This window comes from Bacillus mycoides (assembly GCF_001757995.1).
In the GTDB taxonomy this organism is placed as follows: domain Bacteria; phylum Bacillota; class Bacilli; order Bacillales; family Bacillaceae_G; genus Bacillus_A; species Bacillus_A mycoides_B.
Map to the genome: position 1 here is coordinate 56,666 of NZ_LXLV01000067.1, position 40,690 is coordinate 97,355.

Sequence of the window (40,690 nt, forward strand, 5' to 3'; positions counted from 1 at the left end):
TGCCGGCCATACGAATAATTCACCAATCGTTAATGTTACCATCGCAACGAGGAACATCGTAAATTGCTGCGCTTGGCTTAACACAATGAATGACGCCGCAAAAATGACAATTCCAATCATAATTTGTTGCTTTAAAGAACGCTTCATCCAGCGAATTAGCATACTAACGAGCGGCTGCGCACAAACAATCATCGCTCCGTTTATCGTCCATAATAAACTGTAGTGACGAAGGCTAATATTTAATTCTTGCATATGTGTTGCGATTGCACCTTGCCACTGTACGTATGTAACCCAGCATAAAGCATATGCTACACACACAATAAGAAGTGCTTTGAATCCAGGTGTAAGCGTCCATCCTTTTTTCGTTTCGATTTCCTTTTGCACTCCTGGCTCTTTTTTGTCTTCCATACCACGGAATCCAATAAAAGCAATTAAGAAGAAAACAAAGTATAAAATAAAGTTCGCTAAGAAAATATAATCAAAACGATACGATGCAACTAAACCACCACATGCCGTTCCAATTGCAATACCGACGTTTTGTCCAACATACATCGCATTAAACGCTCGTCTTCCGCCTTCTGGCCAAACCGTACCAACCATCGCATACATCGATGGGAAGACCATTCCAGAACCGAAGCCGATTAATGCTAGCCACACAACATATAACGGCCATCCGTGGAAGAACACAAGACCTAAAATCGATACGAGTGTAATGACAATCCCTACTAAAATTGATTTATAACCGCCCCATTTATCAAATAAAACACCGCCGAGCAAGTTTCCGATTACACCAGTAAGCGAGTTGATCATTAATACCATTCCGGCTACCGATAAAGATTTCCCTAAACTATCATGTAAGTAAATTGTATTAAAAGGCCATAAAAAAGAAGCACCCGTGACATTAATAATCATCCCAGCTACTAATAGCCATACTTTCCTTGGCATAGTCTCCCCTCCTATTCTCTTTTTTTCGTTCATATATATAACAGTAAAATTGTAGTCGTTTTTAAATAGGAAGGCAACTGATTAATAGTTGATGAAATTCAGATAATAGAACAAAGACGATTAGAATGTATTCTAATCGTCTTTGTAAAATATTAATCTATAAATAATGGAATCGTTCCCTCGTGAAAGGTTATCCAACTTCCTTTTTGCGTTTTGCACTTTCTTTAGCACTCCATTTAAATATTTTGTCTAGTAGAGAGTATATTCTCCCAGACTCCTTCGTTAATAATGGTCCTAACGACGCCAATATTAAAACGTATAGAGCAGAGAATGGTTTAATCGTTGCCATTAAGCCACCAGCAATTCCAATATTCGCGACAATAATGGAGAATTCTCCGCGTGATACGAGGGTTAATCCAATATTCGTGGAAGCCTTATGCGATAACCCCGCTTTACGGCCGGCAATCATTCCAGCTGTAAAATTACCAATGACAGTTATGAAGACTGCTCCTAACGTTAACCAAACAGCTCCGCCGAGCGTAAAAGGATCTATACTTAAACCGAAGCTGAAGAAGAATATAGCCCCAAAGAAATCACGAAATGGGACGACGAGATGCTCAATTCGATCACTATGCTCTGTTTCAGAAAAGACAAGTCCTAATAATAACGCTCCAATCGCTTCAGCAACATGAATTGTTTCTGAAAATCCAGCTACGAAGAACAAAATAGCGAATATTACGATAATAAAAATTTCATTTGACGAAATATCTAATACTTTATTTAGGAACGGCGTAGCTTTTCTAGCAATCACAAAGAACAGCAACATATACCCTAACGCGATTAAGACAGATGTCAGAGCTCCTACAAATGAAGTCGCACCTCCAAGAACTAAACCTGAAACGACAGATAAATATACCGCTAAGAAAATATCATCGAACATAATGATTCCTAAAATTAGCTCTGTTTCTTTATTACCAGCTCTTCTTAAATCAACAATTACTTTTGCGACAATTGCACTTGATGAGATTGTAATAATTCCAGCAATAATTAATGTTTCTAATAGAGGAAAGCCCATCACATATCCATAGAGTAAACCTAATGTGAAATTAAGTGATATATGAACAGTGCCTCCAATGGCAATGGACTTTCCTGATTTTATGAGTTTTTTCATTGAGAATTCTAAACCTAAATAAAACAGGAGGAATATGACGCCAATACGGCCAAGGAAGGAAATTACTTCTCCGCTTTCAATAAATCTTAAATCGATAAGTCCTAAATCTGGGGCATGAGGCCCCACTAGCATACCGAGTATAATGAGAAACGGAATAATCGAAAACTTTAACTTTGCAGCGAGGATAGCTGCAAAAGCTACTAATACTAACGCAGTTCCAACTTCAAAAATTAAAGTATCCATCGATTACGAATCACCTCCTGCTGAAAGTAATGCCTTAATGATTCTTTTCACTTCATGTCTTTCGCCCGATAATACGAGCATATCGCCAGCTTCAATGATAGAATCTGGGCCTGGATTAAAGAACTTCTTCATATTCTTTTTCAAAATAGCAATGATCGTTACGTTATATGTTTTTCTAACATGTAAGCTACCAATTGTTTTTTGTACCACTGGTGCGTTATTTTCTACTTTAAACCATTCAATTGATAATCCTTCAAAAGCCATCTCAATCGTGTCTAAAGCTTGTGGTCTATATACCATCCCGCCTAATATAGCTGCAATTTGTCTCGCCTCAGAATCACGAAGGGAAATGCTTGAAATACTCTCATCATGATCCGCATCAAAATGATACATTTCCCTTCTTCCGTCATCGTGAATAACAATAACCATTTTTTCATTACCTTTTGTGATTACTTCAAACTTACATCCAATACCTGGTAGTTCACTCTCTTTAATATTCATATTCCCGCCTCCTAAAATTTTTTAGTTACGGCTCTTCCCTTTTTTACAAATCTACATCAATCTCTGTCTTAAACTTTTCATCTTTCGAGATTCCTAAATACTTTAATGTTTCTGACGGAGTCGCGTGATGAAAATGTTTTTGCAACAGTGCGATTGCTATTCCTCTTTTATATGCATGAAATCCAAATGTTTTTCGCATTGAATTCGTTCCAATCTTACCAAGTATCCCAACCGCTTCAGCTGCACTATGAATAACACGATAAGCTTGTTGGCGCGAAATTGAATTTTTCGTTTTATTAGATTGAAATACGTAATTTTCTCTTTGAACATCAAAAGTTTGTACGTACTTTAAAAGTGCTTCTTTTACTTTTGTATTTAAATAAATATCTTGTTTAAACTTTTCATCTTTCACAGGAAGAGAATAAAAATCTTTAACAGTCCCATCTTCATGTAATACATCTTCAAATTTAATGCTCAGTAGTTCTGTAATTTTTAATCCTGTGTTAATCCCAATAACAAATAAAAGATAATCTCGCTGCGAGTGCTCTTTTAAATACTTTTTCATAGCCTCAATTTGGTTTATATCTTTTAATGCCTCTACAACTTCCATACATGTATCTCCTCATCTTATGAACAGTAATTTTCTCATTATCCTGTCCATTTTACCTTATCACGCTATAGGATTTCCATGTATTATCCATTATTTTTACAATATACTTCTGTGGTTCTGACAATTTTCATTTTGGAAATTTACGATTGTACAAATACGTTGTGGTTAGAAAAAAATGGGGAGATAAAAGTTCAGCTTCTTTCTACAGATTGGATTCCTCCTTTCACTTTCCAGATGATGATACTTTTATATTATGTTACTTATTTACATTATATTATATATTTTAGTAACATAAAAGCATTTTATCTGAAAATAATAAAAACCGAGCAGTTTCGCTCGGTTTTTTTATTAATCTTCTTTCGGAAGAACAATTCCTTTATACAATTGAACTGTAATGAAGTAATAGATTGCGTAAATGACTACGAAAATTACGATCGGTAACCAAATACGGAAGTACGGATCAACTAAAATAAATCCGAAAATATTCATACCAACTAATACGTGGGCAATACCTACAATTGCTGGGAATAAGAATACTAAGAACAACTCTTTATAAATTGATTTCGTTAATAATTCACGGCGCACACCGATTTTACGAAGCATTTGATAGCGCGTAATATCTTTTGATGCACCAGAAAGAATTTTAAACATTAAGCAACTTGCCATCATTGCTAAGAATGCAATTCCAAGGAAGAAGCCCATAAATACTGTTCCGCTCGCAACGCCATAGAACATGTCATACATTTGATATTTACTATTCATTTGTTCAGCTTTTACATTTTTATATTTATCTAGCTGCAACTCGTCAATTTTTTTCCATTCTTTTGTGTATGCTACGAAATCATCTGTTTTTCCTGTAAATACGATTCCTTCTTTACCATTTACAGTATCGTACATTTTTTGATCTACAATTTTAATTGCGTGATTCTCATATACGTAAAATGGCTGGATTGCTCTGAATGCATCGTCCCATTCTGCTGGCATCTCTTTTACATTTTCATTTTTCTCTATGTTTGATCGTGTAATTACATCTACAGGAACTTCACCTGATACTTTTTTAACTTTACCGAAACCTTCTTTTCCTACTCCATCTTGAATAAGTGGGCGGTTTTTATCTAAATCTTCTTTTACATAATAAACGTACTTATCATCTACTTTATATCGGTATTCAGCTTTATTTTTAAATGATATGCCGTCTAAAATTTTCTTTTCTTCAGCTGTTGGATTATGAACTACTGAATCATAAATCTCTAAACCATCAACCATTTTTATAACGTTATTTTTAAACGCCATACCACCTGAAATTGCACCGGCTCCAAGAGCAACTAACATCGCTACCGTAGCAAGTACCTTTGTTAAGCTATTAATACGGAAGTTTAATTGTGCGAATGTAAAAGCATTAAGCCCTTTTTCACTACGTTTTTTATTACTCTTTAACTTTTTAATAATAACCGGAAGAAGTGATCCAAATAGCATGTAAGTACCAGCTGTTGTTGTAATTAATGCTATTATAATTCCCATTTCTTTTAATTTTTCCATATAAATCATTGATGCATACCCAATGCCTAATAAAATAACGGCAAGGAATGCAACTAAACCTGTTATTTTTCCTTTTACTGCAACACGTTCTGTTTGTGCATCTGCATGTACAAGTTGCAGTACAGAAATACGTGATAACTTAATACTGTTCATAATTGCTGATAATACAAATAGTGCAAAGAAGAAGATGCAAGTAACAGTCATAGATGGTAGATAAAATGCTTTATAGCCTTCACCAGCAAATTCTAATTGTTTCATTAATAACTGTCCGATACCTTCTGCAAGTCCTACACCAACTGTAAGTCCAATCGCAAGAGACGCAGCACCTAATACAATCGTTTCAATAAACATAAGTAATGTAACTTTATGCTTTTTTGCTCCTAACATCATATACATACCAAACTCTTTTTGACGAAGAGATAATAAGAAAGAGTTCGCATATAAAATATAGAAGAACGTTATAATAGCTAGTAAAAATGAACCCGCTTGGAATACGAATCCAATTGATTTAATAACTGAATTAGATTCGATAAACGCTTTATTCAGCGCTAACGTTTGGAACATATAAAAAATTGAAATAGACATAACAAGACCGACAAGTAAGACGATATAATCTTTTAACTTACTTTTCAGCCCTGACATGGAAAGTTTAAATAACATGCCTGAATCTCCTTTCTTACGCTTTTTGTTTACCTAAATCTGCAAGCACATCTAAAATTTCTTTATAAAACTCTTCACGCGTACCACCGCGATGAATTTCTTTATATAGCTCACCATCTTGAATGAATAAAATACGCTGACAGTAACTTGCACTGTACGGATCATGCGTAACCATCATAATCGATACACCTTGTTCTTCATTTAAGTTTGTCATCGCATCAAGTAAACTTGCTGCATTTTTAGAATCAAGAGCTCCTGTTGGCTCGTCCCCTAAAATAATTGCTGGTTCATGCACTAACGCACGTGCTGCTGCTGAACGCTGTTTCTGTCCACCAGATACTTCAGATGGATACTTTTGAAGTATCTCTGAAATCCCTAACATATCCGCTACCTTCTCTACTTTCGGGCCAATATTACGTGATGGAACACCTTGAAGTGAAAGTGGAAGAGCAATGTTCTCATAAATAGATAAGTTCTCTAATAAGTTAAAATCTTGGAAGATGAACCCTAATTTTTGTGAACGAAAATCAGAAAGCTCACCTTGCTTCATTTTCGTAATATCCGTTCCTGCAATTTCAACAACGCCGCCTGTCGCTTTATCTAACGTTGAAATTACATTTAATAATGTCGTTTTACCAGAACCTGATGGTCCCATAATTCCGACAAACTCACCCTCTTGAATTGAGAATGAAACACCTTTTAACGCGTGTGATTGGTTCTCACCTTTTTTACCGTACACTTTTTGAACGTTTTTCACGTCTACAACTGGTTTCGTCATATATATCCTCCTACGCTTGTTTTTCCATTACCTATTTTGCGCCTTTTGGAGGGGAACTGCTATTTGTTAACATTACATTTACCTTACACTTTTGTAATATAAAAAAGGTGTGATTGTAAGCTTGGCTTTTTTCATTTAAATACAAATTCGTTCACTTTTTGAAATCGTATGTCAGTAAATGAAATTATATTTGCGATTTTCAAAATATATCACCGACAAAATCTGACAATAAAAAAACGGGCTGTTCCACAAAAGAAACAGCCCATTTTTTTATTTCTTTAAAGGTGTTACCGTCCAATACGTAACAACTCGCCAAATCCATTCTAGTGGACCCATTTTAAAGATTTTCATCCAAATCACACTGAAAATAATTTGAATTACATAAATTGCGATACACACATATAACGTTTGCATGTAAGTTAAGTTTCCTGCAAAGTTAAATACGCTACCTGCAATTAAAATCATTGCAGTTTGTCCGATATAATTTGTTAACGCCATACGACCGTAGTATTTCAATGGTGCTAACAATGTTTGAACTGGTTTTAACTGAAGTAATAAAATTAATGCTCCAACATAGAAAGCTGAAATTACAGGTCAACTGTAACACCAATTTTTAAGAATTGATTTGCTGCATCCGTTGTTCCATCCTCAGTCTCGAATATCATATTTACAAATGGCTCAGCAGGGACGTGCCCATATTGATACCATAAAGCTACCACACTTAAAACAAACATAACGCCTGTAAAAATAGCGACTTGCTTTATTTTCGCTGAAAGATTTTCAAACACTTTGTACTGCCCTGCAGCAAGACCTAATAAAATTAAACCTACAGGTAATAATTCCTTAGCTGCCATAATACTAAAAGTGGCTGTAAGAATAAGACCGACTACTAAATTGATTTGCTTCTTCACTTTATAAAATGGCAAAGTGACTAATCCACAAATCGCGCATAACACTAACGCTTCTCCTGGCTGGAACATTTGATGAATCAAGCCAAAAATAAATAGTGCAACTAAACGACGTAAAAATAGAACATATCCATTCTTACCTTTCGCGATTGCTCTCGTAATAAAGATATAGAACCCTACTCCAAATAAGAATGAGAAGATTGAGAAGAAACGACCTTCTACAAATAAGTATAAAAATCTTTGATAGCTAGCATCCACAGTATTTGGCTCTGGGATTTTAATATGAAGTAGTGCAAGAATATTTACTAAAATAATCCCCAGTAGTGCGAAGCCACGAATGTAATCTAATTCATCAATTCGTTTGTTTGTAATATTGTTCCCCATAAAGCAACTCCTTGTATAAAATTTAATCCTCCCTTACTCTACTGGAGAAATGGGCTTATAACTATCGACAAACCTTACAGAATTCTTACATTATTGTAATATAGTAAAGTGAAACTTTAATCAGTGGTTTTTTGCCCATCCCGCACCAATCGGGCGTTTGCGGGGCAAAATAAAACCAGGTCATACTGCGACCTGGTTTACTCTGATTGCTTTGATCTTTGAGGTTGTCCTTTTTTACTGTTACGCTGTTTCACTTGAACCACTGGATCAAGTTCATTTGAAAACTCAGCGTTATGCCCATTTTGTGTTTTTTGCTCTGGATTATTTTGATCTGAACGTTTCGCCATTACATTCACTCCTTATTAGTGCGGTGTAATAATCATTTGATGTTGCAATTGGCGAATTGCCATACGTGCTCTATTTAACTGCTCACGTTGCTCATCATTCGCATGTTGCTGCATCGTTTGTAAGTCGTTATATGCTTGTTCTAATTGCAACTGAGCATCTGAATACTCCATCGTATTGTAATGCTCTTGTCTCATACCTTGGTCTAATTGTTCTTTCGCATATTCCACCGCTTGTTCCGCTTGTGTAATATACGATTCAAGTGATTGACGCTCTGCCATAATTGTCCCTCCTTGCTTCAATTCCCCTTTAGTGTGTCCCTTCCATCTCAACCTTATGAGTATGTTATAATGGATTTTGTTTCATTTTGACTCGTCTTAGGAGGGAAAGTAATGAAGGTTCAAAACCCTTTTCCATATACAAACGACAATAAACGTTATCATACATGGAATTACCACTTACGAAATGAATTTGGTGAAAAAATTTTTAAAGTTTCATTAGATGCTGGCTTTGATTGCCCGAACCGTGACGGTACAGTTGCTTACGGCGGCTGCACGTTTTGTAGTGCTGCTGGATCTGGTGACTTCGCTGGCGATCGCCGCGATGATGTTATAACGCAATATCATGAAATGAAAGAAAAAATGCACTCAAAGTGGAAAGACGGAAAATGTATCGCTTATTTCCAGGCATACACAAATACACATGCACCACTTGAAGTATTAAAAGAAAAATTTGAACCGCTTCTAGCAGAAAAAGACGTTGTCGGTCTTTCTATCGCAACTCGTCCAGATTGCTTACCTGACGATGTTGTTGAATATTTAGCGGACTTAAATAAACGCACCTATCTTTGGGTTGAACTCGGACTACAAACTGTTCATGAACGTACTGCAAATCTTATTAATCGTGCTCACGATTATCCATCTTATGTGGAAGGCGTAAATAAATTACGCAAGCACGGTATTAGAGTTTGCTCACATATTATTAACGGTCTTCCCCTTGAAGATTACGACATGATGATGGAAACCACTCGTGAAGTAGCCAAGCTTGACGTACAAGGAATTAAAATTCATTTACTTCATTTATTAAAAGGAACGCCAATGGTGAAGCAATATGAAAAAGGACAACTAGAATTCCTATCTCTTGAAGATTACGTAAGTCTCGTTGTTGACCAACTTGAAATTATTCCAGAAGACGTAATTGTGCACCGTATCACAGGTGACGGTCCACCTGATTTAATGATCGGCCCAATGTGGAGCTTAAATAAATGGGAAGTATTAAATTCCATCGATGCAGAATTTGTACGCCGCGGAAGCTGGCAAGGAAAATATGCAAATGAGGAGAAACAAAAATGAAATTAGAACGTGTATTACCGTTTGCACGCGCACTCTTGCAAGCGGCAGTTAAAGAAGGCGATTATGCTGTAGATGCAACACTTGGCAATGGTCATGACACTTGCTTCCTAGCTGAAATCGTTGGGGATAACGGAAAAGTATTTGGATTTGATATTCAAAAAGAAGCAATCGAAAGCTCTACTATCCGCCTGAAAGAAAAAGAACTTTTCGAACGTACTGTTTTAGTTCATGATAGTCACGATACACTCTTATCCGTACTACCAGAAGATGCAAAAGGAAAAGTAACAGGAGCAATATTCAACTTAGGTTACCTTCCTGGCGGTGACAAACATATCGTTACAAAGCCGAACTCAACAATCTCTGCTATCGAGCAATTATTAGAAGTAATGGCGCCAGAAGGTATCATCGTCCTTGTCATTTACCACGGTCATCCAGAAGGACAAGTAGAACGTGACGCTGTTCTCACATTTGCAGAAGAACTAGACCAGAAGCAAGCTCACGTACTAAGATACGGCTTCATTAACCAGCAAAATAACCCACCATTTATTGTGGCGATTGAGAAGCGATAATATACCAACGATTCGACACAACATATCGACTTATCGACAAAACATAACAAAAAAAGACGTGCATTCATTGCACGTCTTTTTCTAATCCTCCTATATAATGGATATATACAATATTTGAAGAAAGAAGGATAGAACTTTGCTAGTAGAACTAAGGGCAATTCAAAAGAAGTATGGCAAATCACTTATACTAGACAACATCGATTTATCTATTCCTGAAGGAGAAGCACTCGCTATTATTGGTGGGAACGGGACTGGAAAAAGTACTTTACTCAAAATAATTGCAGGATTTATTTCACCTACAGCAGGAACACTTCAAAGAACGGAACATATACAAATTGGCTATGTACCTGAACATTTTCCTGAAGGGATTCGTTTTACATTAGAAGATTATTTATATCATCTCGGCCACATTCACGGTTTACCAACAAAATATTTAAAAGATAAAATTCCGATGCTCCTTGAATCTTTTCACTTACATCATGCAAGGCATTCCGTTGTACGAAACTTTTCAAAAGGAATGAAACAAAAAACAGGCATTATGCAAGCATTACTTACAGACGTCCATTTATTAATTTTGGATGAACCTCTTTCTGGTCTCGATCCTAACTCGCAGCAAGAACTAGAGCATATTTTACTCTCATTAAAACAACAAGGCATATCTATACTCTTCACATGTCACGAAAAACAACTACTAGAAAACTTCGCCGATAGAATTGTGACGTTAGCAAATCATACAATTGCGGAAGATACCTCTGTGCAAAAATCAACAGAACAGGTCTATATTGAGGCAATCGTTCACGAAACATTTTCAGCGATAGAACTACAAAAACAATCAGGATGTATACACGTTACACACAATTCAAATCAAAACCTCATTCAATTACAAATCGAAAAAGAGTATACAAACGAAATGCTTCAGTTTTTATTACATAAAAAAGCATCTATCACACTGCTACAACCTAATTTTTAAATCGAAAGAAGGTTTATTATGTTTGCGCTTATTCGTTACCATTTTCTCGACTACACAAAATCGTATAAGTACGTACCTCCTATTGCGATGTACTTTGTAAGCTTACTTTTTGTATATGCATATAAACCGACTCCTATTGTATCAACTTATTTAGAAACAGCACTCGCACTTTATTTACTGTTTGCTTGGATTACAGTCACGATTTTTCATACTGAAGACCTTGTGCAAGAACAAATCACTATTTCACATACAAATAATATTTCAGCATTATACGTCGGCAAATATATTACGGCTCTTCTCATTTGTACTGTTTTATCTTTTATATCCGTAATCTATCCAATTATCTTGCAAATGTTCAATGAAAAAATGACAGCCTCTTTACTTCTAGTCGGATTTCTCGCTCATATGTCTTTATCTATAATAGGGATTTCAATTGCAACATTATTTACAAGAAATATTATTCAAAAAGCAAACACCGCTTGGCTTATCCTTACATTTATATTACTTATAACGATCGCCTCCATCCGGTTTAAAAAAGAGATACTATGGATTTTTCCACCTGTCGAAAGCTTTCTAATGCTTGGACAATACAAATATAATATACTTACTCACACTCTATGGCTCACAGCTTGGGCTATCGTCTATTCATTTTTATTACTTACTTTATTTCTTTTTATCGTTCGCAAAAAACGTTTTTAATTACATATTAAAGGGGACTAAACAATGATTGGAATACTAGCAGGAATGGGACCAAAATCAACCGGTCCATTCGTCGATACAGTTGTAGCAGGGTGCCAAACAATATACGGAGCAAAGCATGATATGGATTTTCCTCATATGATGATTTATTCGTGCCCAACACCGTTTTACATGGATCGTCCTATTGATCATGCAGCGATGAAAAAATCGATTATAGAAGGGGCACAAAAACTTGAAAGTACTGGCGTAAGCTTTATCGCTATGCCTTGCAATACGGCGCATCTTTATTTTGAAGAATTACAGCATTCTATTTCTATTCCTATTTTAAATATAGTCGATGAGACGTTAAAAGCAATTCCTGAAACTGCAAAAAAAGTCGCTCTTCTCGCAACAGAAGCGACTGTTCAAGCGGGTATTTACCAAGACAGGATTAAAAAACGTAATATAGAATACATTCATAATGAAAAATGGCAGGAAATGATTAATCAAATTATTACTTGTATTAAAGGCGGAGAAGTTGAAGAAGCTCGCAAATTATGGAGCGTGCTCATTTTACAGTTGAAAGATGAAGTAGATACCGCTATTATCGCATGTACCGATTTGAACGTTGTGGCGAGTGAAGACTTTGTCGATTCCTCTCAATGTCTTGCTGAGGCAGTTATTAAAATGTATTTATCAAATACAAAGAGATCTTCATAAGCATAAAACACATCCCTTTTGAAATGTGTTTTATGTTTGATGAAAATCCCCAAAACTTTTAACTTTTTTCACAATTCCTTCAAAGTATCCACACTTAATCTCGCTATATTAAATAAGTAGTTTATTCATATAGGGAAGGTTAGGGGAACTGAAGTATGAAACAAAATCGTTCGCTTCATTATATTTTTTGGCGATGGCATTTTTATGCTGGGCTTTTTATTACGCCGCTTCTTATTACTTTGTCACTAAGCGGAATTGGGTATTTATTTCGGGAAGAAGTTGAAGATTTCATTTATAAAGATCTATATTTTGGGAAGAGCGCCCAAACAGAATCTATTTCGATGTCTGATTCTATTTCATTAACAGAGAAAAAATATCCACATTATAGTGTGGCGAAAATTAGTGAGTTTAATGGGGATTATAATACTAGGCTTACCATTGCAAATGAATATACAGGAATGCAAAAATATGTGTATTTAGATAGCAATAATCAAATTGTCGGAGATCAAAACGCAAGTGAAACGTTTGCCAATATTATGCGGGAATTGCATAGCTCCCTCTTAGTCGGCGGCACTATTGTCAACTATTTAGTGGAACTCGCTGCGTGCTGGACAATCTTTTTAATTGTAACTGGTTTGTATATGAGCATACGCCAATTTAAAAACACACCACCATCCAATAAGCGGGAACGAGCAAAAAAACGTCATTCATTAATTGGTATTATATTTACAATTCCTCTCGTTCTTTTAGTCGTAACAGGATTACCTTGGTCTGCTTTTATGGGGAAGCAAATTTATACGATTGCTACGTCCAATGAATCACTCGGTTATCCGAAATTGTATATATCAGCACCTGAATCAAAGTTTAAGGAATTACCATGGGCAACAAGGCAAGAAAATCCTCCTGAATCTAACTCAAATGAGCCAAAAGCAATCTCAGTTGATGAGTTACAAAAAGGCGTTCAAATAAAGAAGCCATATGTTATCTCACTGCCAGCTGATCCAAAAGGTGTATTCACTGTTTCAAAATCGAGCGGCTCTGGTATTACAGGCATGCACGTAGCACCGAATGAAGAAATTACTGCTTATTTCGATCAGTATAGCGGGGAACTTATTTCAAAAACGGACTATCGTGACTACGGATTATTTGCAAAGTGGTTCTCTTACGGTATCCCGCTTCATGAAGGACATTTATTCGGATGGCCTAATAAAATATTATGCTTACTAACGACGTTATCTTTATTACTTCTCATCTATTACGGAGTAAAAATGTGGTTAGCAAGAAAACCGAAAGGAAAGTTAGCAGCACCTCCAAAGCAAAAAGATAAGAAGAGCTTATTCGCTTTCATCATCATTATGGTTGTACTAGGCGCTATCATGCCTTTATTCGGACTATCTGTTTTAGTTATTTTCACAATTGAACTTCTCATATACGTATTTTCCAAAATACGATCATAATAAAGTGAAACTTTAATCAGTGGGGGTTTTGTCCATCTCCCACTGATTATTAGCCCTCACCAATCGGGCTTTTACGGGCAGTTGACCTCCCACCTAACTCCTTCGCATTCGTATTCGTATTCGTATTCGTATTCGCCGAATTTTGAGGTGGGAGTCTTACTGCCCGTTAATGCGGGATAAAAAGAAAACCACTCTATATGAGTGGTTTTCTTCTTCACTGCGCCATTTTCTTTCGGTACATCTTCCCGTTCCAGTAGAAGAATCGTGAAGTGAGCCCTCCGTATTTTACAATGCGCCGTGCCATTTTGTTCATATTCTTTTGTGCTGATACTTTTTGATCTGATAAATAAATACCAAGTAATCCTCGGCTTATGAGACGATGAAACTTCGCATGAGGCAAATCACCAATGCTCTTCTCTGCTTCTTCTACAAAATGTTTCATACGATCTAATATGGCTTGCTCGTTTTCATAATAACTACAGAAATTCAAATCTCCGCCGATACGGTCTTCTTCTTGATCGATGAAATAATCAAGTAAAATGTGAAGTCCTTGTACGTAAGGAAAGTATCCTTGTCTAATTTTCACAATATCTTCTTCATGTAACTCATCATGAAATGCATATGCTACAAGACAGAAAATTCCAAGCGTAGAACCTGCACATGCTGAAAACTCAAACCAACTCATCGGTGGTAAGTTTTCTTTATGCGCTTCAAACCATGTTTTTAAGCGTGGTTCTCTTTCTTCTAACTTCACGTGTTTATGAATTTGCAAATCACAATAATAACAAGCAAGTTCATGAAGAATTGGAGCAATTTTGTCATAATGCTTCGTTTTCTTTAAAACATCCTGACATGTTTCAACAAGCTCATCTAAATAACCACCATCATCTTGATCATCACGATAACGATAATAGTTACCGCCTCCTTCAACTTCAGGACTTAATGCCATTACCATCGACTCATGAAGAGCCGCAAAGTCTTTCGGGTCAAGTGATGTACTACGATCACATAAATTATCTAAGTAGTCGCTAATAGTTTGATACGCTACAATAAAACGAATACATTCCTCACGATGTTCATTTGCTAGCAGCGCTAAAATACCACCGCCCTCGCAATGAAACGTTTTATTTTCAATACTTGCGATCGCTTGACTATGAAGCTCGTCATTCGGAATATGGTAGGCACGCTCTTTCCACATCGCTAGCTCATGGTGTACAACCGGAAACACATCACGGTATACTTTGGCCATGAGCGTTATGGGATTACTCGGTACGTTCACTTCTTCCTTCATCTCCTCTATTAAATGTACAAATAATAATTTATTTGTTTGTTTCTACTATATTATTGACACGTATTTCAGTAAATGACTGAATATAATTCAAAATTTCATCACGCTCATACTCATTTAATAACTCATGATAACAATTAGGCCATTCCTTATATGCCTTATCACTAATTTTAACATTATCAAACCATGTGCGGACACGTGTTTTATCTACAAGTTTATCCTCACATGCCTGCATTAGCAAGAGCGGAACATCTGGAAAATCATCTATTTTCTCATGAGCAATCTCGATAGACTTAATTAATTCACTATACCAACGCACTGATACTTTACGCAAGAACAATGAATCATTCTCCATCGCATCCCTCACTTCATGATTGCGAGTTGACATTTCTACAGTGAGATTTGTTGCAAATTGCAATTTCGGGGCAACGATATTTAATATTTTTGAAGCAGCACGAAGCGGAGCGGAGGGTGCAGCTAATACTCCTAAACAAGGCGAGCTTAGTACAATCCCATCTATGTCCTCTCTTTTCGTTTCTTGCATCATACGAATAACGACAAGTCCTCCCATACTATGCCCAAATAAAAAAATAGGCAATCTATATTTTCTTGCTTCTTTCACCCATAACTTTATTTCCTTTATGTATTCATCAAATGAGTCGATATGTCCTCTATTTCTTGAAGTTGTTCCGTGTGCTGGAAGATCGCCCATAACGACGTGATAACCGATATGATTCCACATTTCTGCAACTGCTTCATAACGCCCGTGATATTCCATAGCACCATGTACGATAATAATGACGGCTTTCGCTTCTTCCGCTTCATAGTTCCACATACGAAACTCCTCCATTTCACTCTTTTTCATAATTTGATACACTAAAACTAGTCTCTAGGAAAGGAAGGCTTTACATGATATATCCTTACAAAGAAAAAAATCCGAAAATTGCGAGTAGTGCTTTTATCGCTGACTACGTTACCATTACAGGCGATGTTTCCATTGGCGAAGAATCAAGTATTTGGTTTAATACAGTCATACGCGGCGATGTTTCACCAACAATAATTGGAGACCGGGTAAATGTACAAGACCAATGTACACTTCACCAAAGCCCGCAGTATCCTCTTATTTTAGAAGACGACGTTACAGTTGGGCATCAAGTTATTTTACATAGCTGTCATATTAAAAAAGATGCTTTAATTGGAATGGGTTCTATTATATTAGATGGTGCTGAAATTGGTGAAGGAGCTTTCGTCGGTGCTGGTAGTCTCGTTTCACAAGGAAAGAAAATTCCTCCTAATACGTTAGCTTTCGGTCGTCCTGCGAAGGTCATTCGCGAATTAACAGAAGAAGACCGTAAAGATATGGAACGTATCCGCACACAATACGTTGAAAAAGGACAATATTATAAATCGTTACAAAAATGATTTTATCGCTGCCAGTCTTATGGCAGCTTTTTTTACCCCGCATTAACGGGCAGTAAAACTCCCACCTCAAAATTCGGATGGAGCAAAGAAGTTAGGTGGGAGATCAACTGCCCGTAAACGCCCGATTGGTGAGGGCTAATAATCAGTGGGGGATGAACAAAACCCCCACTGATTATACTTTCACTTTATGAAAAAACCTAACTTTTTCTTTACAAAACATTATTATTCCCTCAATAAAATCTTATTAAAATAGAAGTTAATAACTCCATATATATGTAAATGAGGGAGGAAAAATCTCATGAAGGTCAGTGGACTATATAAAATAGAATGTTACATTTTCAAAGGAATTAATCGCTACTTTGATCAAAAAACATTAAACATCTTTTTCAGCAATATTACCCATATCGGTGGTGCAAGTTTTTCCATTGCACTTACCCTATTCTTTTTAATTTTCGCAATAGGGAATTTGCATCAAGCTGCAATTGCAACTGCTATTTCTTTAACAATTAGCCATATTCCTGTGCAAATATTAAAAAGATGGTATCCACGAAAACGCCCTTATTTAACAATTCAAGATGCGAAATATCCAGTACATCCGTTAAAAGATCATTCTTTTCCATCTGGTCATACAACAGCTGTTTTCTCTGTTTTCGTTCCATTTGTTTGCTACAACCCAAGCTTACTTATGTTTCTAATTCCGCTAGCACTATGCGTCGGTATTTCCCGTATTTATTTAGGGCTTCATTATCCGTCAGATGTATTTGTAGGCATGTGCCTTGGCACTTGCTCTGGCATCATCTCTTTTTATCAACTCATTCCACTCATGTAAAGGAGCGATATGATGAGAGTCGCCATATTTACCGATACATTTACACCACAAGTCAACGGTGTGGCGAAAACTTTGGAACGTTTAACTAAATATTTTCAAAAAGAAAATATCGCCTATTCTGTTTTCGCCCCTCAGCATACGGCAGAAGATAATTTCGTAGCGAATGTGAACAAAATGAGAAGTATCCCGTTAACAATATTATATCCAGAATGTCGCTTTGCCTTTCCTACTCCGCGCATTAAGCGGGAACTTCTTGCCTTTAAACCTGATATCATTCACATCGCTACGCCTTTCAATATGGGACTTTGTGGGTTATATTATGCCAAAAAGTTAAATATCCCAGTTGTTGGTTCTTATCATACTGATTTTGACGCCTATTTACGCTATTACAAAATCGAATTTCTCTCCAATATGCTATGGAACTATTTAAGGTGGTTTCATAGTCATATGCAAAAAAACTTTGTTCCTTCTCCTGAAACATTACATCAATTAAAGAAAAAAGGATTTCAACAGCTCTATATTTGGGGACGTGGTGTAGATTGCACCCTCTTTCATCCAGCTTACAATACAGACCTATTCCGAAAAAAATATAATATTACAGCGAAGTATGTCCTTTCCTATGTTGGGCGGATTGCTCCTGAAAAAGATATTGATACGCTGCAAGACCTTATCGTTAAAACGACGCATACTCGAAGCGACATTCATTGGCTCATCGCCGGAGACGGTCCTCTAGCAACAAATTTGTATGAAGCGGTTCCGAAAACAAATGTCACCTTTACTGGCTATTTACAAGGTGAGGATTTAGCTGAAGCATATACTTGTTCTAACATAATGGTATTTCCATCAGCTACTGAAACATTCGGAAATGTTGTACTTGAATCACTTGCGTGCGGTACACCTGTTATTGGTGCGAATAGTGGCGGGGTTAAAAATATTATTACAGATGGAAAAACGGGAGTTCTTTGTCCGCCCAAAAATGCGGATTCATTTCTATCCTCCATTTATTCTTTAATGCAAAATGAAGACCAGCTTATACAAATGGGCATAGCGGCTTCGTCTTATGCCAAATCAAAAAGCTGGGATGAGATCTTCCGTGGCTTACTTAATCAATATGAAACAGTCCTTCAGTACACCGCATCAGAATTACTCGCTTAAACACAAAAACTCCCTTCAAAAAAATGAAGGGAGTTTATTACACGGTCACAAATTTTAGTTTAATAAATGATAAACAAGGTTAAATATCACTTTATTTCTATATTCATTATAACAAAAATAAACATAACTAAACAGACTTGTAATAAAAACCCATAAAAATTAATATATGGTTATACAGTTTTTTTACTACTGTATAATGATTTTAAGAAATTCCCCTTAAAATCAGCTTACTCACATACCTTTATACAGCAATTGTTCCCCAATTCTGTATATCAAAAAACCTTTCATTCATTTGAAAGGTTTTTTTGAGCCTGCACATATTCTTCTTTCGTATTCACATTCATAAACCAATCCGCATTCGCTTGTACATCTTCTCCAGCAACATATTTCGCATTACATTGTGATAAAAGCTGCCCCATGCTTCTTTTTTCTTCCTTAAGCAGTTTCTCAATTTTCCCTTTTACACGTTTATGATACGCTGCAAGTAGCGGCTGTTTTCTACCTTCAATTATAGGAACAATCGCATCATACTCATCGCTCGTTTGCTCTAATAAAATGGTAATCCACTCATTTGAAACATTCGGTGCATCACAAGGCATGATAATATACCAATCTGAATCTATGTATTCCATCCCTGATACAATTCCAGCAAGTGGTCCATTTCCTTTATAATGCGGAATATCTTCTATAACAGGAACTTGTACGAATTGTTCTACTCGCTCTTTTATATCAGAATGACTAATAACAACAACATCTCGCAAAATACTTTCCATTACTTTCACAATATGCTCTACAAAAGTAGTTCCCTTCCAAATGGCTAATGCTTTCGGCTCTCCAAATCGGCTCGACATACCTCCTGCCAATACAATTCCAGCACACCTTTTCATTGGCGGTGCAGCTCAAATGTAATGTGACCTAATTCAGGCAAAATCAATTTATTCATCGCAAGACGAACAGCTCCGCTAGATCCCGGCATTGAAAAGACAACTTTACGCCCAATTGTACCACCAATTGCCCTACTTAACATCGCACTACTTCCGATATCTTCTAAATAACTAATCATGCGGAACAACTCACCAAATCCGACAATTTCTTTATCTAATAACACCGACACAGCTTCAATCGTTACATCACGTTTCGTAATACCAGTTCCGCCATTTGTTAATATAACATCAACATCTTCCCTATGATAACCAGCTAACACCGCTTGCTGAATGCTCTCTTTATCATCTTTTACAATTTCATAGGCAGTCACTGTATGTCCTGCTTCTTTTAATAATTCATGTAATAGTTGTCCGCTCTTATCCGTCTCTTCCGTACGTGTATCGGAAATCGTCACGATCTTGCAACGCGCTTCTTTTGGAGCTTGTTTTTTATGTTCAGTTACGCTCATTTTTTATCTTTCCTTTCTTAAAGACTTTTCTTCATTTTATCATACATATCTTTACACAATTATGTATGAAGCCAACGATGCATCATGATACAATATAAGTATATACACCCACAAAAAGGAAAATATTTTTTTTTATACTCCTAGACTTCACATCATTAGCTACTCTTTAACTCCCCTTATATTTTCTACATAGTAGATTTTATTTTAAAACTTACATTATAAAAGAATTTGGAGGTTCACACACTATGGAACTTTATAAAAAATTAACAACAACATTCATTCTCTTATTTGTTGCTTCCATCACTGTCGGCTTTTCTTTAAAAGGCGCAATTCCATACGCTACATTAGTGAGTATTATATTCGCAACGCTATTTTTACTGAGCAGTGCTTTTTGCGCAGGAAAAGCGCGTCAACTGAAAGGGTGACCGTCTATGTTCCGTAAGAAACCAATCCTTTGTAAAGTATGTGAAAAGGAAATACAAACGCATGAAAAAGCATGGATTCATATGCCATTTCCGGCAAGTGGTATGACAAATATGAGAAAGTATATTGAGCTAGACGGCGAAGTTTATTGCAGTTCATGCATTCAAGTAGTAAATAAAGTGAAACTTTAATCAGTGGGGGTTTTGTTCTTCCCCACTGATTATTAGTTAAACCAATCGGGCTTTTACGGGCAGTTAGCCTCCTACCTAACTTTTTTGCTTTACAGCCGAATTTTGAGGTGGGAGGCTTACTGCTCGTTAATGCGGGATAAAACCAAATAAAAAAAGCTTTGCGCTCACCGCGCAAAGCTTTTTTTCATATATTATAGACCAGCTTGCTCTTTTAAAGTAGCTGCTTTGTCTGTACGTTCCCATGAAAGATCTACATCAGTACGTCCGAAGTGGCCGTAAGCTGCTGTTTGTTTGTAAATTGGGCGACGTAAGTCTAGCATTTTAATAATACCAGCTGGGCGAAGATCGAAGTTGTTACGAACTAGTTCTACTAGTACGTCTTCAGATACTTTACCAGTGCCAAATGTATCAACTGAAATTGATACTGGTTGCGCTACGCCAATTGCGTATGCAAGTTGTACTTCTGCTTTGTCAGCAAGACCAGCTGCTACGATGTTTTTCGCAACATAACGAGCTGCATATGCTGCAGAACGGTCAACTTTCGTTGCATCTTTACCAGAGAATGCACCACCGCCATGGCGAGCGTATCCACCGTAAGTATCAACGATGATTTTACGTCCTGTTAAACCAGCATCACCTTGTGGTCCACCAATTACGAAGCGGCCAGTTGGGTTAATGAAGAATTTCGTTTCTCCATCCATTAATTCAGCTGGAACTACAGCTTTAATTACATGCTCTTTTAAATCGCGATCGATTTCTTCCCATGTAACATCTGGATGATGTTGTGTAGAAATTACAATTGTATCCACACGTACAGGTTTACCATTTTCATCATACTCAACTGTAACTTGCGTTTTTCCATCCGGGCGTAAGTATGATAATGTGTCATCTTTACGTACTTCAGTTAAACGGCGAGCTAATTTGTGAGCAAGCGAGATTGGAAGTGGCATTAATTCTTGTGTTTCATTACATGCGAAGCCAAACATTAAACCTTGGTCTCCCGCACCAATTGCCTCAATCTCAGCGTCAGTCATTAGACCTTCGCGTGCTTCTAGCGCTTGGTCAACACCCATAGCGATGTCAGCAGATTGCTCATCGATAGATGTTAAAACTGCACAAGTTTCTGCATCGAATCCATATTTTGCGCGTGTGTAACCAATGCCTTGAATTGTTTCACGAACGATTTTCGGAATATCTACATAAGTAGAAGTCGTAATTTCCCCCGCTACCAATACTAAACCAGTTGTTACAGTTGTTTCACAAGCTACACGTGCATTTGCGTCCTTTGATAAGATCGCATCTAAAATTGAATCAGAAATTTGGTCACAAATTTTATCTGGATGTCCTTCAGTTACAGACTCAGATGTGAACAGATGACGTTTTTTTGTCATGTGGTAAACCTCCCTACAGTAATTGTATATATTGTACGGAACTCATCCTTAATTTGCCACAAACTGCGACATACATTTATTCTCCCACACAAGCATACAGAAAAACCTTTCCTACTTAACATAGAGGAAAGGTTTAATTTGCTACTTGCATACTGCTTTTTGCCCTTTGCTCTTATCGTTCGAGACCATTAGCCTCGCACAGGTTTTAGCACCTATTCACCTGTATTTACCACTACAAGTGAGGTTGCTGGGCTTCATCGGGCCTGTCCCTCCGCCAGCTCGGGATAAGAGAGTATCCGTCCCAACCTATACTAAAGAAATGATATTCATTTGTCAATTAATATTCACATTTTCCTGAAAGTTTTTCTCAATACGGATAGAATGAAATATAAATAAGGAAATGATACATTCACACAAACAAAAATAAATAAATAGTATACATTATTTATATAATTGTGTTATACTCTTGATGGGGATTACGAGAAATATTTCATTAAATGAAAAGGATGGTATATAAATATGAGTACTGTGAATGTCCAAATTGGTTTACATGAATTATTGAACGGAAGCAATGCACAGATTCAATTAAGTGTTCCGCAATTAGTGGAAAAAGTATTAATGCGAAACGAAGGGAAATTAACTTCTACTGGTGCCGTTTCTGCTTCAACAGGAAAATACACAGGACGTTCTCCTAAAGATAAATTTATTGTGAAGGAAGCATCGGTTGCTGACAAAATTGCTTGGGGAGCCGTGAACCAACCGATCTCTGAAGAACATTTTAATAAATTATATACAAAAGTTTTAGAATACTTAAAAGAAAAAGAAGAGTTATTCGTCTTCAAAGGATTTGCTGGCGCTGATCGCAACTATCGCCTACCAATTCAAGTTGTTAACGAATATGCATGGCATAATTTGTTCGTACATCAATTATTTATTCGTCCAACTGAAGAAGAATTAACAACTCACGAATCAGAGTTCACAATTGTTTCTGCACCAAACTTCAAAGCAGATCCAGCAATTGACGGTACAAATTCTGAAGCATTCATTATGGTTTCATTCGAAAAACGTATCGTACTAATCGGTGGTACAGAATACGCTGGAGAAATGAAAAAATCAATCTTCTCTATTATGAACTTCTTACTACCTGAACAAGACATTCTTTCTATGCACTGCTCTTCAAACGTAGGCGAAGAAGGCGACGTAGCACTATTCTTCGGTTTATCTGGAACAGGCAAAACAACATTATCTGCTGATCCAAACCGTAAATTAATCGGTGACGATGAGCACGGTTGGTCTGATAACGGTGTATTCAATATTGAAGGCGGTTGCTATGCAAAATGTGTAAACCTTTCTCATGAGAAAGAACCACAAATCTTCGATGCAATCAAATTTGGTTCAGTTTTAGAAAACGTTGTCATTGATGGCCAAACACGCATCGCTGACTATAACGATACTACTTTAACAGAAAATACACGTGCTGCATACCCTATGCATGCGATTGACAATATCGTACTGCCAAGTGTTGCAGGACATCCAAATACAATTATTTTCTTAACTGCTGACGCATCTGGCGTATTGCCTCCAATCAGTAAGTTATCAAAAGAGCAAGCTATGTACCATTTCTTAAGCGGTTACACTAGTAAGCTAGCAGGTACAGAGCGCGGTGTTACATCTCCGCAAGCTACATTCTCTACTTGCTTCGGTTCACCGTTCTTACCACTTGATGCATCTCGCTATGCTGAAATGCTAGGTGAAAAAATCGAGAAACATGATGCGAAAGTATTCTTAGTAAACACTGGGTGGACTGGTGGCGAATACGGCGTTGGTAAACGTATGAACTTAGGTTACACTCGTGCAATGATTCAAGCAGCACTAAGCGGTGAACTTGCTAAAGCTGAAACTGCAAAACACGACATCTTTGGCCTTGAAGTACCTCGTCACGTTCCAGGTGTACCTGACGAAGTATTAATGCCTGAACAAACTTGGGCTGATAAAGAGGCTTACAAAGCAAAAGCAATTGAGCTTGCAAACGAATTTAAAGAAAACTTCACAAAGTTCGATAGCGTTTCTGAAGATATTATTAACTTAGGCGGTCCAATCGCTTAATATATAAACTTTCTGTTGCAATAACCCTTTACTCATATGAATAAGTATCGTGTAGCCAAAAGTTTCGCGTACTCACCGACAAAACCCAATGCGGCTTAACGGTTACACATACTTACATAAAAAAGAAGCTTACGTTTTTCGCGTAAGCTTCTTTCTATATATTCTTTAATTTACCCACATACAAATCACAGCAAACAGATTTCTCACTCATTCTCTCCTTTTTCTTTCACACCGTATAGGGCTAAAAAAGGGGTCTGACCGCTTCTATCCACAGCTGGATCCTCTATTCCATCTGAAAAAGTTCCAAACCTAATTTTCAATTGATATACTCGGATTTTCACACATACAAACCACGGCTTCGAATACATAAACTCTTTTCCGACTCACTACATCCTTCTGGTTTCACATCGCATGGGGCTAAAAAAGGCCCTAACCGCTTCTATCCACCGCTGGATCCTCTGTTCCATCTAAAAAGAGGCTTTTCATCTTTTTATCTTTTTTAGCTCTTTGTTAATTCTTCTTCATCCTTCATACTATAATATCCTAAATTAATAACGATTAAGAAATAACCACCCATAATTCCTACTGCAAATGCCCACATTACCATATGATGCTCAATTTCGTACATAATAATAGCACCCAAAATGGCAGCTGCAAAGCGATTAAACATACCGAGCGTTGGTGCTTTCGTCTTCTTTACGATACTATCTCCAAGCTTTTCGATACGCCTTCCTAAAATCCAAACACAATACATGCTTACAATAAGTCCAATTCCTGCACCTAGAAAATGTGCTGAGAACGGTGTTAACATCCAGCCTAATAACAGAATACCTAGTAAATAATACGATTGAATTTTAAACGACCTTAATGACATACTAATCATGCTGTACTCCCCTTCAATGTTTTTTCTATTTATCCAACAAAAGCTGTATAACTCGTTCAGTTCATCATTAATAAACGAGTCCATACTACTTAAAAATTCATTTACACATCTATTTCATTCAAATTAAAAACAACATAAACGGTATGTTTATGTTGTTAAAATGCTTTTAGAAAATAATATTATACAAGATTTCTAATATAGAATCCCTCATAAATGTGACGTTTTTCCAAACATTTTCCGTCCATTTATGAAAAAATTGATATCAATCTATGAACATACGGATATGATGTAATAAGCACATAAATAAAGGGGGCGTCTAATGATTTATTTTTTAATGGCTCTCATTCATCTCATTGTTCCTGCACTTATTGGACTTTCATTATATTGGTACACGAAAAAACATAGTATTTTCTATGCTGTCCTCGGTGTTCTTCTTCCAGGAATTATTCTAATTACACTCTTCCGCATTCCTTTTCTTAATTTAATTCCACTTATTACTGCTATCTTGTTTCTCATCTTCTTACCAAAAATAAAAAAATAGGAAAGCAGATCATAGGTGATCTGTTTTCCTATTTTGATATAGGTTCTTGCACGATAGAATGAGATTCTACTTTCTCTGATTTCACAAACCATAGACCGAAGAAAATGATAATTCCACCGATAATTTGTTGTAACGATACATATTCATTTGCCCATACTGCAGCAAATAAAACAGCTACGAGCGGTGTAATATACATATATACCATCGTGTGCGACGCACCAATTTTTTGTACACCAACATACCACATAACTAAACCAAATACCGTTACAAAGAAAATAGAATAGAGCAAGGCAAACCATGTCATCCCGTGTGTAATGTGAAATGGCATTACAAATACATGTGGACCACTTAACAATAAGAGCGGAACCGCTCCAACTAATGTCGACCATGCAGTAACACGTAATGCTGAGTATTTTTTAATAAGCGGCCCTGCTAATACAGGATAAAGTCCCCAACATATTGATGTAATCAGTCCAATCCCATTTCCGTAGAAAGAACTAGCGAGTGAATGCCCCGCTACTAAAACTAATGTAGCACCAACAAAGGCAATCATGGAACCAACTAACTTTCGAGAAGAAAATTTTTCTTGTTTCAAGAAAATCGAAAATAAAGTTGTAAAAATAGGTGAAATAGAAATGAGTAAAGAGGCATTTGTAGCCGATGTATATTGTACCGTTTCCATGAATAGCGTTTGATACAGTACAATACCTACCGTGCTAACAATGATTAATCTTGGTATATCTTTTCGCTCCATATAAAGTGACTTTTCAATAAAGAACGTAAGTAATAATAATAGTGGTGCTGCTGCCATCATTCGAACTGCAGTAAACTCAATCGCTGTAAATTCTAAAAGTCCGTATTTCGCAATCGTATAGTTAATCCCCCAAATAATAACGACACTTAAAATTAATAACTCAATTCCCCATCTTTTCATGCGCAATCCCCTCCGCAAAGAGAATTATACAGAAAATTCAATCAGATGTACATTTCATTATGTGAAAAAATCCATAAGAAAAAGGAGCATATTATATACTCCCTCTCTCTTCATTATACTCGAACATGTAACTTCATATTCGGATTATAAAACTGGCTTGGGCTCTTCAGCTGAAAAGTTCCTCCAACTTCATGCCAATCAACCGTTAACTTATCATCCATAAATACAAGCTTTGTACGATCTGCAATAAAGTTCAGTACACTCGATTCAATATCTACATCGCGCTCATCTTTCTCTGAAACGGCTACTAAATCAATAATCCCACTCATGACACAACCGCAACCTTCATTATCATAAAATAGCTTTATATATTTCGCTTCACTTGGAATCGTATCCATAATCTTTTTATATGCTGCCTCTGTTACAGTAACGTACATGCGTGAATCTACATCCTCTCTTCTCATATCATTCATATATTGTACCATTCTTTTTCTTAATTCCATCCATTTATTGTATACAGAAAATTAAGACTAATATACAATATATGTGATAAAGGAGGTTGTATCATCGATGTTCAAATTACGGCGATACCCCATTTTCTTAGGTCTATTAGGTAGCTTTTTTATCTCTAGCGGCATGATATTACAACACATACTTCCCTACGCTCCTTCTATTGGCTGGATTCTAGGTTTTATTTGTTTTACATCCGCTTCTTATTTTGCTATGAAAAATAAAAACAGCTAACAAAGTAAGAATTATCTTAAGGAGGATTACCAAACATGCCAGCCTTAAAAGAAATAGAACAATCACTTAATCATTTATTCCAAATTGAAAAATACGGAAAAGACAGTGCCTTTAGTCGCTTCATTCCAGCTACATATGATCAAATCCAATTTCCATGGCAACAATTTTTCGAAGCAAATTTTGTTAAGCTATTTAACGGTCTTATGATAAGAGGTGCTGAAAATGTAAACACAATCTTTTTAGCTGTGTTCCCAACTGATGATGTTCTCGAAAAATTCATTTCACAATCCATGCCAGGTGATTTACTCTTCATGCACCATCCACTTGTGATGGAGTGTGGTGATCCACTCGGAAAATCAGGGCGAGGATTTATTCCAATTCCATCAAAATATTTGCAGGCGATAAAAGAAAAGAAACTTTCTATATATACATGTCACGGTCCAATGGATTTTCATCAAACGTATGGAACGAGCATTTCAATTGCAACAGCATTAAACGCTACTGTAGTTGACGGCTTTGCATATGGAGGTCCAGAAAAAGAACCAGTCGGACTCATTTGTGAAATAGATGAAACAACAACAGAAAAACTCCAAAAACGTCTAAAACAACTCTTCAACATTCCCTATACAGACTTCGAAGGTAAACAACATGATTCCATCAAGAAAATTGCAATTATCGCTGGATGTGGCGATGTCGTATCTTTAATGAAAGAAGCAGAAGAAAAAGGTGCTGAAGCATATATTACAGGAGAGATCCATTGCCATATCGACAATGATTACGGCAGACATAAATACTCGCTCATTATGGATTATGTGAAAGAAACAAACATGTCGCTCATCGGTGTGTCACACTCTGCCTCTGAATATTTAGTGAAAGAGACATTGATGTACGATTGGTTTAAAGAGAATTTTGATGTAGATGTTACTTTGCTTCCACAGGAGATATGGTGGTTATAGAACTAATAAAACCTCCCCCTACTTTTGAAATCTATATACACAATACAATCGGCCACACAAAAATATAGAATCTACAATATATATATAGTGGTTCTACTTTTAAAACTAGATTTTCAAAACTATAGAAAGGAGACAATATATGTACCAACGCAATTGCTTTAGTTGTGACGGTAGACGCAACAGTGGTTCTATCGGAAGCACTGGACCTACTGGCGCTACAGGTCCTACTGGCAATGCCGGACCTACCGGGACCGGTTTACAAAGTACTACCGCTTTTAGTCTAGCAGCCGCTCCCAACTATAAAACGGGACAAGTTGTGACTTACACGAGTAGCGGCTATGTTGTAAAAAAAGATGCACCTCAAGGGTTTCCGAATGTGTCCCCAGATTATATCGTATTAGTAGAAGGTGGGCCTACTGGGGCTACTGGAACAACTGGTTCTACTGGTTCTACTGGTTCTACTGGGATCACTGGACCTACTGGTGCCACTGGTTCTACCGGCATCACTGGACCTACTGGTGCCACTGGTTCTACCGGCATCACTGGACCTACTGGCATCACTGGTTCTACCGGCATCACTGGACCTACTGGTGCCACTGGTTCTACCGGCATCACTGGACCTACTGGCAACACTGGTTCTACCGGCGTCACTGGACCTACTGGTAGTTCAACAGCGAAAAGTATTGTTTTTCAAGGGACGAATGCTGGATTTCAACGTATAGCAGGTTCTCCAGGAATTGATTCTAACGTTATTCCGTATGTAACTGCTGGAGCTGGAAATATAGTTGGTTTTTCTGCATCTATAAATATTAATAACTTACCCGCTGCTGTTTATACGATTGATATTTGCAAGAATGTCCCAACAAACCTCTCGGCTCCTACCCCTAGTTACATTCTATCTACTATTACTTTAACTACTACAGATAAAATTACGGGGACTATGACATTTTCAATTAAACCTACAGATATTGGCTCTAGACAACCTCAAGTATATAACCCTACTCCAGCACCTGGACCTGCCAATGTAACTTGGACTAGTATTACAACTGGAAACCCGGTTTCGAGGGGGGATGCGATATCTCTTTATATTACCCCCGGGATTACAGCAAGTGCTGTATACTCTATTTTTCTAATCACTGATATATAACCCACACTTGCAAATCATTCATTTTCCAAAAAAACTCGCTACCGAGGCCGAAAAATTACAAATAAATAAAAACAAATAACAGACAAATTCATTATATACTTCCGTTTTAAAACACCCATATTTTGGATCGTGAATTTGTACAATATATCAATATTGTACACATCCCCTCTATTGAAATTCCGTACCTCCATCCACAATGAAAAAGGAAATCACTCTCAAGAAAGTGATTTCCCCTTTTTAAAATATCCCACTGTTAAACCGGCAACATAATCTCAACAGTCGTTCCAACTCCAACTTCGCTTTCAAAGTTCAATTTGCCGTCGTGATCTTTAATAATTTTTTCCGTAACTACTAATCCTAGGCCTGTTCCAGTTTCTTTCGTTGTGTAAAAAGCTTCATTTAGCTTCGGAATTTTATCTTTTGGAATACCACATCCCTCATCTATAACTTGAACAATGATTACATCTTCCACTATAACTTTCACAGTAATAGTTCCGCCAACTGACATTGCTTCAATCGCATTTTTTATTAAATTAAAAAATACTTGTTTCAATCGTTTTTCATCACATGTAATTGAAGGTATATCTTTACTATAAATAGCATGCATTTTTATTCCTTGTTCTAAAGCTGGCTTTTCCATAACTCTGATAACATAAGAGATGATTTCTTTAATATTATGAGTTTCGGTTTCTACCGATTTAGATTTCTCAAACCCATTTAGCTCTGTAGCAATTGTATGAATTCGCTCTACTTCCTGCCTCATAATTTCACTATAAATCTTATCTTCTGGATGTTTTTTCGCTTGCTTGTTCACAAGCTTTTTTAATTTTGCTAACGGTCTTCTAATCTTATCGCCAATTACTGTTGCCATTTTTCCAACCATCGCTAATTTTTCTACCTTTTGTATTTCTTTGTCCATCATTTCAAGTGTACGAACGTAAGATTGTAATCTTAAAAATATAATCCAACATATAATAGCGAATACGCTACATAATGCTATTGGGATAAGAATAATAAAGGATTGAACAACGAATCCCATCAGTGCATATTTGCCCACAATAGTTCCGGCAACTAACCAAAAGTATCTCTTATTCACAAATATCGGTGCAAATAAAATAAAGAATCCTTCTACTACATTCCCGCCATCAAATTCCGCATCACTTCCGTAATAAATAATGAAGTTATTAATAAAATCCAATATATTATAGCCAATTAAAATAATATACTTCACAATATACGGATTTTTCCATTTCATAAAATAAAGTCCGATAAAGAATAATCCAATCATCAAACTATATAGCCATGGACCTAATCCTTCTCCAAAAACATCTGCTAGTTTTTGATTTTCATCTGATAAAAAGACAATAGCCTTTTCAGCGAAATCATACGCAAAAAATATAAAGAAGAATAAGCTTAAAAATATTTTTAACGCCTTTATCTCTTCTTTTTCAAATATATTGCCTTTTTCCATATGATAGCTCCTTTAACAACACCTCTTAATCTTGTGTCACATTGCGCTCACATTTTTCCGGGAGCAGTATTTCCACTCTCGTTCCTTTCTTTACTTCACTAGAAATGTGTAATTCTCCACGATGCTCTGTCATAATTCGCTCTGCTACCGTAAGACCTAATCCAATTCTATCTTGCTTTGTTGTATAAAAAGCATCCTTAACTCTTCCTAAATTAGCCTTTTTTATCCCAAAACCACTATCTACTATACTTACTATTACGTAATCTCTTTTTTTATTTTCAACTTGTATTTTTAATGTTCCGCCATGTTCCATTGCCTCTAAAGCATTTTTAATAACATACAAAAATACTCCTTTTAATTTACGTTTATCACATTCAATTTCACTTCTATTTTGATCTTCATTAAAATGGAAATTTATATTTAACTCATCCATTTTTTCGCGCATATTTTCTACTGCCTCTACTACAACATCACTTACAATGTGTTTTTCATAAACAGAAGGTTTACACGTAGCAACCTCCATTAATTCGCTAATCATGTTATTCATATTTTCTATTTCAAGAATCATTTGTCCATATGTTGCATCTTTTTCGTGTTTCTCTTTTTGTAATTGCGTAAACCCTTTTAATGAAGCCAGTGGGTTTTTAATTTCATGTCCGACTGTCGCTGCCATTTTTCCGATAACCGCCAATTTTTGTAACTGACTTGTCTCTGCAATACTTTTCTTTACCGCTGAAAGATATTGTAAAAATCGATTTAAAATAATAAATGACACGAAAAGCAACAACATACTTATAACAAGAGGTAGAAACAAGTTAAGTTGCCCAAATACAAATAGGTATATCATATACTTCCCTATAAGAAATGGTGCTAAGACAAATAAATACCTTTTACTCAAAAATATCGGTACGAAGAAAATGAAAATAAATTCAATTATATTCCCTTCATCAAATGCTATTGTATTATGAAAAGCATACCATCCAATGTTAAAAACCTCTGCGATTATGTATGCAAATAAATATGTATATTTAACTAAATATGCTTTTCCTCTCTCAAATAAGTAAACACTAATACCTAATATAGCCATAATATATACAAGCTTCCATATCACTTTATGCCAATTTCCTAAAGGCATTGTATCTTCTAATATAATTGCGTATGCAACCTCATATACAATTAAAATAACATGTATTACCCATAAGAAAATCTTAGCGTTTGTCTTTTCTTCTTTAGCTGATAGAAAACTCTCTCCCACTTCAACACCCCTTCAAAAGAATACCATTTATTATAATAAATGATTTTCATAGACAAACAAAGATAAATTGAACAAATGAGGAAAATCAATCCATAGATAATATACTTCTCCAAACCATATGTAAGCATAAAAACCATGAACAATAATACGTATAATATGGGAGGTGCTTTATATGGACGGTCGTGAAAATAAGAAGATAGAACAGTTACAATCCTTTACGAAAAACAATGAAGGAAAAGAGATGACGACGAATACGGGTGTTAAAATTTCAAATGATGAAAACTCTTTAACCGCCGGCGATCGTGGTCCTACCCTTCTAGAAGATTTCCTTATGCGAGAAAAGCTTTCTCATTTTGACCGTGAACGAATTCCTGAGCGAGTCGTTCATGCACGAGGATACGGCGCACATGGCGTTTTCGAGCTATATGAATCTTTAGAAGGGCTAACAATGGCCGACTTTCTACAAGACCCTTCAAAAAAACGCCGCTTTTCGTTCGTTTCTCTGAAGTAGCGGGATCAAAAGGTGCAAATGAAACGAACCGGGATGTACGAGGGTTCGCTGTTAAGTTTTATACAGAGGAAGGAAATTTCGATTTAGTAGGAAACAACATTCCAATTTTCTTCATTCAAGATGGTATTAAATTTCCCGATCTTATTCACGCTCTTAAACCCGAGCCACATAATGAGATTCCCCAAGGGCAAACAGCACACGATACTTTTTGGGACTTTATCGCCAATAATCAAGAATCAGCTGCGATGATGATGTGGATTATGTCGGATCGCGCAATTCCAAGAAGTTTTCGAATGATGCAAGGGTTTGGCGTTCATACATTTCGTTTAGTTAATAAAAATGGAAAGTCCCGCTTTATAAAATTTCACTGGAAACCAAAGCTTGGTGTGCACTCATTAATTTGGGATGAAGCTCAAAAATTAGGCGGTGCTGATCCTGATTACCATCGCCGTGATTTATGGGAAAATATTAATGCTGGAAACTACCCTGAGTACGAACTTGGTATTCAAATTTTAGAAGAAGAGGATGAATTTAAGTACGATTTCGATATATTAGATGCAACGAAAATTTGGCCAGAAGAAGACTTCCCTGTTAAAATCATCGGAAAAATGACGTTAAATCGGAACGTTGATAACGTATTTGCGGAAACAGAACAAGTCGCACTACACCCTGGAAGTATCGTCCGCGGTATTGATTTTACAAATGATCCTCTCTTACAAGGTAGACTCTTTTCTTATACAGATACGCAATTAGCCCGCGTCGGTACAAACTATCAAGAGTTACCGATTAACCGCCCGGTATGTCCTTTTCATAACAATCAAAGAGATGGTGCGTCTAAATATATAATTGATAAAGGAAAAGTCGCTTACCATAATAACTCTTTAGCTAATAACTCTCCCTTTACTGTACCTGGTACAAAAGGCGGTTTCGTTACATATCCTTCTACTGTTTCTGGACATAAAACGAGAGAAACAGCCGCTAGTTTTAAAGACCACTTCTCACAAGCCCGTTTATTTTGGAATAGTATGAGCCACGTCGAAAAAATCCATATTATGCAGGCCTTCTCCTTTGAATTAGGAAAAGTAAAAAGTAAATCAGTTCGCCAACAAGTCGTAAGGATGATTGGTCATATTAGTACAGAATTAGCTACTTTAGTAGCTGAAGCAGTTGGGGCAACAGTACCAAATGTTCAAGAATCACATGTTACAAAATCCTCACCCGCACTAAGTATGGCAAATACAACATTCAGCCCAAATACATTAAGAGTAGGAGTCATTGTCGCAAACGGATATGACGGTCAAAACTCACAATATATTATAAATCAATTAAAACAATCCGGCCTTCAGCCAGTTATTATTTCCGAACGATTAGGTTTTGTGCAAGGCTCTCAAAATGGACAGTGGGATGTAAATGATACTTTCTTAACTGGATCACCACTTCTTTACGATGGTCTACTTCTTATTGGTGGAAATATTGATGATCATTTTCTTAACAAGGCAAGTTCATTTGTCGTAGAATCATATAATCACTTTAAGCCAATCGGCGCTTTCCAAAATGGAACCACTATTATTCAATCTTTAAACATCGAAGGAAAACCTGGCGTTATAACAGAACAAAACCCTACATTACTTGCGAATGAATTTATTCAGGCAATGACAAAACAGCGCTTTTGGGAGAGAGCCTATTAAAATGCATGAGGAGGATACATCGTGTTCGTTACAGTTGAAAAAGATGTACACATTTTTGTTGAGGATATTAACCCAGGCCCCGGAAGTAAACCAGTCTTCTTCGTTCATGGCTGGCCTTTAAATCATCAAATGTACCAATATCAATTTAATATCTTACCACAACATGGTTTCCGCTGCATCGCCATGGATATACGAGGAAACGGGCAATCTGATAAACCATGGACTGGTTACACTTATGATCGTTTAGCTGATGATATCGCAATTGTACTAGAAGCTCTTCAAATAGAAAACGCTACGTTAGTCGGCTTCTCAGTCGGTGGCGCTCTCTCTATTCGGTATATGTCACGATATAATGGGCGTCGTATTTCCAAACTTGCATTAGTGGATGCTGTCTCTCCTTCTTTCGTGAAAAACCAAGAATCCCCTTACGGCGTACCGAAAGAACAAGCAGATGCTCTGATTGCTCAAATGTATGCAAATTTACCTAAATTTCTTAATGATGTATCTTTATCATTTTTTAATAGAAACTTAGGAGCGGCTACACTAGAATGGTTTTCTTATCTCGGTATGCAGTCCGCTTCTTATGCTCTCATCAAAATTTTGCAAGCAGCTGCAAACGAAGACGTAACGAAGGACTTAAGTAAAATTAACGTCCCAACAAAAATATTTCACGGTGTTCACGACCAACTCATTCCTTACAAAAGTGCTGAGCTAACAAAAGAGCGAATTAAAAACTCTGAACTATATCCTCTTACAAATAGCGGCCACGGCTCTCCAATCGATCAAGCGGATGAATTAAATAAAGAACTAATAAAATTTTTAAATTCATAGTTCCGCTACAGTAAAAAAAGAATTTGCCCTTACGGCAAATTCTTTTTTCTTAACTACCTTTTTCTATCGATTTAGAAGATACCGGAATGAACAATGATTTATCTATGTCCTTCTTTTCCTGTCTTTGCACATATGGCTCATTCTTTGTCTTTTTATACATAGAATATAGACTGTTACCGTGCTCTTTCTTTATTCCTTTAATCATCATATGTAAAACGAATATAGAAACAGTAAAGAATAGTAATGGTGCAATGACAATCCATGGTGCTGCTAAAAATTCACTTTTGTATAGACCAATTAAACCAGCCCATTCATTCGTAAGTGAGAATGGTTTTCCCGTATCATAATCTACGCCTCGTCCCCCTATTAAAATCCCAAAGAACGCCAAATGAATTAATAACGTAAATAATTGAACAAATTGCTGTAAAAAAAGAACGACAAGAATTTCTTTTAAATACAACCATATATGTTTTCTAATAATCCGAAACTTTGAAGCACCTAATATTTTCGAAGTTGTAACAAACTCATTTTTCATAAATAAATTGATTTCTTGATTCACATATAGAATAACAGCTGGTAACAGCGCAAAACAAAGAACCACAAACTGCTTTATAATAATATCCATATTAAATCCAGTTAATTGACTGTGTAACATGATTGGAAACATCCACAAAATCGCCCATAGCACTGTCGGAATAAAGAAATATACTTTACATATTTTTTGAAATAAATTTTGTACTATAGATGGTGTATGAGCTAATGCTACACCTAATATAGTACCGAGAAACACTTGAACAACACATACACCAAATACAAATAAAATTGTAAACTTTGCACCTACTAGTAATTGAAAAAACAAATTAAAACCATTACGATCTGTACCGAGTGGTGGTATTGTAAGCGGACTAAACGGAGCTGCAGCAATAACATCCCCATTCGCATCTTTCAGCCAAATTGTCTTACTCATATATAAATCCTTACCAAACCATGTAATAAGATAACTAATTACAACAATCCCTACAAAGTAAAGGACACCACACAAAAAACGTTTGGAGCCAAAGTTTCTATATATCATGAGAAGCCCCTCCTGTAATACGATTCACTCGGTAATGTATAATAGCAAATAGAATATAGAATGGAACAAATAATAAAAGAATCCACCATGCCATCGTTAAAGGATTTAAAGTGCCTGCCCTTATTAAGAAAGACATATATCCCGTAATATTAAAAGCTCCCTCTACCATTAAAAGGCTTGAAATCATGAACAAAAAAAGCGGCTGCAAGTGATTTAATAAATGGTACATAATATTACGTAATAAATGAACATACAGTATATATTTATTACTAAATCCTTTTGCGCGAGCAAATTCCACATAAGGCTTATTCTTCTCTTCCATTAAAAATAAAACGATAACACGGAAAAAATGAAGAGTTGGAACGATAGTCATACAAAGAATAGGTAAGACATATGCGCGTTCATCATTAAACGCATAAATAGTAACAAAGCGATATCCTGTCTGTTTATAAATCCATACAACAAATAACTGTAAACTAAAAATTAATAACAAATCTGGAACCGATTCTATTAAAATTAAACACCTCTCAATCCACTGCTTAATTTTAGAAGAAACTAATAAGTATACGAATGAAAGGCCAATTGAAAGGATAATTGTTAAACAAGTAGCGATAAAAAGAATAGTCATAGAATACGTATAAGGTTCAATAATTCGTTCAAAAAAGGGAATTGACTGCATAGTGTTCGTATCAATATGTGCAATCTCCTTTGGAGAAGCTAACCTCTGTAAATATGTAATAAAATCAAGCTTATTTCCTAGAAAGAAATAGAATGGTACGTAGCTCACAGTAAGAATAACTGCGATGCTAATGATAAATTCTGTTATTTTCTCACCCCAAAAACTCTTCAATATCCCACCTCTTTTTTTAAAATTAACACACAACTTTATTATAACTGATTTTTCTGAAATTTTAATATATTTTTAAATAAAAAAACGCTTAGCAATCTTAAATATTCTTTTACGCATTAAACAAATTATCCAATTATACACTAAACGAAAAATTCACACACTTCTCACAAATCAATCATTAAAACGATTCTATTTTAATTTATACTAAATGTACAAGTAATACTCCCTAAACCCAGCTTGTCTGGTTACCCTGTTAAATACTATAAAAAAAAGAACTTGTATCGTATACAAGCTCTTTTTTTGTCGCCTATTTAAATAATATCTCCTTACTATATTGCTTTCCGACAAGTAAGTCATATTGAATAAGCTCATATTGCTTTAGCATTTCTTTTTGTTTTTCTGTTAAACTTTTTATTGCTTTTCCATCTTTTCCTATCCTCAATTCGTCACGAAGTACAGGAATTTCTTCATATAACTTCGATAAAAATTGGTAGAACGGTACCTTATTTAACCCAGCATAACCAAAGACAAGATTTGAAAAATAAATTGGACTTACTAAGCCTAAATTGTCATTTGGTATCTCAAAATTTGCATACATTAATAACGGCGTTTGCGCCATCGCTAATCGTTCACTTGGCGTTTTTTCATTCGTTATATAACCAGTCTCTTTATAAAGAGATTTATTTGTTCCTAGTGATGGGAGATGGTCCCCAAAGAATACTAATAATGTAGGTCTATCTAAATTATCTAGCTCCTCTATTAAATATTGAAGAGCTTCATCTGAACGTCTTAAACCTTCTGTATAAGTCTCTAATTCAGCCTTCGATTCTTCATTTTCTAAACCACTAATCTCTATTTGATTTTCGCCAAATCTTCCTTCTGTAAATGGAAAATGATTTTGCATTGTAACCGCATGAATAAAAGTAGGTTTCTTTTGCTTCTCTAATTCAGCTATTATCTCTTTACTCATAGATAAATTGCTAATATAATCTCCATCACCTTCTACATTTTCCATCGTATCTTGTGCATTAAACTTATCAAACCCTAACACTTTATATACATCATCCCGTTTAAAGAATGAGCGACCGAACGAATGAATTGCACTTGTATAATACCCTTCATTTTTCAAAGCTCGAGGAATTGATGGAATTTCTTTCTTATTTGTAACAACTTGCTGATATGGTATAGATCCTGGTTTTAACAAACTCATTGAATAACTCGTTAACGCCTCAAATTCAACGTTCGCAGTATTTCCTCCAAATGTTGGCGAAATAGTTTGTCCACCTGGAAAACTTTCTATATAATGATGTAAATTCGGTAAAGGATCTTCACTAAAGGAAAGATTCGTTAATTTCGTTGGATCCCAAAACGATTCACTCATTACAAAAATAATATTCGGTTTCTCTTTTTGCTTCTGCGCCCCTATATTGCTACTATATTGTTTCTTTATGTCGTTTGCTATTTGAAGCATATTTTCTTTTGAATAATCTTTCGGCTTTTCAATGACTGTCGTATCTAAATTACTTATAAAGCCTAACACAAAACCATTCGAAGCATAATTTTCATTTTGATTCCACAAAACGAACTCTATACCCGACTTTTGAAACCATTTATTCATAAACGTATTCGTAAAATTACCATACGCATATAAAACAAAAACGGATCCTATTATAAATAGAACTCGTACACCTGCATGAACTTTTACATTTTGAATATATTTCCTTATATACATACCCACAAAAATACAGGCAACAACACTTACAATAACGAGAAGAATATAACCCCAACTAAAATAATCCATCACCATCGGTATAACAGATTGCATATGTCCAATCTGTGTAAAATCAGAAGGATATAGAGGGTCTCCCCTAAAAACAATTTTGAAGTGATTTACAATAGCCAAAATGATTAGCAAAATGCTTGTCAAAATAGTACTCAAAAAAACTTTCCCAAGCACGTTATACACCAAAACATATATCGCATAAATTACAATTAAACTAAATATAAACTGTGTATTATAATTGTAAATCCAATTCAGTGTATTTACGAGATCCATATTATTTTGCGTAAAAATAAAAAGCAAAGTAACCACATGGGCTACTAAAAACATTCTAATATAAATCCTAATAATCGGTTTAAATTTATTAACTATACCTTTATTTAAATATGCAACATACAGTAGTACAACCCACATCAAAATTGTCATTATGCTTAAAACAATTTTTTGATTTAACATATCTTTTATCGCATCTAAACTAAAATATTTTAAAATCAAAAAAAGTGTGGGTACTACATATAGGGTTACTAGGCCACTTAACATCGCTGAAATTAATATACTTCTTCTTGGCTGATGAAATGAAAAATTACCCCTCAATTCATTCCCTCTTTTCTGTTTATTAATTTCACCTCGCACCGCAATAAAATATTACTTATATAAACATAACATATTATGTACACACCGTCTTTTCATGCGAATCCCCACATAATGACATATTTTATTTCTTTTACATACCGAACGAGAAAAAAAGAGATTTCCTAAAAAGGAAATCTCTTTTTTTCATTATCCAACACTTTGCACACGGCCAATTTGTCCATCTTGTAATCGAACTTTAATTCCGTACGTATGTGTTTCCGTGTTTGTTAAAATATCTTTCACAACACCGCTCACAGTTTTACTATAATCTTTATCTAATTGAATAACTACATGTGAACCGACCGAAATTTGTGATCTTGTCGGTTTCCCACCTGTTGCTTGTGTTGTTTTTTCTTGTTTTGTAGACTGTTGTTGCTGTGCTTTCTGTTGCTCTTGTATCTTTCTTTGTTCCTCTTGCTTATGCTTCTCTTCTTCTACTCTTTGTTGCTCTTCTTGCTTACGCTTCTCTTCTTCTACTCTTTGTTGCTCTTCTTGCTTACGCTTTTCTTCTTCTACTCTTTGTTGCTCTTCTTGCTTATGCTTCTCTTCTTCTATTCTTTGTTGCTCTTCTTGCTTACGTTTTTCTTCCTCTACTTTTTGCTGCTCTTCTTGCTTCCGTTTTTCTTCCTCTGCTTTTTGCTGCTCTTCTTGCTTACGTTTTTCTTCCTCTGCTTTTTGCTGCTCTTCTACCTTCTTACCTTCTTCAACTTTCTTCTCATCTATTTTCTGTTCTTCCGCTGCTTTCAGCTTTTCCTCTTCATCTTTACAAGCTGTTAAAACAACTACACATAAGCCTGTAAGTAAAAATAATAATAATTTCTTTAACATTAAAAAATCCTCCTATATATACATTACAAATAATGACCTTTAATAGAATAGCAAATATGTATGAACTCCCTTGTCGCAATTTGTCGTATGTATTGAATTTTCCATGTAACACTTCATGCTACAGTTGGAAAAAGGAGGGCTTCGATATGAATATACCTACATTTTCATTTTCCAAAATCATTTTCCTCATTATTTACTTCATGCTATATATTCCATTCTTCATTCGAATTATCTCTCACAAGCCGTTAGAACTTGGATTGTTCTCTCATACTCTTATCCTCTTTTCCTTTTTAGCAATTACCATTTAAAATTACAAAAAGAAGAACAACAACAAATGGACTAATTGTAGAATGTATAAAGGCGCTTTCTGTGTCTTTATTAGTAAAAACAAAGACAAGACACCCATATATGGACTTATCCCCGTCAAGTAGACAACTGTAAAAAAGACTATGCAGCCATCGAAATTCGATATTCGATCGGAGCTCGATGATTGAGTCGTTTTTGGAATCGTTTGTAGTTATAATGATAGATGTAT

40 protein-coding genes, 2 pseudogenes and 1 riboswitch (1 of these 43 only partly in view) are annotated in these 40,690 nt (G+C 35.9%); of the genes and pseudogenes, 18 read left to right on the forward strand and 24 right to left on the reverse strand.

Annotated elements, in window-relative coordinates:
• The 9 genes and pseudogenes from BWGOE10_RS23635 to BWGOE10_RS23675 form a co-directional block, all read right to left on the reverse strand.
• A protein-coding gene (locus BWGOE10_RS23635) for an MDR family MFS transporter (protein ID WP_070145194.1) crosses the window boundary here: on the reverse strand, positions 1-945 show its 5' portion. Its footprint begins 249 nt before the window's first position; only the first 945 of its 1,194 coding nucleotides appear in the window; its start codon is at positions 943-945; its stop codon lies off the left edge, out of view.
• Positions 946-1,135: 190 nt separating this feature from the next.
• Complete coding sequence (locus tag BWGOE10_RS23640) at positions 1,136-2,359, reverse strand: cation:proton antiporter (protein ID WP_070145195.1); 1,224 nt, start codon at positions 2,357-2,359, stop codon at positions 1,136-1,138.
• A gap of 3 nt (positions 2,360-2,362) precedes the next feature.
• A complete protein-coding gene (locus BWGOE10_RS23645) occupies positions 2,363-2,860 on the reverse strand; it encodes a cation:proton antiporter regulatory subunit (RefSeq protein WP_070145196.1) in 498 nt (165 codons plus the stop codon).
• A gap of 43 nt (positions 2,861-2,903) precedes the next feature.
• On the reverse strand, positions 2,904-3,470 hold the full coding sequence (locus tag BWGOE10_RS23650) for a tyrosine-type recombinase/integrase (RefSeq protein ID WP_070145197.1): 567 nt from the start codon (positions 3,468-3,470) through the stop codon (positions 2,904-2,906).
• 348 nt (positions 3,471-3,818) lie between these two features.
• Positions 3,819-5,669 carry an FtsX-like permease family protein gene (locus tag BWGOE10_RS23655; protein WP_070145198.1) on the reverse strand — a complete coding sequence of 617 codons (1,851 nt, stop codon included), beginning with the start codon at positions 5,667-5,669 and terminating at the stop codon, positions 3,819-3,821.
• Between the two features lie 16 nt (positions 5,670-5,685).
• Entirely contained in the window at positions 5,686-6,447 is a 762-nt protein-coding gene (locus BWGOE10_RS23660) for an ABC transporter ATP-binding protein (RefSeq protein WP_070145199.1), read from the reverse strand.
• Between the two features lie 270 nt (positions 6,448-6,717).
• A pseudogene (locus BWGOE10_RS23665) lies at positions 6,718-7,739 on the reverse strand (DUF418 domain-containing protein).
• A 197-nt stretch (positions 7,740-7,936) separates the two neighbouring features.
• The gene (locus BWGOE10_RS23670) at positions 7,937-8,086 is read right to left on the reverse strand and encodes a hypothetical protein (protein WP_001129345.1); all 150 of its coding nucleotides are present in this window, start codon (positions 8,084-8,086) and stop codon (positions 7,937-7,939) included.
• 15 nt (positions 8,087-8,101) lie between these two features.
• On the reverse strand, positions 8,102-8,365 hold the full coding sequence (locus BWGOE10_RS23675; RefSeq protein WP_000840869.1) for a YtzC family protein: 264 nt from the start codon (positions 8,363-8,365) through the stop codon (positions 8,102-8,104).
• A gap of 111 nt (positions 8,366-8,476) precedes the next feature.
• Here BWGOE10_RS23675 and BWGOE10_RS23680 point away from each other — a divergent pair, with 111 nt between their 5' ends.
• From BWGOE10_RS23680 to BWGOE10_RS23705, 6 genes are all read left to right on the forward strand, one after another.
• Positions 8,477-9,436: a TIGR01212 family radical SAM protein gene (locus BWGOE10_RS23680; protein ID WP_002167527.1), complete on the forward strand. Its 960-nt coding sequence runs from the start codon at positions 8,477-8,479 to the stop codon at positions 9,434-9,436.
• The gene (locus tag BWGOE10_RS23685; protein ID WP_070145200.1) at positions 9,433-10,005 is read left to right on the forward strand and encodes a class I SAM-dependent methyltransferase; all 573 of its coding nucleotides are present in this window, start codon (positions 9,433-9,435) and stop codon (positions 10,003-10,005) included. Before BWGOE10_RS23680 ends, BWGOE10_RS23685 begins: the two co-directional genes overlap by 4 nt.
• Before the next feature lie 136 nt (positions 10,006-10,141).
• Positions 10,142-10,975 carry an ABC transporter ATP-binding protein gene (locus BWGOE10_RS23690; protein ID WP_070145201.1) on the forward strand — a complete coding sequence of 278 codons (834 nt, stop codon included), beginning with the start codon at positions 10,142-10,144 and terminating at the stop codon, positions 10,973-10,975.
• An 18-nt stretch (positions 10,976-10,993) separates the two neighbouring features.
• The gene (locus tag BWGOE10_RS23695) at positions 10,994-11,674 is read left to right on the forward strand and encodes an ABC transporter permease (protein ID WP_070145202.1); all 681 of its coding nucleotides are present in this window, start codon (positions 10,994-10,996) and stop codon (positions 11,672-11,674) included.
• Positions 11,675-11,698: 24 nt separating this feature from the next.
• Positions 11,699-12,373 carry an aspartate/glutamate racemase family protein gene (locus BWGOE10_RS23700; RefSeq protein WP_070145203.1) on the forward strand — a complete coding sequence of 225 codons (675 nt, stop codon included), beginning with the start codon at positions 11,699-11,701 and terminating at the stop codon, positions 12,371-12,373.
• Positions 12,374-12,528: 155 nt separating this feature from the next.
• On the forward strand, positions 12,529-13,830 hold the full coding sequence (locus BWGOE10_RS23705) for a PepSY-associated TM helix domain-containing protein (protein WP_070145204.1): 1,302 nt from the start codon (positions 12,529-12,531) through the stop codon (positions 13,828-13,830).
• Positions 13,831-14,044: 214 nt separating this feature from the next.
• Here the strand turns inward: BWGOE10_RS23705 and BWGOE10_RS23710 are convergent, their stop codons facing one another.
• The gene (locus BWGOE10_RS23710) at positions 14,045-15,109 is read right to left on the reverse strand and encodes a tetraprenyl-beta-curcumene synthase family protein (RefSeq protein ID WP_002138728.1); all 1,065 of its coding nucleotides are present in this window, start codon (positions 15,107-15,109) and stop codon (positions 14,045-14,047) included.
• A 40-nt stretch (positions 15,110-15,149) separates the two neighbouring features.
• A complete protein-coding gene (locus BWGOE10_RS23715; protein WP_070145205.1) occupies positions 15,150-15,953 on the reverse strand; it encodes an alpha/beta hydrolase in 804 nt (267 codons plus the stop codon).
• Between the two features lie 74 nt (positions 15,954-16,027).
• On the opposite strand from BWGOE10_RS23715, the gene BWGOE10_RS23720 reads away from it, so the two are divergent.
• The 3 genes from BWGOE10_RS23720 (at position 16,028) to BWGOE10_RS23730 (ending at position 18,524) form a co-directional block, all read left to right on the forward strand.
• On the forward strand, positions 16,028-16,540 hold the full coding sequence (locus tag BWGOE10_RS23720; protein WP_070145206.1) for a gamma carbonic anhydrase family protein: 513 nt from the start codon (positions 16,028-16,030) through the stop codon (positions 16,538-16,540).
• Between the two features lie 298 nt (positions 16,541-16,838).
• Positions 16,839-17,369, forward strand: a complete 531-nt coding sequence (locus BWGOE10_RS23725; RefSeq protein WP_070145207.1) for a phosphatase PAP2 family protein — start codon at positions 16,839-16,841, stop codon at positions 17,367-17,369.
• 12 nt (positions 17,370-17,381) lie between these two features.
• Positions 17,382-18,524 (forward strand): glycosyltransferase family 4 protein, encoded by a 1,143-nt coding sequence (locus tag BWGOE10_RS23730; protein WP_070145208.1) that lies wholly within the window; start codon positions 17,382-17,384, stop codon positions 18,522-18,524.
• A 284-nt stretch (positions 18,525-18,808) separates the two neighbouring features.
• Here BWGOE10_RS23730 and BWGOE10_RS23735 read toward each other — a convergent pair whose 3' ends face one another.
• Entirely contained in the window at positions 18,809-19,411 is a 603-nt protein-coding gene (locus tag BWGOE10_RS23735) for a molybdenum cofactor guanylyltransferase (protein WP_070145209.1), read from the reverse strand.
• Positions 19,408-19,917: a molybdenum cofactor biosynthesis protein B gene (locus tag BWGOE10_RS23740; protein ID WP_070145210.1), complete on the reverse strand. Its 510-nt coding sequence runs from the start codon at positions 19,915-19,917 to the stop codon at positions 19,408-19,410. The genes BWGOE10_RS23735 and BWGOE10_RS23740 overlap by 4 nt, the downstream gene beginning before the upstream one ends.
• A gap of 245 nt (positions 19,918-20,162) precedes the next feature.
• Here BWGOE10_RS23740 and BWGOE10_RS23745 point away from each other — a divergent pair, with 245 nt between their 5' ends.
• A complete protein-coding gene (locus BWGOE10_RS23745; RefSeq protein ID WP_002067722.1) occupies positions 20,163-20,342 on the forward strand; it encodes a hypothetical protein in 180 nt (59 codons plus the stop codon).
• Positions 20,343-20,348: 6 nt separating this feature from the next.
• Complete coding sequence (locus BWGOE10_RS23750; protein ID WP_070145211.1) at positions 20,349-20,531, forward strand: hypothetical protein; 183 nt, start codon at positions 20,349-20,351, stop codon at positions 20,529-20,531.
• Positions 20,532-20,722: 191 nt separating this feature from the next.
• Here BWGOE10_RS23750 and metK read toward each other — a convergent pair whose 3' ends face one another.
• Positions 20,723-21,922, reverse strand: a complete 1,200-nt coding sequence (gene metK, locus BWGOE10_RS23755) for a methionine adenosyltransferase (protein ID WP_070145212.1) — start codon at positions 21,920-21,922, stop codon at positions 20,723-20,725.
• Positions 21,923-22,091: 169 nt separating this feature from the next.
• Positions 22,092-22,213, reverse strand: a riboswitch (SAM riboswitch).
• A 228-nt stretch (positions 22,214-22,441) separates the two neighbouring features.
• Here metK and pckA point away from each other — a divergent pair.
• Entirely contained in the window at positions 22,442-24,028 is a 1,587-nt protein-coding gene (gene pckA, locus BWGOE10_RS23760; RefSeq protein ID WP_070145213.1) for a phosphoenolpyruvate carboxykinase (ATP), read from the forward strand.
• A 499-nt stretch (positions 24,029-24,527) separates the two neighbouring features.
• On the opposite strand, the gene BWGOE10_RS23765 is transcribed toward pckA, so the two are convergent.
• Positions 24,528-24,911 (reverse strand): ATP synthase subunit I, encoded by a 384-nt coding sequence (locus BWGOE10_RS23765; RefSeq protein ID WP_070145214.1) that lies wholly within the window; start codon positions 24,909-24,911, stop codon positions 24,528-24,530.
• Between the two features lie 319 nt (positions 24,912-25,230).
• Here BWGOE10_RS23765 and BWGOE10_RS23770 point away from each other — a divergent pair, with 319 nt between their 5' ends.
• Positions 25,231-25,452, forward strand: coding sequence for a hypothetical protein (locus BWGOE10_RS23770; protein ID WP_002123250.1), 222 nt, complete (start codon positions 25,231-25,233; stop codon positions 25,450-25,452).
• A gap of 28 nt (positions 25,453-25,480) precedes the next feature.
• Here the strand turns inward: BWGOE10_RS23770 and BWGOE10_RS23775 are convergent, their stop codons facing one another.
• Both BWGOE10_RS23775 and BWGOE10_RS23780 read right to left on the reverse strand, forming a co-directional pair.
• Positions 25,481-26,386 carry a DMT family transporter gene (locus BWGOE10_RS23775; protein WP_070145215.1) on the reverse strand — a complete coding sequence of 302 codons (906 nt, stop codon included), beginning with the start codon at positions 26,384-26,386 and terminating at the stop codon, positions 25,481-25,483.
• Positions 26,387-26,499: 113 nt separating this feature from the next.
• A complete protein-coding gene (locus BWGOE10_RS23780) occupies positions 26,500-26,823 on the reverse strand; it encodes an iron-sulfur cluster biosynthesis family protein (RefSeq protein WP_070145227.1) in 324 nt (107 codons plus the stop codon).
• 342 nt (positions 26,824-27,165) lie between these two features.
• Between BWGOE10_RS23780 and BWGOE10_RS23785 the strand changes: the two genes are divergently transcribed.
• Both BWGOE10_RS23785 and BWGOE10_RS23790 read left to right on the forward strand, forming a co-directional pair.
• Positions 27,166-28,086 (forward strand): Nif3-like dinuclear metal center hexameric protein, encoded by a 921-nt coding sequence (locus tag BWGOE10_RS23785; protein ID WP_070145216.1) that lies wholly within the window; start codon positions 27,166-27,168, stop codon positions 28,084-28,086.
• A gap of 139 nt (positions 28,087-28,225) precedes the next feature.
• On the forward strand, positions 28,226-29,233 hold the full coding sequence (locus BWGOE10_RS23790) for a collagen-like protein (RefSeq protein ID WP_070145217.1): 1,008 nt from the start codon (positions 28,226-28,228) through the stop codon (positions 29,231-29,233).
• Positions 29,234-29,486: 253 nt separating this feature from the next.
• Here the strand turns inward: BWGOE10_RS23790 and BWGOE10_RS23795 are convergent, their stop codons facing one another.
• Together BWGOE10_RS23795 and BWGOE10_RS23800 are read right to left on the reverse strand one after the other, a co-directional pair.
• Positions 29,487-30,704, reverse strand: a complete 1,218-nt coding sequence (locus tag BWGOE10_RS23795; protein WP_070145218.1) for an ATP-binding protein — start codon at positions 30,702-30,704, stop codon at positions 29,487-29,489.
• A 25-nt stretch (positions 30,705-30,729) separates the two neighbouring features.
• The gene (locus tag BWGOE10_RS23800; protein ID WP_070145219.1) at positions 30,730-31,959 is read right to left on the reverse strand and encodes an ATP-binding protein; all 1,230 of its coding nucleotides are present in this window, start codon (positions 31,957-31,959) and stop codon (positions 30,730-30,732) included.
• Between the two features lie 172 nt (positions 31,960-32,131).
• Here BWGOE10_RS23800 and BWGOE10_RS23805 point away from each other — a divergent pair.
• Together BWGOE10_RS23805 and BWGOE10_RS23810 are read left to right on the forward strand one after the other, a co-directional pair.
• A pseudogene (locus BWGOE10_RS23805) lies at positions 32,132-34,158 on the forward strand (catalase).
• 21 nt (positions 34,159-34,179) lie between these two features.
• On the forward strand, positions 34,180-34,989 hold the full coding sequence (locus BWGOE10_RS23810) for an alpha/beta fold hydrolase (RefSeq protein ID WP_070145220.1): 810 nt from the start codon (positions 34,180-34,182) through the stop codon (positions 34,987-34,989).
• A gap of 49 nt (positions 34,990-35,038) precedes the next feature.
• On the opposite strand, the gene BWGOE10_RS23815 is transcribed toward BWGOE10_RS23810, so the two are convergent.
• The 4 genes from BWGOE10_RS23815 to BWGOE10_RS23830 all read right to left on the reverse strand — a co-directional run bounded on the left by BWGOE10_RS23815 (position 35,039) and on the right by BWGOE10_RS23830 (position 40,155).
• Positions 35,039-36,064: an ABC transporter permease subunit gene (locus tag BWGOE10_RS23815; RefSeq protein ID WP_070145221.1), complete on the reverse strand. Its 1,026-nt coding sequence runs from the start codon at positions 36,062-36,064 to the stop codon at positions 35,039-35,041.
• Entirely contained in the window at positions 36,054-36,914 is an 861-nt protein-coding gene (locus BWGOE10_RS23820) for an ABC transporter permease subunit (protein WP_070145222.1), read from the reverse strand. The genes BWGOE10_RS23815 and BWGOE10_RS23820 overlap by 11 nt, the downstream gene beginning before the upstream one ends.
• 307 nt (positions 36,915-37,221) lie before the next feature.
• Positions 37,222-39,288 carry an LTA synthase family protein gene (locus BWGOE10_RS23825; protein ID WP_070145223.1) on the reverse strand — a complete coding sequence of 689 codons (2,067 nt, stop codon included), beginning with the start codon at positions 39,286-39,288 and terminating at the stop codon, positions 37,222-37,224.
• A 186-nt stretch (positions 39,289-39,474) separates the two neighbouring features.
• The gene (locus BWGOE10_RS23830) at positions 39,475-40,155 is read right to left on the reverse strand and encodes a YwbE family protein (RefSeq protein WP_070145224.1); all 681 of its coding nucleotides are present in this window, start codon (positions 40,153-40,155) and stop codon (positions 39,475-39,477) included.
• A 146-nt stretch (positions 40,156-40,301) separates the two neighbouring features.
• On the opposite strand from BWGOE10_RS23830, the gene BWGOE10_RS32995 reads away from it, so the two are divergent.
• On the forward strand, positions 40,302-40,463 hold the full coding sequence (locus BWGOE10_RS32995) for a hypothetical protein (RefSeq protein WP_171903138.1): 162 nt from the start codon (positions 40,302-40,304) through the stop codon (positions 40,461-40,463).
• 139 nt (positions 40,464-40,602) lie between these two features.
• Here the strand turns inward: BWGOE10_RS32995 and BWGOE10_RS34095 are convergent, their stop codons facing one another.
• The gene (locus BWGOE10_RS34095; protein ID WP_367890491.1) at positions 40,603-40,686 is read right to left on the reverse strand and encodes a hypothetical protein; all 84 of its coding nucleotides are present in this window, start codon (positions 40,684-40,686) and stop codon (positions 40,603-40,605) included.
• Between the last annotated feature and the right edge of the window lie 4 nt (positions 40,687-40,690).

What these genes read in the sequence shown, in the direction of transcription:
- BWGOE10_RS23670 (WP_001129345.1), bottom strand. Translation starts at nt 8,086, where the DNA reads ATGGCGAAACGTTCAGATCAAAATAATCCAGAGCAAAAAACACAAAAT.
- BWGOE10_RS23830 (WP_070145224.1), bottom strand. Translation starts at nt 40,155, where the DNA reads ATGTTAAAGAAATTATTATTATTTTTACTTACAGGCTTATGTGTAGTT.
- BWGOE10_RS23730 (WP_070145208.1), top strand. Translation starts at nt 17,382, where the DNA reads ATGAGAGTCGCCATATTTACCGATACATTTACACCACAAGTCAACGGT.
- BWGOE10_RS23660 (WP_070145199.1), bottom strand. Translation starts at nt 6,447, where the DNA reads ATGACGAAACCAGTTGTAGACGTGAAAAACGTTCAAAAAGTGTACGGT.
- BWGOE10_RS23775 (WP_070145215.1), bottom strand. Translation starts at nt 26,386, where the DNA reads ATGAAAAGATGGGGAATTGAGTTATTAATTTTAAGTGTCGTTATTATT.
- BWGOE10_RS23655 (WP_070145198.1), bottom strand. Translation starts at nt 5,669, where the DNA reads ATGTTATTTAAACTTTCCATGTCAGGGCTGAAAAGTAAGTTAAAAGAT.
- BWGOE10_RS23715 (WP_070145205.1), bottom strand. Translation starts at nt 15,953, where the DNA reads ATGTGGAACTATGAAGCGGAAGAAGCGAAAGCCGTCATTATTATCGTA.
- BWGOE10_RS23745 (WP_002067722.1), top strand. Translation starts at nt 20,163, where the DNA reads ATGGAACTTTATAAAAAATTAACAACAACATTCATTCTCTTATTTGTT.
- BWGOE10_RS23680 (WP_002167527.1), top strand. Translation starts at nt 8,477, where the DNA reads ATGAAGGTTCAAAACCCTTTTCCATATACAAACGACAATAAACGTTAT.
- BWGOE10_RS23785 (WP_070145216.1), top strand. Translation starts at nt 27,166, where the DNA reads ATGCCAGCCTTAAAAGAAATAGAACAATCACTTAATCATTTATTCCAA.
- BWGOE10_RS23765 (WP_070145214.1), bottom strand. Translation starts at nt 24,911, where the DNA reads ATGATTAGTATGTCATTAAGGTCGTTTAAAATTCAATCGTATTATTTA.
- BWGOE10_RS23700 (WP_070145203.1), top strand. Translation starts at nt 11,699, where the DNA reads ATGATTGGAATACTAGCAGGAATGGGACCAAAATCAACCGGTCCATTC.
- BWGOE10_RS23645 (WP_070145196.1), bottom strand. Translation starts at nt 2,860, where the DNA reads ATGAATATTAAAGAGAGTGAACTACCAGGTATTGGATGTAAGTTTGAA.
- BWGOE10_RS23685 (WP_070145200.1), top strand. Translation starts at nt 9,433, where the DNA reads ATGAAATTAGAACGTGTATTACCGTTTGCACGCGCACTCTTGCAAGCG.
- BWGOE10_RS23815 (WP_070145221.1), bottom strand. Translation starts at nt 36,064, where the DNA reads ATGATATATAGAAACTTTGGCTCCAAACGTTTTTTGTGTGGTGTCCTT.
- BWGOE10_RS23740 (WP_070145210.1), bottom strand. Translation starts at nt 19,917, where the DNA reads ATGAGCGTAACTGAACATAAAAAACAAGCTCCAAAAGAAGCGCGTTGC.
- BWGOE10_RS23640 (WP_070145195.1), bottom strand. Translation starts at nt 2,359, where the DNA reads ATGGATACTTTAATTTTTGAAGTTGGAACTGCGTTAGTATTAGTAGCT.
- BWGOE10_RS23725 (WP_070145207.1), top strand. Translation starts at nt 16,839, where the DNA reads ATGAAGGTCAGTGGACTATATAAAATAGAATGTTACATTTTCAAAGGA.
- BWGOE10_RS23650 (WP_070145197.1), bottom strand. Translation starts at nt 3,470, where the DNA reads ATGGAAGTTGTAGAGGCATTAAAAGATATAAACCAAATTGAGGCTATG.
- BWGOE10_RS23705 (WP_070145204.1), top strand. Translation starts at nt 12,529, where the DNA reads ATGAAACAAAATCGTTCGCTTCATTATATTTTTTGGCGATGGCATTTT.
- BWGOE10_RS23735 (WP_070145209.1), bottom strand. Translation starts at nt 19,411, where the DNA reads ATGAAAAGGTGTGCTGGAATTGTATTGGCAGGAGGTATGTCGAGCCGA.
- BWGOE10_RS23750 (WP_070145211.1), top strand. Translation starts at nt 20,349, where the DNA reads ATGTTCCGTAAGAAACCAATCCTTTGTAAAGTATGTGAAAAGGAAATA.
- BWGOE10_RS32995 (WP_171903138.1), top strand. Translation starts at nt 40,302, where the DNA reads ATGAATATACCTACATTTTCATTTTCCAAAATCATTTTCCTCATTATT.
- BWGOE10_RS23720 (WP_070145206.1), top strand. Translation starts at nt 16,028, where the DNA reads ATGATATATCCTTACAAAGAAAAAAATCCGAAAATTGCGAGTAGTGCT.
- BWGOE10_RS23780 (WP_070145227.1), bottom strand. Translation starts at nt 26,823, where the DNA reads ATGTACGTTACTGTAACAGAGGCAGCATATAAAAAGATTATGGATACG.
- BWGOE10_RS23795 (WP_070145218.1), bottom strand. Translation starts at nt 30,704, where the DNA reads ATGGAAAAAGGCAATATATTTGAAAAAGAAGAGATAAAGGCGTTAAAA.
- BWGOE10_RS23695 (WP_070145202.1), top strand. Translation starts at nt 10,994, where the DNA reads ATGTTTGCGCTTATTCGTTACCATTTTCTCGACTACACAAAATCGTAT.
- BWGOE10_RS23770 (WP_002123250.1), top strand. Translation starts at nt 25,231, where the DNA reads ATGATTTATTTTTTAATGGCTCTCATTCATCTCATTGTTCCTGCACTT.
- metK (WP_070145212.1), bottom strand. Translation starts at nt 21,922, where the DNA reads ATGACAAAAAAACGTCATCTGTTCACATCTGAGTCTGTAACTGAAGGA.
- BWGOE10_RS23790 (WP_070145217.1), top strand. Translation starts at nt 28,226, where the DNA reads ATGTACCAACGCAATTGCTTTAGTTGTGACGGTAGACGCAACAGTGGT.
- BWGOE10_RS23675 (WP_000840869.1), bottom strand. Translation starts at nt 8,365, where the DNA reads ATGGCAGAGCGTCAATCACTTGAATCGTATATTACACAAGCGGAACAA.
- pckA (WP_070145213.1), top strand. Translation starts at nt 22,442, where the DNA reads ATGAGTACTGTGAATGTCCAAATTGGTTTACATGAATTATTGAACGGA.